Genomic DNA, 46785 nt, shown 5'->3' on the forward strand with positions numbered 1-46785 from the left:
GCAACGGCAGCATCGGCCATATCGCGGGCGAGATGTTCAAGTCGCTCACCAACACCCGCATGGCCCACACGCCGTTCCAGGGCGCGGGCCCGGCGCTCAAGGCGCTGCAGGAAGGCAGCGTGGCGCTGGCCTTCGACAACCTGGCCTCGTCGCTGCCGTTGATCCGGTCGGGCAAGCTGGTGGCGCTGGGCGTTACCTCGCTGGGCAGCGACGAAGCCTTGCCCAAGGTGCCCAGCATCAACAGCGAAGTGCCGGGCTTCAACGTGTCGACCTGGTTCGGGCTGTTCGCCCCCGCATCGCTGCCGCCGGCTGCGGCGCAGAAATACGCCACCGCCTTCACCGCAGCCATGCAGTCGCCCGCGGGCCGCGAGCAGTTCCGCGCGATGGGCCTCGCGCCCGAAGAGCTGACGCTGGGCGCCTTCGGCACCTTCGTGCGCTCGGAACACAGCAAATACGGCTTCCTGATCAAGGCAGCCAAGATCAAGACCGACTAGCCGCAGCACGCCCGGGCGTCCGCGGTGCCAAGTCGGCCCATTCGACCGACAACCACCTAGGAGACAAGCCATGGGACAAGCACCCGTCGTCTACGGACAATCCAGCCGGCCGCCGCGCGGCGACTATGCCCGCTGCGGCGCCGACTACACCTGCCCGCAGGACTTCAGCGCCTACACGCCGGCAGACCACGACACCTACCGGCGCTTGTACGAGCGCCAGTCGGCCCTGCTGCCGGGGCTGGCCAGCGACGCGTTCATCGCCGCCCTGCCCTCGCTGGGCGCGCGCGACCGCATTCCGCGCTTCGACGAGATCAACGAACGGCTCTGGCGGGCCACGCGCTGGGAGATCGTGGGCGTGCCCGGGCTCATTCCGGAAGTGCCTTTTTTCACGCTGCTGGCCAACCGCAAGTTTCCGGTGACCGACTGGATTCGCACGCCTGAAGAGTTCGACTACATCGTCGAGCCCGACATCTTTCATGACCTGTTCGGCCATGTGCCGCTGCTCTTCAACCCGGTGTTCGCTGACTACGTGCAGCGCTACGGCCAGGGCGGGCTGAAGGCGCACGACCTGGGCGCCTGCGAGATGCTCTCGCGCCTGTACTGGTACACCATCGAATTCGGCCTGATCCGCCAGCCCGACGGCCTGCGGGCGTATGGCGCGGGCATCCTCAGTTCGGCCGGCGAGCTGCCGTTCAGCGTGCGCAGCCCCGAGCCGCAGCGCCTGCCGCTGCAGCTGGAACGCACCATGCGCACGCGCTACCAGATCGACAGCTTTCAGAAGACCTACTTCGTGATCGACGATTTCGAGCAGCTCTTCCAGATGACCGCGCCGGACTTCGCGCCAATCTATGAGCGCCTGGCCGGCCAGCCCGAATTCGCGGCCGACGCGCGTGGCGAGCCACAAAGCCTGGCCACCACCTGATCGAGAGCGATCTGCCGCCGCGCTGAGCGTGCGGCGCTACAACGCAGCAGGCACCTCGCGCGACAAAAAGTCGTACACCGCGCGAATCCTCTGGCTGGTGCGGATCTCACGGTGCACAGTCAGCCAGATCGGTAAAGCGGGCAGCGGCAACGCTGGCAGCACGGCCACCACGGCGGCGTCGGTGCGGGCCATGTAGTGGCCGACGAAGCCCACACCGAGCCCCGCGCGCAAGGCCTCCCAGCAGGCCATCAGGTCGTCGGAGCGGAACGCGAAATGGCTGCGCTCCACCGGAAAGCCCATGGCGGCAAAGCCCTGCTGAATCTCTTCATACCGGTCGTTGCCGATCAGCTCGTGCTGCAGCAGGTCGGCGGGCTGGCGCGGCATGCCCTTGCGGCGCAGATAGTCGCGGTGGGCATAGGCACCCAAGGCCACGCTGCCGATGCGCTTGGCCACCAGGCTGGCCTGCGTGGGGCGCACCATGCGCAGCGCGATGTCGGCCTCGCGGCGCAGCAGATTGGTCACCTCGTTGCTCGCCACCAGCTCCACCTGCACCTCGGGCAGCGCCTGCCGCATGCGTGCCAGCACCGGCGGCAGCAGCACGCAGGCCACCGGCTGGCTGGCCGTGATGCGCACCGTGCCGCTCACACCGCCTTCGGCGCCGGACACGCTGCGCGCCAGCTGGTGCGCGCCCGCCTCCATGGCCCGGGCCGATTCGGCCAGCTGCAGCGCCATGGCGCTGGGCAGCAGCCCGCGCCCGGTGCGCTCGAACAGCACCACGCCCAGTTGAGACTCCAGTTCGGCAATGTGGCGTCCGATGGTCGGCTGGCTGGCCTGGAGCACACGCGCCGCGCCCAGCAGGCTGCCCTGGTCGAGCGCGGCCAGAAAGGACTGCACCAGGCGCCAGTCGAAGGTGGGGTTCATGGCGTCAGCGTGCCCTGGGCATGGTGGTTTTGGTTATTCAAAAATGAATTCCTCGTATGGACCTACAGCCAATTGTGTAGTTGTGCGCGGGTTTCCACAATCACCCCGTTTCCCCCCATTCGTTCTCTCCGTGGAGACCTTCGATGTCCATCACTGCTGCCAACGCCCTACCGGCCACCTCCGGCAACCCTGCGGCCACCGTGCTGATTCTGGGCGCACGCGGCCGCCTGGGGCTGGCCGCCGCACGCGCCTTTGCCGAAGCCGGCTGGCAGGTGCTGGCGCAGGTGCGGCCGGCCGTCAGCGTGCAGGCGCTGCCCGCCATCACCGGCGTGCGCTGGGCGCCGGTGAATGTGCACGACACGGCGGCGCTGACGGCCCGGGCACAAGATGCGCAGGTGGTGGTGCACGCGCTGAACCCGCCCTACACGCACAAGGCGTGGCGTGAACAGGTGCCCGCCCTAATGGATGCGGCCATTGCCGTCACGCGCGCGCTGCGCGCCACGCTCATGCTGCCGGGCAACGTCTACAACTTTGGCGAACGCATGCCGCCCGTGCTGCGCGAAGACACGCCCCAGGCGGCCACCGGCCTGAAAGGACGTGTACGCAGAGAACTTGAGCAGCGCCTGGCCGCCGCCACACACGACGGGCACATGCGGGCCGTGGTGCTGCGCGCGGGGGATTTTTTTGGCAGCGGCAACGGCAGCTGGCTGGACCAGTCCATCGCCAAGAAGCTGCCGCAGGGCCGTGTGACCTGGCCGGGGCCGCTGGATGTCGCAACGCCCTGGGCCTACCTGCCCGATCTGGCCCGTGCCTTCGTGCGGGTGGCCGAGGAACGCCACAGCCTGGCCGCGTTCGATTGCCTGCATTTCGCCGGCCATGCGGTCGCCGCGCAGCCATGGCTGGACAACCTGACGGCCTGTGCTGCCGAGCGCGGCTGGCTGCCTGCCGCTGGCGCGCTGCGCGTGTCTCGCTTGAACTGGACGCTGGTGCGAATGGCCGGCCTGGTCGTGCCCACCCTCGCGTCACTGGCCTCCATGCGCTACCTCTGGCACACGCCTTACCGTCTGGACAACACGCGGTTGCAAGCGCTCATCGGCCAAGAGCCCCACACGCCCTTCGACCATGCCGCGTGTCAGGCGCTGGCCGCATTGGATCTGCCGGGCCTGGGTGCGATCAATCCTCCAGCAATTGCAGGCAGGCCTGCATGACCGGCGGGTGGAACGCCATCTGCACGTGCGCCACACCTTCGACGAAGCGGTTGTCCGCCCCCGCCAGCGTGGCGGTGCGTGCCGGGAAGACGATGTTGTCGCAGCTGGAATAAAAGCAGGTGAAGCGCGCCGCGCGGCCGGCCGGCTCGTCGCGGCGCAGCGCCTGCACCCATTCGCCTTCCAGCGCCATCTGCCGGCCGTTCACCGCATGGCTGAAGCGGCCCGCCCAGGTGCCGCCGTGGGGCGAGCCGAGCGTGACGACGCGGTGCGCGCAGGCCTCGGCCCGGCCGGCGTCGCAGGCGCGCAGCCAGGCCCGCGCAGCAATGCCGCCCATGCTGTGGCCGATGACCACCGGCGCGCGGCCCGTGGCCTCGGTCACCCGGCGCACGGCCGCATCGATGATGGGCGCGTAGTCGTCGATGGAGCCAAAGGGCGGCTCCAGGTTGACGGCCACGAAGGCATGGCCGCGCGCGCGCAGCAGTGGCAGCCAGGGCGTCCAGAACCCCCGATTGCACAGGAAGCCGTGCACCAGCACCACGCCGCGCGGCGCGTCCGTGCCTGTGGACGCGCCCACCGCCGAATCCGTCGCCGAGCGATCCGGCAGCCAGTCGGCAATGGCCTGGTGGCGAAACGGCTGCCACCAGCCGAAGACCCGCGTGGCCCAGCCGGTTTCGGCCCACCAGGCGCGCAGCACCTGCAGCCCGCTGGGCGCTGGCGTCGGGTCGGCCCGGTTGGCGCGCGCCATCAACACGAACTGCAGACCCATCAGCAGCCGAAAGCCCAGCAGCGCCAGCACCGGCCCGCCCAGCGCCCAGCCCGGCGACCGCGGCCATTGCCACACCACCCAGGCGATGGTGAGCGCCAGGTTCGCTCCCACCATCCAGCGCTGCCAGCGCGCATTCGTCATGCTGTGTCCTTCTTTTTGCGGATGGGCCCGCCTGGCCGATAGACCTGCTCGAACCCATTCGCTATTAATTTAATAGCTACTTGCGCTTACTAGATAAGCGCTACAGGTCATTTTGACTCAAAACCGCCGTCAAGAGCCCACTTCACCTGCGCGACAGCACACTAGGTAAAGCCCGGGGCGACCAGCACGTCTGCGGCTTCCAGAATGCGGCGAAGGAGACTTGGCCCATGACCATGCATCGCCCCTGGCTGGCGCACTACCCGGCTGGCGTGCCGCACGACATCGACCCCGAGCAGTACCGCTCGGTGGCGCATCTGCTCGAGGAATCGTTCAAGAAGCATGCCGCCAATCCGTTCTCGGTCTGCATGGACCAGTGGATGAGCTATGGCGAGCTGGACAGGCTGTCCACCCAGCTCGGCGCCTGGCTGCAAGGCCAGGGCCTGGCGCCCGGAGCGCGCGTGGCGATCATGCTGCCCAACGTGCCGCAGTTCGCCGTGACCATGGCGGCCGTGCTGCGCGCGGGCTACACCTGCGTGAACGTGAACCCGCTCTACACCGCGCGCGAGCTGGAACACCAGTTGAAGGACTCCGGCGCCGAGGCCATCCTCATCCTGGAGAACTTCGCCCGCACGCTGGCCGAGGTGATCGACCGCACCGCCGTGCAGCACGTGGTGATGGCCGCCATGGGCGACCTGCTGGGGCCGGTGTACGGCCGCTGGATCACCTTCGCCGTGCGGCACCTGGCCAAGATGGTGCCGGCCTATGCGCTGCCGCTGTCCCACGGCCGCAAGGTGACGGGCTTCAACGCTGCGCTGGCGCAGGGCGATCGGCGCACGCTGGCGCGCAGCACGGCCACGCTCGATTCGGCTGCCTTCTTGCAATACACCGGCGGCACCACCGGGCTGTCGAAGGGCGCGGTGCTGACCCACCGCAACATCGTCGCCGCCACGCTGCAAGCCGAAGCGTGGTTCACACCCGCGCTGGCCAAGGTGGGCGACCTGAGCCGCGCCAACTCCATCGCCGCGCTGCCGCTTTATCACATCTTCGCGCTCACGCTGTGCCTGCTGGCCATCCGCCAGGGCTCGCACCTCACGCTGATCCCGAACCCGCGCGACATTCCGAAGTTCGTCGCGGTGCTGAAGAAACGCCCCTTCCACATGCTGCCGGCGGTGAACACGCTGTTCAACGCGCTCTTGCAAAACCCGCAGTTCCGCGCGCTCGACTTCGGCCCGCTGTGCGTGTCGCAGGCCGGCGGCATGGCCGCCACCGAAAGCACGGCGCGCGAATGGCAGAAGGTGACGGGCAGCACCATGATCGAAGGCTGGGGCATGAGCGAGACCTGCGCCATCGGCACCAACAACCCGGTGGACAACGCCGCGTTCACCGGCAGCATCGGCCTGCCGCTGCCGGGCATCGACATCGCCATCAAGAACGACGCGGGCGAGAGCCTGGCGCAGGGCGAATCGGGCGAGATCTGCATCAAGGGCCCCAACGTCATGCAGGGCTACTACCAGCAGCCCGAAGAGAACGCCAAGGCCTTCACCGCCGACGGCTTCATGCGCACCGGAGACATCGGCGTGATGGACGCCCAGGGCTACACCCGCATCATCGACCGCAAGAAAGACATGATTCTGGTGAGCGGCTTCAACGTGTTCCCCAACGAGGTGGAACAGGTGGTGGCCCTCTGCCCCGGCGTGCTGGAATGCGCGGCCATCGGCATTGCCGACGAGAAGCAGGGCGAGGCGATCAAGGTCTTCGTGGTGCGCAGCGACCCGGCATTGAGTGAAGACGATGTGGCCCGGCACTGCGAAGAGCACTTGACGGGGTACAAGCGGCCCAGGCACATCGAGTTTCGGGATAGCCTACCCAAGACGAATGTGGGGAAGATTTTGCGGCGGGAGTTGCGGGGGCCTGCGGCTTGAGGAGTTGGCGATCTTGCGAGCAAAGAAACTTCAGTTCAGCATAGGCTGATAGACCGCCGAGAGTGACACGAGCCAGCTACGATGGCTCCGAGCCGGCAGCGAACATCGCTTGCTGAAGTGGTTAGCGCATCACTTCCTGAGATGCCTTGACCCAATCCGTTTGCGTGGTTAGTTCAGAAGAACTCGGAGAATTGAATGCCCCTGCCACTCATCCCCATCGTCGCTGCGCTGGCTGCAGGCGGAACATTGGTTCCGCATGCCGCCGGGGGAATGATCGTCACTTCCGCCGCGGGCTATGTCGCCGGCACTTACCTCAGCACCGCTGCAATCGGCGGCCTACTCACCGCAGCCTCGACAGTTCTTGGAGCCGGTGCGGTTTATCTCTCCGGCGCTGCGGGGAGCATCATCGGCGGTGCCGGAATTTTTGGCACAACTATCGGCGCCACGGGCATAACGGGCGCTTTGATGTCGATCGGCATCATCTCCGCCACGCCTCTCTGGATTCCGCTTGCTGTTGGCGGCGCTGCGGCAGGCGGTGCTGCAGGCCTTGGCTACGGCGGTTACAGATTGCTGAAACTCAAGAAGAAAATCCAGACGACTGAAGCTGGCCACGAAGCCCAGTTCACAGAAACCGAGGCAAGGTTGATCGAGAGGATCATCAAGCGTTTGGGCAAGAAACGAGACAAGCGTGACGAAGACTGACAAGTTGGTGCTGCGGGCTGTTTTGCCTTCGCATCGCTGCAGCAATCCCCACAGCGCTCGACCGACCCATCCGTCTTGCCCCGGCTCAGGTTAGCAGCAGGGATGCCCGCATATCTGCCAGTCGCTTTCGCGCTGCGCATCGGCGGGGCAATCGAGCCATTTGGAACAGACCCACCGACGGGCCTGAGGCATACCCCACTGCCAGTGTGGCTTGTAAAGCCCAAGCCCTGAATACCGTTATTTGTCAGTGACTCAGTTACTGCCAAACAAGCTGGCTACCACCCAACCAGCGGCATGGACGCAGAGTGACCGAGTTACCAACCCGCTTCCTTTGCCGTTATTCATCTCGCATCAACAGCAGCAACCGCGGGTAAACCACCAAGCGCAAACGTTTGCGCAAACGTTTTACATCGATATCATCCGCAACCTCGACCCGCTCCGGTGAGCCGCAGCGCGTTCGAGCCGACCTTTACTCACCGCACTGGAGACACCATGCCGTTCACCCGCCGCTCCGTTCAGACCGCCGCCGCCCTCGCCCTGATGGGTGGCCTGCTGGCCAGCCCCGCCTTTGCGCAGGACAGCAAGCCCAAGATCGCCCTGGTGATGAAGTCGCTCGCCAACGAGTTCTTCCGCACGATGGAAGACGGCGCCAAGGCGCACCAGAAGGCGCATGCCAGCGAATACACGCTGGTGGCCAACGGCATCAAGAACGAGACGGACACGGCCGCGCAGATCAAGATGGTGGAGCAGGCCGTGGCGCAGAAGGCCAGCGCCATCGTGCTGGCTCCGGCCGATTCCAAGGCGCTGGTGCCGGCCGTCAAGGCCGCCATCGACAAGGGCGTGATCGTGATCAACATCGACAACCGCCTGGACGCCGATGCGCTGAAGGAAAAGGGCATCAACGTGCCCTTCGTCGGCCCGGACAACCGCGCCGGCGCCAAGCTGGTGGGCGACTTTCTGGCCAAGCAACTGAAGGCGGGCGACAAGGTGGGCATCGTCGAAGGCGTGTCCACCACGTTCAACGCGCAGCAGCGCACGCTGGGTTTTCAGGACGCGATGAAGGCCGCCAACATCACCGTGGTCGGCGTGCAGTCGGGCCAGTGGGAGATCGAAAAGGGCAACACCGTTTCGGCCGGCATGCTGCGCGAGCACCCCGACCTGGTGGCCCTGCTGACCGGCAACGACAGCATGGCGCTGGGCGCCGTGGCGGCCGTGAAGGCATCGGGCAAGGCGGGCAAGGTGCAGGTGGTGGGCTACGACAACATCCAGGCCATCAAGCCCATGCTGGCCGACGGCCGCGTGCTGGCCACGGCCGACCAATATGCCGCCAAGCAGGCCGTGTTCGGCATCGAGCTGGCGCAAAAGGCAATGGCCGCGAAGACCCCGCAAGCGCAACTGCCTGCCGAGGTGAAGACCGACGTGGTGCTGGTCACCAAGGGCAGCAAGTAAGGCCCAGAGCGGCGAACCCGGCTCTTGTGGCGTTGTCGCCGTGTCTTGTCGTACTACTCGTACTGCCTGCGACACGGCGCCTCGCCAGAGCCGCTTCGCTGAGCTGGGTTCACCACTCAAGCCATGAGCATTTCTGCGCCGCCCTCTTCCATTACCCGTTCGCCCTGAGCTGGGTCGAAGGGCTGCCCCACAGGCACCCTGGCTTCGACAAGCTCAGCCCGAACGGAGGCGGTGGCTCAACCGCCGCACTAGGCACCACGCAATCCGCACCATGCCCCACACACCCTCCGCCACCCCACCCGCCCCGGCCACGCCCCTGCTGCACATCGACGCGGTGGGCAAGGACTACCACGGCACCACGGTGCTCAATGACGTGACGCTGGCGTTGAACGCGGGCGAGGTGCTGGCGCTGACGGGCGAGAACGGCGCGGGCAAGAGCACGCTGTCGAAGATCGTCTGCGGCCTGACGCCCGCCACGCGCGGCGGCATGCGGCTGGCGGGCGAGGCGTTCATGCCCGAGTCGCGCCAGGACGCCGAGCGGCTGGGCGTGCGCATGGTCATGCAGGAGCTGGGCCTGGTGCCCACGCTGACGGTGGCCGAAAACCTGCTGCTGGGCCGCATGCCGAACACGGCCGGCTGGCTCCAGCGCGGTGCGCTGCATGCGGCAGCCCGCGCGCAGCTGGCCAAGATCGGCCTCGAATCCATCGACCCGGGCACGCCGGTGTCGCAGCTGGGCATCGGCCAGCAGCAGATGGTGGAGATCGCCCGCAACCTGCAGGACGACACGCGCATCCTGGTGCTGGACGAGCCCACCGCCATGCTCACCCCGCGCGAGACGAACTACCTGTTCGAGCAGATCGCGCGGCTGACGGCGCGTGGCGTGGCCATCGTCTACGTGTCGCACCGGCTGGAGGAACTGCGCCGCATCGCCGACCGCGTGGCGGTGCTGCGCGATGGCCTGCTGGTGGACGCCAGCCCCATGGCGGGCCTGTCGGAAGACGACCTGGTGCGCCGCATGGTGGGCCGCTCAGTCAGCGACCTGGAGCACCGCCCGCGCCGCACGGCCGGCCCCGTGGTGATGCAGGTGCAGGGCATAGCCCGTGCCGGCGCCGTGCAGGACGTGAGCCTTCAATTGCACGCGGGCGAGGTGTTCGGCATTGCCGGGCTGGTGGGCTCGGGCCGCACCGAGCTGCTGCGCCTGCTGTTCGGCGCCGACCGGGCGGATCGCGGCAGCATCGCGCTGCCGGAGCAAGAATTTGAGCCAAATCGGCCTCTAGCGCTTGATGGTCAAGCGCAAGCAGCTACAAAAAAAATAGCAAACGGCATTTTCAAGACATTCACCCGGGGCTTCGCCTCGCCGCTGCAGGCCATTGCCGCCGGCGTGGGCCTGGTGACCGAAGACCGCAAGTCGCAAGGCCTGCTGCTGGCCCAGCCCATTCGCATCAACGCCACGCTGTCGGACCTGTCCGCCGTGTCGCGCGGCGGCTGGCTGCGGCGCGCGCGCGAGCACGATCTGGTGCAGGGCTTCATCCGCACGCTGCGCATTCGCTGCCTGGGCGGCGAACAGCCCGTGGGCGAGCTGTCGGGCGGCAACCAGCAGAAGGTGGTGTTTGCCCGCTGGCTGCACCGCCCCGTGCGCGTGCTGCTGCTGGACGAGCCCACGCGCGGCGTGGACGTGGGCGCCCGCGCCGAAATTTATGGCGAGCTCGACCGCATGGCCAACGAGGGCCGCGCGCTGCTGATGGTGTCGTCCGACCTGCGCGAGCTGATGGCCATGGCCGACCGCATCGGCGTGATGAGCGCCGGCAGGTTGGTAGCGGTGTTCGAGCGCGGCCAGTGGTCCGAGCAGTCGCTGCTGGCCGCTGCCTTTTCCGATGCTGCGGGCCGCCCGGCCCCGGCGACCTCTTCTTCTCCTGTTGCCGCATGAACGCCACACCGAATCCCTCCGCCGCGCCGTCCGCGACTGCAGCCGTGCCACCCGTTCGCGTCACGCCGATCTGGCGCACCCAGCTGGGCACCTACCTGGGCTTGGGCCTAGTGCTGGCCGGCATGGTGGGCCTCTTTTCGTGGATGTCCGAATACTTCTGGAGCGTGGAGACCTTCGTCACCATCGCCAATGAAATCCCGGCGCTGGCCGTGATGGCCGTGGGCATGACCTTCGTGCTGATCATCGCGGGCATCGACCTGTCGGTGGGCTCGGTGATGGCGCTGGCCGCCGCCACCTCGGCCGCGGCCATCCTGCAATGGGGCTGGCCCGTGCCGGCCGCCGCCGCGCTGGCGCTGGCCACGGGGCTGGTGTGCGGCACGGTCACCGGCGCCATTTCGGTGGCGTGGCGGTTGCCGTCGTTCATCGTGTCGCTGGGCATGTTGGAGGCCGTGCGCGGCAGCGCCTACCTGGTGACCGATTCGCGCACGCAGTACGTGGGCGACGCCATCTCTTGGCTGGCAGCGCCATTCTTCGGCGGCATCTCGGTGGCGTTCCTGATCGCGCTGGTGCTGGTGGTGGTGGCGCAGTTGATCCTGACGCGCACGGTGTTCGGCCGCAGCGTGGTGGGCATCGGCACCAATGAAGAGGCCATGCGGCTGGCGGGGGTCGATCCGCGCCCCATCCGCATCATCGTTTTCGCGGTCACCGGCCTGCTGGCCGGCCTGGCGGGCCTGATGCAGTCCGCACGACTGGAAGCGGCCGACCCCAACGCCGGCAGCGGCATGGAGCTGCAGGTGATCGCCGCCGTGGTGATCGGCGGCACCAGCCTGATGGGCGGGCGCGGCTCGGTGGTGACCACCGCGTTCGGCGTGCTGATCATCGCGGTGCTGGAGGCGGGCCTGGCCCAGGTGGGCGCCAGCGAGCCCAGCAAACGCATCATCACCGGCTGCGTGATCGTGGCCGCCGTGATCATCGACACGCTGCGCCAGCGCCGCGCGATCCACTGACAGCCGGTTAAAGATCTGACACCATGGCCACGATCAAGGACGTCGCACAGCACGCCCAGGTGTCCGTCACCACGGTGTCGCACGTGGTCAACGGTACCCGGCACGTCAGCGCCGAGGGGCGCGAGCGCGTGGAGCACGCCATTCGCGCTCTGGGCTACGTGCCCAGCGCCATCGCCCGCAGCCTCAAGCGCAACAACACGCGCACGCTTGGCATGCTGATTCCCAACAGCTCCAACCCGTACTTTGCCGAGATCGTGCATGCGGTGGAAGACCGTGCGTTCGGCGCCGGCTACAACCTCATTCTGTGCAACACCAACGACGAGCCGCACCGCCAGGGCAGCTACCTGCAGGTGCTGGCCGAGCGCCGCATCGACGGGCTGATCGTCGTCTCCACCGGCCACGACGCCACCCTGCCCACGCAGCTGGCGGGCCTGCAGGTGCCCACCGTGCTGGTCGATCGGGAAATCGAAATCGACGAGCAACCGGGCGACCTGGTGGAGACCGCGCACATGCAGGGCGGCCAGCTGGCCACGCAGCATCTGCTGGCGCTGGGGCACCGGCGCATCGCCTGCATCCACGGCCCGGCGGGATTGCGCCCCAGCGAGCAGCGCATCGCCGGCTGGCGCAGCGCCTTGGCCGGTGCCGGGTGCGACCACGGCGACGCCCTGCTGTGGGACGGCCACTTCACCAGCCAGGGCGGCTACGACGCCATGCACGCGCTGCTGCGTTCGGCCGCGCCGCCCAGCGCCGTCTTCGTGTGCAACGACCTGATGGCCATGGGCGCGCTGTGCGCCGCGCACGAGCGGGGCTTGCGCGTGCCCGAGGCGCTGTCGCTCGTCGGCTTCGACGACATCGAACTGGCCGCCTTTACCAGCCCGCCGCTGACCACCGTCGCCCAGCCCAAACAGCGCATCGGCGCGCAGGCGGTGGATATGCTGCTCGAGCGCATCGACGGCAAGCGGCAGGCTGCGCGGCAGGTGATGCTGCAGCCCGAGCTGCGCGTGCGTGCCTCCACCGCCGTGTTTTCCGCCGCTTCTTCCTCCGCCTCCTCGTCCTCTTTCTCGCCTGTGCCGACTCCTCATGAATGATCGCTTGACCACGCCCCGCATTGCCGTCGTCGGCAGCCTCAACATGGACCTGGTGCTGCAGGTCGAGCGCGCCCCGCAGGCCGGTGAAACCGTGCTGGCCCAGGGCCTGGCGCAGGTGCCCGGCGGCAAGGGTGGCAACCAGGCCGTGGCCTGCGCGCGCCAGGGCGCGCGGGTGGCGCTGTTCGGCCGGGTGGGCGACGACGGCAACGGCCGCGCGCTGCGCGCCGCGCTGGAGGCCGACAGCATCGACCATGCCGGCGTGCAGACCGACCCGCGCGAGCCCACTGGCGTGGCCGCCATCACCGTGGAAGCGACCGGGCAGAACCGCATCGTGGTGGTGCCCGGCGCCAATGCGCGGTTCAGGCTGGACGCCGCCCTGCTCGCCCCTGCGCTGCACGACGCCCAGGGCCTGGTTCTGCAGTTTGAATGCCCCATCGACGAAGTGCTGGCCGCCGCCCACCAGGCGCGCGCGGCGGGTTGCCCGGTGCGGCTGAACCCTTCGCCCATGCAGCCGATGCCTGAGACGCTGTGGGCGCTGGTCGACACGCTGGTCGTCAACGAGGTCGAAGCCGCCGAGCTGGCCGGCCGCGCCATCGACCACCCGCAGGATGCCGCCGACGCCGCCCACGCGCTGCGCGGTCGCGGCCCGGCACAGGTCGTCGTCACGCTGGGGGCTGCCGGTGCCGTGGCCGCCGATGCGAAGGGCGCACGCTACCACCCCGGCCTGGCCGTGCCCGCCGTGGACACCACGGCTGCCGGCGACACCTTTCTGGGCGCGCTGGCCGTGGCGCTGGCGCGCGGCGAATCGCTGGATTCCGCCGTGTGCAAAGGCATGCGCGCCGCCGCCGTGTGCGTGATGCAGCACGGCGCTCAGCCTTCCATTCCCACCCGCGCCGCCGTGGCGCGCTGCCCGCAACCGCCTGACTGGATCCTGCTGTCGTGAAACGCACCGCCTTGCTGCACGCCGAACTCTCCCACGCCATCGCCTGCATGGGCCATGGCGACATGCTGGTCATCGGCGACGTGGGCCTGCCCATTCCCAGCGGCCCGCGCCGCATCGACCTGGCCGTGACGCCGGGCCTGCCCACCGTGGCCGACGTGCTGCGCGCCGTGCTGACCGAGCTGCAGGTGGAGCGCGCCGTGATCGCCACCGAGGCCGTTCAGCGCGAGCCTGGCGGCGCCCTGCCCGGCTGGTGCACGCTGCCGATGGTGCCCGAGCAGCTGCCGCACGAAGACTTCAAGCGCCTGACGGCCCAGGCCCGCGTGATGGTGCGCACCGGCGAATGCACGCCGTACGCCAACGTGATCCTGGTGGCGGGCGTGACGTTCTGAGCGTCGATTCAGAGCAGAATCGCCTGAATCGACACAGGCCTCATACACCTCCCGCCGTTCGGCCTGAGCTTGCCAAAGGCTTGTCTGCAAGTGCCTGTTCAAAGAAGCCCTTCGACGAACTCAGGGCGAACGGGTGTTTTCTGGCTACCGTCTGAGGCATACAACCGACCAAGCCAAATCGGCCGCCAGCGCTTGACTAGCATGCGCTGATAGCTATTATTTTAATAGCATCAGAAAGGGTAGTGGCGCGGCGTCGTCTGCACCGTGATCCAGCGCAGCTCGGTGAATTCGCGCACCCCGGCCATGCCGCCGAACCGGCCGTAGCCGGAGCTTTTCACGCCGCCGAACGGCATCTGCCCTTCGTCGTGCACCGTCGGCCCGTTGACGTGGCAAATGCCCGATTCGATGCGGGCCGCCACGTTCCAGGCTTTGGCCACGTCGCGGCTGAAGACGGCGGCGGACAAGCCGAATTCGTTGTCGTTGGCGCAGGCGATCGCCTCTTCCACGCCGTTCACCCGCACCACGGGCTTGACGGGGCCGAACGATTCTTCGCGGTAGATGCGCATGTCGGCCGTCACGTGGTCGAGCACGGTGGCCTGCATCAGCGTGCTGTCGCTGCGGCCGCCGCAGACCAGCGTGGCGCCTTTGGCCAGCGCGTCGTCGATCAGCGCGTTGCAGCGCTCGACCGTGGCCATGTCCACCACCGAGCCCAACACTACCGGGCCCTTGCGTGGGTCGCCCAGCGGCAGGGCGCGGGCGCGTTCAGCCAGCTGCGCCACGAAGGCGTCGGCCACCGATGCGTCCACCACGATGCGTTCGGTGGACATGCAGATCTGCCCCGAATTGGCGAAGGAGCCGAACACCGTGGCCGCCACGGCAGCGTCCAGGTCAGCGTCGTCCAGCACCAGCAGAGGCGCCTTGCCGCCCAGCTCCAGCACTGCCGGCTTGAGGTATTTGGCGCAGGTCTGCGCGATGATGCGGCCGACATGGGTGGAGCCGGTGAAGTTCACGCGCCGCACGGCCGGGTGGGCCACGATGGCCTCCACCACCGCGCCGGCATCCGCCGGGGCGTTGGTCACGAAGTTCACCACGCCGGGCGGCAGGCCGGCCTCCTGCAGGGCCTCGATGATCAGGCCGTGCGTGGCGGGGCTGAGTTCGGAGCCCTTCAAGATCACCGTGTTGCCGCAGGCCAGCGGCGTAGCGATGGCGCGCACGCCCAATATGACCGGCGCGTTCCACGGCGCGATGCCCAGCACCACGCCAGCGGCCTGGCGCACGCCCATGGCCAGGCTGCCGGGCACGTCCGACGGAATGACCTCGCCCGCGATTTGGGTGGTGAGCGCCGCGGCCTCTTGCAGCAGGCCCGCCGCCAGGTGCACGTTGAAGCCGGCCCAGAGGCCGGAGGCGCCCGTCTCTGCCGCCATGGCGGCGGCGAAGGCGTCGCCCTTGGCTTCGATCGCCTGCGCCGCCTTGAGCAGCAACGCGCGGCGCACGTTCGGCCCCAGCGCAGACCAGCCAGGGAAGGCCTTGGCAGCGGCGTCGGCAGCGGCCCTCGCATCGGCCACGGTGGCGGCCGGGGCGGTCGTGGCAACGCTGCCGTCCAGCGGGTTGCGGCGCTCGAAGGTTGTGCCGCCCGTGGCTTGCACACGCTCGCCGTGGATCAACATGGAAATGACTGTCATGGAAAAACCTCCTGGACGATGACGAACTTCGAAAAACTTCGATCTGCCCCCGCCTCCACCGTTCGCCTTGTGGCGTGTCGACGGGCCTCGCCTGACTGAGCCCGAACGGCGGCGCCCCGTGGCAGCCACCCGCGCGATCAGAACCGCTCCCACCCCTGCAGGTACCGCCATGCGCCTTCAGGCACCTTGGCCAGCGGCACGCGGCCGATGCGGATGCGCTTGATGGCCTCCACCTGCAGGCCCACGGCCTCGCACATCGACGGAATCTGCCCCGCGCGAATGCCCTTCATCGCAAAGCGCAGGCGGTCTTCGTTCTGCCAGCTGACCCTGATGGGCGGCAGCGCCCGGCCGTTGAACGACAGGCCGTGGCACAGCCGCTGCAGCCCGCCGTTGGCGATGGTGCCCGACACGGTGACGATGCATTCCTGCTCCAGCGACTCGATGTCTTCGGCCAGCTTGCGGCCCACGCGGCGGTCCTGCGTGTAGACGACCAGGCCGCTGGCCTCGGTGGGCAGCGGCGTGAAGCATTCGACCTGGCGGAAGTGACGCTGCAGCACGCGGGTGCCGCTGGCGTCTTCGCCGGCGTGCGTGTCCATGCGCAGCAGCGTGGCGGCCTGAGGCGCGCCCTGGCTGCGGCTGCCGTGGCTCTGGTGCCCCGGCGTCTTGGCCTCGCTGGCGCTGTTCTGCATGCCCAGCCCGGCCTCGTAGCCGGCGGGCTTGTGCAGCAGCAGGGTGACGGGGGTCAGCTCCATCAGGTTGGCGTCGGGCGCCAGCGCCACGGCCTGGGCGGGCGACACGCGCGCGCCGGGTGCTTCGACCACGCGGCCGTCCACGGTCACCCAGCCGCCTTCGATGTATTGCTCGGCGGTGGTGCGCGAACAGCTCAGCTGTTCGGCCAGGCGCTTGGCCAGGCGCACGTGCTCGGGAGGATTTTGAAAATTGCGTTCAGACATTACCGGGTTCCACTGCGCGTAGGCGCTTTCTCGGGCATTGCGCGAATGCGCTCCACATGTGCCAGCAGCGACCGCTGGGCCACAGGCCACAGCCGCTCGGGCACGTCGTCATAAGCCTGGCGCACCCAGTCTTGCATGCTGCCCTGCGGCAGCGCCTGCATGGCCGCCAGCACCTTGGCTTCACGCGCCAGGCGGTGCGCCTTCAGCCCGGCGATGGCACCGCGCGCGTTGCCGAGCACGTAGCCATGCGCGGGCAGGATGAATTCCACGCCGTGGCTGGCGCACAGGGCGTCCAGCCGGTCCAGCGAATCGAGGTAGTCGGCCATGTTGCCGTCGGGCGGGTCCACCACCGTGGTGCTGCCGTTCAGGATGTGGTCGCCGCTGAACAGCAGGCCGTCTTCGCGCAGCAGCAGACACAGGTGGTTGGCGGCATGGCCGGGGGTGTGCACCACTTCCAGTGTATGGGTGATTTCGACCCCAAGCGCCCATCCAGCAAGCGTTAGCAGCTCTCCATTCGATAGCACCCTGTCGGGCGTGAACTGTGCAGCTGCACGGGCCGTGGGCGCCGAGGGCAGGCCCAGCACGGGCGGGCGCGGGCGGCCGTGCGCCGCCACGCGGGCGGCCAGCGGCGCGGCACCGGGCGAATGGTCGGCGTGCGAATGCGTGCAGACGATGGCGCGGATGTCGCCGCCCGCCGCGCGCCACAGGCGCTCCAGGTGGTCTTCGTCCGCCGGGCCGGGGTCGACGGCGATGTAGCCCGTGTCCGCATCGCCCACCAGGTAGCTGTTGGTGCCGGGGCCGGTCATCACGCCGGGGTTGGGAGCAGTCAGGCGCTGCACGTTCTTGAGCAGCGGCACGGGTCGCTCGGTCTGCCAGTCGAGCACATGCTGCATCTGGCCGTCGGGGCAGACCAGCGCCAGCTCGCCGAAGGGCGGCTCGTGCTCCATGTAACGCGCCTCCTTGCCTTGCAGCAGGCCGCTGCGCGGGCAGCTGGTCCACAGCGGCTCTTCATGCGCGACGGCGGCCAGCACCGCGTCGGCCGTGCCAAAAGCGGCCAGCCGCTGCAGCGTGCGGATGGTCGGGAAGATCATCAAGAACTGCCCCGCCGCATGCCGCGCCAGCGCATCGGCCGGGCGCACCCACACGGGCTCGAACTGCTCGCGTTCGTCGGCCACGGGCTCCTGGCCCTCGGGCATGCGGGCCACGAGGAAGTGCACGTCGAAGCGCTTGGGCAGGTCGCGGTCAGCCGTCCAGTGCGCCAGCAGGAACATTGCGTCTGCCGCGGGCGTGAGGCCCAGCGCAGTGCACTGCGCCACGAACGGTGCGGCGCGGTCCAGCGCGGCAATGTCGTCCGCCCCGGCAAAGCGCCCGTCGGCATGGCGGGCCAGCAGCACGCCCAGCTCTTCAAAACTCTCGCGAATGGCGGCGATGGCCTGCGTCACCCGCGCCTCGCTCTGCGCCGGCCGCCGCGCCACCGCCGCGTGCGTGGCGGGCGCGCCGTCCAGCGCATCGACAGCGCCGCCCGGGAACACATAGGCACTGGGCGCAAAGCTGGCCTGCGGCGAGCGCCGGGTCATCAGCACCTCCAGCGCGCTGCCGGTGCCGTCTGCCGTGGGCACGTCGCGCAGCAGCAGCACGGTGGCCGCCGCGCGCGTGGCGACCGGCTCGCGGTGGGGGTGGAGTTGTTGGGTGATGCGGGGCATCGGGTGATTATCGGCACATGACCGCTGCCCAGGTGACACACAAGTGGCCCGCAGGAGCCCACGGTTTACAGGCACGCCACCGCAAGCGCACCGCCCCATCGCCCGGATGCCCGCACACAGGGCGCCAGCGGCCGGCGCATCGTCCGGCCCCACGCCGTCAGAGCATGCGGCGCAGCACGTCCGCCTCAGGGTTGCGGTCGAACCAGCGGTGCTTCACCGCGCCTGCCACGTGCGCCGCAATCACGCCCAGCAGCACATAGGCCAACACCTTGTGTATCAGCTGGAACCACTCGAAGCCTTCCTTGCTCTTGGGCAGCAGCTCCGGCAGCGACAGGCCGAAGAACGGCACTCCATCGCTGAACTCGTACACGCTCGACATGCAGTAGCCCATGACGGGCACCACGATCATCAGCACATAGAGGGCCACATGGCCAAAACGGGCCGCAAAGCGCTCCCAGGGGCTCAGGGCCTGCGGCAGGACCGGGGCCTTGAAGAACACGCGCAGCAGCAACTGGGTGCCACCCAGCAGCAGCGCCAGCAGGCCCAGTTGCTTGTGCCAGGGGTAGAGCGTCGCGTACTTGATGGGCACTTCATTAGCCAGCAGCGTCATGATCGCGCCAATGGCCAGAGTGGCGACGATCACCAGGGCACGCAGCCAGTGGACGGCGCGCAGCGGGGCAGGGTATTTGATGGGTGTCATGGTTTCGATGGGGTTTGGCAACTTACACAAAAACAAGCAGAGGGTTGCCCCATTCACATTCACCTATTCACCTAGGCCGTGCTCGACTTCTTCAGGGGCGATGAAATGTAGCGTAGCCATTGCCAACATTCCGCCAGACGGCATGCATGGGCCTGCGAGGGCATGGGGATTGCACGCCGCTTCATCGACCGGCCCTGCCAGACGCTGTCCGCCGCTTCGGCCGCCCGGTAACGCACCGACACCATAGAGCGCCGTTGCTGGGGGGTGCCGGCGCGCCCCGGTGGCGATAATCGCGCCCATGCAAATCCGCTTCACCAAGATGCAGGGCGCGGGCAACGACTTCGTCGTGCTCGACGAGACGCAGGGCCGCCTGGGCCTCTCGCCTGCGCAGTACCGGTTCCTGGCCGACCGCCACTTCGGCGTCGGCGCCGACCAGATCCTCACGGTGCGCCCGTCGCCGGCCGAGGGCATCGACTTCGAATACCTGATCCACAACGCCGACGGCGGCGAGGTGGAGCAGTGCGGCAATGGCGCGCGCTGCTTTGCGCGCTATGTGCGCGACAAGGGCCTGACGGACAAGGACCAGCTGCGCGTGCAGACAATGAAGGGCGTGATCGCCCCGCGGCTGACGGCCGATGGCCGCGTGACCGTCGATATGGGCCGCCCGCTGTTTGCGCCGGCCGAGGTGCCGTTCGATGCCACCGGCCTGCAGCCCGTGGCGCAAGGTTCAGGTGAGAAATGGCCGCTAGCGCTTGATGGTCAAGCGTATTTAGCTCCTCTTTTAATAGCGATTGCCTCCATGGGCAACCCGCACGCCGTGCAGCTGGTGGACGATGTGGACACCGCGCCGGTCGAAGCCATCGGCCCGCTGGTCGAGCGCCATGCGCGCTTTCCTGAACGCGTGAATGCCGGCTTCCTGCAGATCGTCAACCGCTCTGAAGTGCGCCTGCGCGTGTTCGAGCGCGGTGTGGGCGAGACGCTGGCCTGTGGCTCGGGCGCCTGCGCGGCCGTGGCCTGCGGCATTCGCCTGGGGCTGCTGAACACCAGCGTCGACGTGCACACGCGCGGCGGCGTACTCACCATTGCCTGGGCTGGCGGTGCCGACGATGCCGTCTTCATGACCGGCCCGGCCACCACGGTCTTCGAAGGCCAGATCGAGATTCCCGACACACCATGACCTATTCCGCACCGCCCTCTTCTTCCTCCGCTTCCGTTCCGCCCATCACCGAGGACGACATCGCCGAATTTCTGCAGCAGACGCCGGGCTTCTTCGAGCGCCATGCCGAGGTGCTGGCCAGCGTGACCTTCACCAGTCCGCACGGCCAGCGCGCGGTGAGCTTGCAGGAGCGCCAGGCCGAGATGCTGCGCGAGAAGATCAAGGCGCTGGAGCAGCGCGTGATGGAGATCGTGCGCAACGGTCACGAGAACGGCCACATCGGCCAGAAGATCCACCAGTGGTCGCGCGAACTGGCAGCCGTGCAAGACCCGCACGGCCTGCCCGGCGCCGTGACCGAGGGCCTGCGCCGCCTGTTCGACGTGCCCCAGGCCGCGCTGCGGGTGTGGGACGTGGCACCGCCTTTCCAGGGCGCCACCTTGAGCGCCGCCAGCGAGGACGCGCGCGCCTTCGCGTCGTCGCTGACCCAGCCCTTCTGCGGTGCCAACCTGGGCTTCGAGCCCACGGCATGGCTGCCCGATGCGGCGCAGGTGCAGTCGCTGGCGTTGCTGCCGTTGCGCGAAGGCGCGCTCGATGGCGAGACGCCGGCCTTCGGCCTGCTGGTGCTGGGGTCGCCCGACGCACAGCGCTTTGGCGCCGACATGGGCACAGACTTCCTCGTGCGTATCGCCGAGCTGGCGAGCGCGGCGCTGACGCGGCTGCGCTGAAGCGCGGCACGGCTGCCCGCCAAGCACCCGCTGAGAGCGAAGCAGTCATGGCCACAGCCACCCCTGCAGCGCCCACAGAACCCGTCGCGCTGCCGCCAGAGGCCCTGCGCTACCTGGAGCACGTGCGTGTCGAAAAACGCCTGGCCGCGCGCACGCTGACGCTCTACACGCTGGACCTGGAACGCCTGGTGCGCCATGCGCAGGACGCGGGCATGCCGCTGCTGCAGCTGAGCACCGGCCACATCCGACGCTTCGTCGCGCAGATGCATTCGGCCGGGCGCAGCGGGCGCGGCATCGCGCTCATCCTTTCGGGCTGGCGCGGCTTTTTCACCTGGGCCGGGCGCCAGGGCCTGGTGCCGCACAACCCGGTGCTGGACGTGCGCGCGCCCAAGGCGCCCAAGCCGTTGCCCAAGGCGCTGCCGGTGGACGATGCCGTGCGCCTGGCCGAGCACGAACACGCAGGCGGCGACCCCTGGCTTGAAGCGCGCGACGCCGCCATCGTCGAGCTGCTGTACGGCTGCGGCCTGCGCGTGGGCGAGCTGGTGGGGCTGGACGCCGTGCCCGGCCCCGACACCCAGCGCGAGGGCCGCGGCTGGATCGACCTGCAGGCGGGCGAAGCGCATGTCTTCGGCAAGGGTTCCAAGCGCCGCAGCGTGCCGGTGGGCCGCGCGGCCACCGCCGCGCTGCAGACCTGGCTGGCGCAGCGCGCGCAGCCCTTCGGTGGCGCCGCTGCCTCGGCACGGCTGGATGCCGCGCTGTTCGTGGGCCAGCGCGGCGCGCGGCTCACGGCGCAGTCGGTGTGGCTGCGGCTGCGCCAGCGCAGCCAGTTGGCCGGGCTGACCACGCCGGTGCACCCGCACATGCTGCGCCATTCGTTCGCCAGCCATCTGCTGCAGTCCAGCGGCGATTTGCGCGCGGTGCAAGAGCTGCTAGGCCACGCCAACATCACCACCACGCAGGTCTACACGCGGCTCGATTTTCAGCACCTGGCCAAGGTGTACGACGCGGCCCACCCGCGCGCCAGGCGCAAGCCAGAAGGCGGCGGCGCGGACTGAGACAGGCAGCGCTGCGCGCCCCGGCGGCGCAGCCTGTACGCTATTATTTTTATAGCTACAGGCGCTTATTAGTAGAGCGCTACAGGCCAAAACACCTTGAAACCGGCCTGAGATAAACTGCGCGGCGCAACAAAAAGAGGGAGCCTATGTCCACACCATCCATGGCCGGCCACAACGAGGCCCGGACCACTTTCGTGTCGCACGACATCGAACCGCACCCGATGGCCTTCAGCGGCAGCGGCGGCGAGTACTTTCGCGTGTGGATCGTCAATGTGCTGCTGACCATCGTCACCCTGGGCTTCTACACGCCCTGGGCGCGCCGCCGCACCGCGCAGTATTTCTACGGCAACACGCTGGTGGCGGGCAGCCCGCTGGAATTCACCGCGCAGCAGCGGCGCATGGTGGTGGGCTTTCTGATCCTGGTGCTGATCACCGCCGCCTACAACCTGGCGGCCAATACGGGGCAGGATTTGGCCGTGGGCCTGTTCATCCTGGGCGGCGCGGTGCTCTCGCCCTTCATCTGGGGCAGCGCCATGCGCTTTCGGCTGGGCAACACGCGCTGGCGCGGGCTGCGGCTGCGCTTCACCGCCAACTGGCGCGAGGTCTACACCGCCAGCTGGCCCGTTTTCGCGCTGGCGCTGGTGTGGATCGTGGTCGTGTTCGGCCTGCAGGCCATTGCGCCGGAAGTGCCGGCCGGGCGCAAGTTTCCGCCTGTCACCCAATCGATGTCGGCCCTGGCGCTGCTGGGCGTGCTGCTGACGGTGCTGTGCTTCATCCGCCTCGAATACAACTACCGCAGCCTGCTGGTGCTGCGCGCCCACCTGGGGGACGAAGCGGGCCGCTGGAAGCCGGTCTACTTCGATTTCGTGAAGGTGTGGCTGGCCACGGTGCTGGTGTTCATCGTCTCGGTGGTGGTGCTGGCAGGCGTGTGCGGCCTGCTGTTCAGCAGCTCGTGGATGCTGTTTGCCAGCAAGGCGCGCGGCGCCGGGATGGTGATGATGATTCTGTTCTTCGCGCTGGCCATCGTCCTGGGCATCTTCCTGCTGTTCCTGGCCTCCGCTCCGGCGCGCGCCTACCGCGAAGCCCGCATGTTCCAGCTCATGTGGGACAACATCGGCGTGAGCCACATCGCACGCTTCAAGTGCAGCCTGCGCACCGGCAGCTACGTGCTGCTGCGGTTGAAAAACATGCTGCTCGCGCTTCTGACGCTGGGCTTTTACCGCCCCTTCGCGATGGTGAGCGAATACCGCATGAAGCTTGAATCGGTCACCCTGCACGTCAAGGGCGGCGTGGACCAGGTCGCCAGCCAGCTGGTGCACCAGCAGCGCGAAGGCGGCATCGGCGATGCGCTGGCCGACGCGGCCGGGCTCGACCTGGTCGGATGACGAGCGCTCCGTCCCCGCAGGGGAATGCGCCTTTCGTGCGGGCACGCTGGTTTGACGGCCGCAGCAGCCAGGGTCGCGCGGTATTGCTGAGCCTGCAGCCCGGCCCCGGCGGTCCCGCGCTGGCGGTGCACCCGCTGCACGCGCCGGGGGCTGCGCCTACCGTCTACCCCCACAGTGCGGTAGGCTGGCCTGAGGCCTGGAACCCGCGCCGCCCGCAGCCGCGCCTGGTGGTCGACCTGCAGGACGGCGGCAGCCTGGAAATCGATGACGCCGGCGGCTGGCACGCCGCACTGCAGGCCGCCGGCCAGCGCGCCAGCCTGGCCCAGCGCATGCAGACGCGCTGGCCGGTGCTGCTGGCGGTGCTGGTCCTTGCCGCCATCGGGCTGACCGCCTTCTACCGCTGGGGCACGCCCTGGGCGGCCACGCAGCTCACGCATTTCGTGCCGCTGTCGTGGGAAACACAACTGGCCGCATCCGCGCTGCAGCAGATGGACGAGGGCCACCTCAAACCCACCAAACTGGCGCCCGAGCGGCAGGCCGCCCTGCGCGCGCGCTTCGACCAGCTCACCGGCGCGCTGGCTTCCGCCCCGCCCTCGCTGCAGCGCTATGGGGGCTACGCGCCGCGCTACACGCTGGCCTTTCGCTCAGGAATGGACGCCAACGCCTTCGCCCTGCCTGGCGGCAGCATCGTGGTGACCGACGACCTGGTGCACGCCGCTGAGAAACGGGGCCTGAGCGACGACGCCATCACCGGCGTGCTGGCCCATGAGATCGGCCACGTCGCCTACCGCCACACCACCCGCATGGTGGTCGAGCAAGGCGTGCTGAACATCGGCCTGGGGCTGGCGCTGGGCGACGTGTCGGGACTGCTCTCGACTGGCAGTGCGCTGCTGACCGGCCTACATTACCGCCGCAACCACGAGCGCGAGGCCGACTGCTTCGCCGTCGCGCTGATGGGCCAGGCGCAGTTGCCGGCCGCGCCCATGGCCGATCTGCTGCTGGCGATTGCGCACGACGGCGAGCGCCGGGAACACGAGAAAGAAGCCGCGGATGGCAAGGCCGGTAAAACCGCACCGCCACCAACGCCCCGCCAGGCCGCATCGGCTGCGCGGACGAAGGACGATTCGCTGCTGTCAATGCTCAGCAGCCACCCGGACACGGTGCAACGCGCCGAGGCGCTGCGTGCAGGGCAGTTGTCGGGCTGCACACGCTGATTGCGCCGTCATTTCAAACGGAAGTTGCGGGGCGCTAAAGGTGCATGGCTGGTGCACATGCGCGCACTAGCCGGCCCCGGAAAAAAGTGTGAAGCGCACCGATAAGCCGGATTCTGTGCACCGCGGTTGCCCGCGGCGTGACCGCCATTACTCTGGGCCGGGTGTCGCCACCACGGCTCGATGCTACCTACCCGCCAACTCTGCGGAACCACATCAACGTTGGCCTACTTGGTATTGCTGCGCGTAGAGATTGCCCGTTTCACCCGAAGCAGGCGCCGCCCGCTTCGGGTGGCTATGGTCTTTGCGGCTTTCGCCGCAAACCGTCTGGCTTGGCGCCAGCCGTACCCGCTAGGCGCGGGTGACCGATAGAACACCTTCGGTGGCTTGTGCCTGCTTGCGACTCGTCTCTGTTGCTCTGATCCTCACCTCACGGTGGGCAGCCGTTAGCTGCTACGCTGTCCTGTGCAGTCCGGACGTTCCTCCAGTGCCTGGTTTCCCAGATTGCACCAGCGGCGGTCTGGCGCGCTTCACGGGGGCGATTATCGTCCACCGCCGAGGGCGCGCTCCCAATCGAGGCCGAAGCGCGCCAGGTATTTGCGCAGGCGGTCTGCATCGTTGACCACCGTGCGCTGCGACCGTGAGGCCTGGAACAGTTGCCGCCCCGCATCGGACAAAGTGCGCGCGCTGCGGCACACGCCCAGCACAGCCGCCAGTTGCAACTGATCGAATCGGTCCATGGCCTCTACCTGCTCCTTGCCGAGGAGTTCCGCCAAGTCCACGTTGTCGCCACCTGTGCTGCCCACGCCGCCATGGGCGTTGGCGACGGGCTCCCAGAGCCAGCGCAGACGGGCAATCTCCGCTTCCACCAGGGGCAGGCCGATGCGTCCGCCTTCTGCCAGCGTGGCCAGCCGCGTCATGCTGGCCGAGAGGTCGCGAAAGTTACCGCGCCACAGCGCCTCGGGCGATTGTGCATAGCGCAGATACACGGTGCGCGCTTCGGCCGACAGGCGCACGACCCGGCCCAGTTCGGCGCCGGACCGGGCCAGCAGGTGGTCCACATTCGGCTCGATGTCTTCCGGCCGTTGCGCGAGGCCCGGCAGCTGGTAGCTCCACAGGTTGATGCGCGCGTACAGGTCTTCGCGAAACCTGCCTGCGGCCACCTCGGTGCGCAGGTCGCGGTTGGTGCCGGCGATCAGTTCGAAATCGCTGGCCACCTCGCGGTCGCTGCCCATGGGGTAGAAGCGCTTTTCCTCCACGGCCTTGAGCAGCATCGCCTGCTCGTCCAGGCCCAGTTCGCCGATTTCATCAAGAAAGAGCACGCCCTTGTGCGCCGTGCGCAGCAGGCCGGCCCGATCCGCCGCGGCGCCGGTAAAGGCCCCTTTCTTGTGCCCGAACAGCGTGGATGCCGCGCCGTCACCCTGCAGCGTGGCGCAGTTCACCTCGACGAATTCGCCCTCCACCTGGTGGCGTGCCTTCTTCAGTTCATACATGCGCCGCGCCAGGTGCGATTTGCCCGCACCGGTGGGTCCCGTGAACAGGATGGGCGCCCGCGAGCGCACCGCCACCCGCTCGACCTCTTCGATCAGGGCGTTGAAACGGGCATTGCGCGTGGCAATGCCGCTCTTGAGAAAGTCGACCGCGTTGCGCTGCTCGGCGCCGAAGCGCTGGGCGATCACGTCGTAACGCGACAGGTCCAGATCGATCAGTGCGTAGCTGCCCGGATCGCCCGTTTGCTGGCGCTTCGGCGGCGAGGTCTGCGCGAGCACGCCCGGAATGCGCCGCGACTCCACCAGCAGAAACAAGCAGATCTGCGCTACGTGCGTGCCGGTGGTGATGTGGGTCCAGTACTCCTCGCGCTCGGTATCGAAAGCATAAGCCTGCGCCCAGTCGAACAGCCGGGCATACACCTCGCCGAAATCCCACGGGTCCGCCATTTCCATGCGCACCAGACGGACCGTGGTTTCCGGCGATGCGGTGGCGATGTCGGCGCGAATCAACTGCGCCAGGGCCTCGTGTGGCGGGGTGTAGAGCAACTCCATGCGCTGCACGACCACGTCTTCGTGCTGCACCAGCGACACGGTGGGACGCCATTTCTCCCACCGCCCGGCGCCCCGGCCTGAATCGAGTTGCGTGCCAAGAAAGCCGATGACGACGTTTTGCTTCTTCATGATTCAGCTAAAAAACTAGCTCAAATTATATGAATGAAGATTTTCATCCGTAGCCACACGGGGTGCCACAAGCATAGATTCTTAAAAATAAACTTATGAATCAATGGCTTATAAAAATTCAGCCTGACAAATCCAGAGCTGGCACACCCGTTGCAATGAATAAGGCAAGTCAGAACGACACCGAACAACGAACCATCGAACGGGAGACGCCAAATGGTCAACACTCAACTCTTCAACACGCAGCGCGGCCCCCAGGTGCCTGCTGCCCCCGTGCACAACCAGGCCGGCGCCGCCGCCTACGCCCTGTCGCCCAAGCACCAGCTGGCGCAACTGGCAGCCACCGGTTGCCTGAACGGCACCTTCTATGCACAGGCACAGGATCAGCTCGACGCGGTGCAGGCGCTGGCGTCTGAAGTCGATCCCGTGTTCATGGCGAAAACGGCCCTGTACGCACGCCGCACCGGCTACATGAAGGACATGCCCGCTCTGCTGGCGGCGACGCTGGCGGTGCGCGACGTTTCGCTGCTGGCCGATATGTTCAGCCGCGTGATCGACAACGGCAAGATGCTGCGCAACTTCGTGCAGATGCTGCGCTCCGGCGCCGTGGGCCGCAAATCGCTCGGTACGCGCCCCAAAAAGCTCGTGCAGCAATGGCTGCTCGACGCAACCGAGGCGCAGCTGCTGAATGCCGCCGTGGGCAATACGCCATCGCTGGCGGACGTGGTGAAGATGGTTCACCCCAAGCCCGCCGAAGCCTGGCGTGCCGCGTGGTTCGCCTGGCTGATCGGTCGCCCTTATGCACGGGAGGCACTGCCTCCGTTGACGCAGGCCTTTGAACGCTTCAAGCGAGACCGCACGCAGCCCGTGCCCGACGTGCCGTTCCAGATGCTGACCGCGCTGGAGCTGGACGCCACGGCCTGGGCGCAGATCGCGCAGCGCGGCTCTTGGCAGATGGTGCGCCAGAACCTGAACACCTTTGCCCGGCATGGCGTGTTCGCACAGCCAGGCATGGCCGAGGCGGTGGCCGCCAAACTGCGTGACCCGCAGGCAGTGGCCAAGGCCCGGGTGCTGCCCTACCAGTTGATGGCGGCCTATACCGCTTGCGGCGCCGAGGTGCCCCATGCAGTGAAGGAAGCGCTGCAGGACGCGATGGAACTGGCGCTGGCCAACGTGCCGCAGTTTGAAGGCCGCGTGGTGGTGTGCCCCGACGTGTCGGGCTCGATGAGTTCGCCAGTGACCGGCCACCGTGGCTCGGCGACTTCGGCGGTGCGGTGCATCGACGTGGCCGCCCTGGTGGCCGCCGCCGTGCTGCGCCGCAATGCCGATGCGCGTGTGCTGCCCTTCGAGACGAAGGTGGTGCCGATGTCGCTGAATCCCCGCGATTCGGTGATGACCAACGCGGGCAAGCTGGCCGCAGTGGGTGGCGGCGGAACCTCGTGCAGCGCGCCGCTGGCCCTGCTGAACCTGGAGAAGGCGCAGGCGGAACTGGTGGTGCTGGTGTCGGACAACGAATCGTGGGCCGACCGTGCACGGGGCCGGGGCACAGCGACGATGCAGGAGTGGGCGGCGTTCAAGCAGCGCAATCCGACCGCTCGGCTGGTGTGCATCGACATCCAGCCCGGTGCAACGACGCAGGCGCAGGAGCAGCCCGATGTGTTGAACATCGGCGGCTTCAGCGACGAGGTGTTCAAGCTGCTGGCGGTGTACGCCGCAGGGGGCATGGGCGCAGCGCACTGGGTCGGCGTGATCGAAGAGACCGCGATCTGAAAGGCCCATAAGGACGACGTTGTCGTCCGGCGAATGCAGGTGTGACTACATCCCAGTCGCGCCGACCGTTGGTCGCCGGACGGGAACGCAGGTTGATGTGCGAATGCAGGCAGGACTACATCTGGAGCGACCAGGGTTCGAATCCCGGCGCCGTAACGCGGCGTGGTCAATGTCTTGCCGTCCTTGTCGCACTGTTTTTTGCAGCGAATGCTGACGGAACTACAGACTATGACTCTCGTGGTCGCGGGTTCGATTCCCGCCAGCCGAAGGGCTGTAGCTCAGTGGTAGAGCACGACGTTTCGTCGATTCTTGTCGCTGCTTTTTTTAGTTTTCGGGATGAATGCAGGTGGGTTTACAGGTAGAGCGTCAGGCCTCTCGAGGCATTGAAGGTTCCGGGTTCAAACCCCGGTCTGCTTCCGGCAGATAGCTCAACGAAAAAACCCGCCGTCCCTTGTCATCCCACTTTTCAGAGACCGAAAGAACGCAATGAAGACGAATGCCAATGCAGCGCAGCCTGCCGCATTGCTGCCCCCACTGCCCACAGCACTGCGCGATGCGGTGGAAGCGGTCTATGCCGCCTTCCAGAGCCACTGTGCGCCAAAGCAGACGCTGGACGTGTGCACCGCCTGCTGCATGGACGAAGCCCTGGAGCGCGAGATGCGGCGCCTGCCGCTGCGCCAGGTGACGACGCGCCATTTCTACGAATACAACAGTTCCGCCAAAAGCAGCGAGCAACCGGCCGAAGAGCTGTTGTACCTGCTGCCTCGAATGCTGGAGCTGCTCGCCCAGGGCGAAGCGCTGCACCACTCGACCGAGTTGTACCTGGAGCGGCTGGGCCGCTGTGAGGCCGGCGCGCTGTCGCGCCCCGAGCGGGCAGCCGTGGATGCCTTCGCGCTGGCCTTCTTCTGCGAAGGACTGGGCCACAGCGCCCGGGAGGCCAGTCCATTCAATGGGTCCAACGCCTTCGACGTCCTGCTGATGTTTCACAAGGGCCGCGTGTCCATCGCACCGCTGCTCGCCCACTGGCTGGAAGACGACCGACCGAGCGCCGTGCTGCACTACGCCGACAGCAGCTACTGGGACTTCTGGGGCAAGCAGCGGATTCAGAACGCATTTTCTACAGACGAACCTGAGTTCCAGAAGACGATGAATGACTGGCTCGTGGATGCAGGCAATCGCCAGCGCTTTTCCCGCAAGATTCTGGCCATCGATGCAGAGTTTCCGGAAGACCCAAGGCCCTGCAACTGTGGAACCCACCTGGGGCCGCAACAGATTCTCGAAGCCGTGTTCGACGTGATCAGTGAATGACGGCACTCCGAAGATCGACAACGAACAAACGAAAACACAAGAAGGAATACAGATGAACTACCTGCAACGCAACGTGGAAAACGGTGTCCCCATCAAGATGTGGACCCAGGGCGTTCCCGTGGAAGACGAAGCCCAGAAGCAACTGGAAAACGCCGCCCGCCTGCCCATCGTGTTCAAGCACGTGGCCGCCATGCCTGACGTGCATTACGGCATCGGTGCCACCGTAGGGTCGGTGATCCCCACCTTCAGGGCCATCATCCCGGCCGCAGTGGGCGTGGACATCGGCTGCGGAATGATGGCGTGCAAGACCACGCTGCACGCCAACGATCTGCCCGACAACCTGGCCCCCCTGCGCTCGGCGATCGAAAAGGCCGTTCCGCACGGCAGCAATTCCCGCCGCATGGGGCGCGACAAAGGCTCGTGGGAGACCCCGCCCGATGAAACCGACGTGGCCTGGGCCGCGCTGAAGGGCGAGTTCGATGCGATCTGCGAGGACTACCCGCGCTTTGCCAGCACGAACCATTACAAGCACCTGGGAACGCTGGGCACCGGCAACCACTTCATCGAGGTGTGCCTGGATGAGCACGGCGGCGTGTGGTTCATGCTGCATTCGGGTTCGCGCGGCGTGGGCAACGCCATCGGCACGCATTTCATCGAGCTGGCCAAGAAAGACGCCGAGCTGCACCAGCGCAACCTGCCCGACCAGGACCTGGCGTACTTCGAAGAGGGCGCCAAATACTTCGGCGACTACGTGCGCGCCGTCGGCTGGGCGCAGAAGTTCGCACGCGCCAACCGCGAGGTGATGATGCAGCGCGTGATCGCCGCCGCCCGCAAGGTGATTGCGAAACCGTTCGAAGCCCATGTGGAAGCGGTGAACTGCCACCACAACTACGTGAGCCGCGAGACGCATTTCGGCGAAGACGTGCTCATCACCCGCAAGGGCGCGGTGAGCGCCAAGGCCGGCGAACTGGGCATCATTCCCGGCAGCATGGGCGCCAAGAGCTTCATCGTGCGCGGCAAGGGCAACCCCGAGAGCTTCATGAGCTGCAGCCACGGCGCAGGCCGCAAGATGAGCCGCACCAAAGCCAAGAAGCTCTACACCATCGCCGACCAGATCGCCGCCACCGAAGGGGTGGAATGCCGCAAGGACGCCGACGTGATCGACGAGATCCCGATGGCCTACAAGGACATCGACGACGTGATGGCGGCCCAGGAAGACCTGGTGGAGATCGTCTACACGCTCAAGCAAGTGGTGTGCGTGAAGGGATGATGTATGACCGAACAAGAAATCCAAACAAGTTATGCGGTGCAATTTTCAGACTTGGACGCGCAAATAGTTCGGCTGGAAACGGCTATTCAGGAACATCCTTTCATCTCAGGGAACATGCAACACGTTGTCGTACATGCCCTTGCTTTGCGATTGATAGAGTTTTCACGCAGTTGCGGGATCTTGTCCAAAGCTGGAATGGCTGCAGCAAGTGCATCTCTCAACCGCCAACGTTTAAAGGTCGGTTTCAAACTGAAGGCCATTTGCAGTGGCAAAGCGACTCCTGATGAATTCATGCATCAAGAAATCATCTCTCGAACGAAAACACGTAGGTGGTTGTTGAATAGCCCTGCGGCTCTGGAAGCACTAGAGCCGGAATTGGCAAGGAACCTCGCCAAAGAAGCTGAACAAGCGATCCAATTGGGAGAAGCGAAGGGACTCAAAGAACTCAAACCTCACGAATGGGCTGCGCGCGCAGGGGAAACAGAGGTGTATCTGTTTGCATACTCAACCCTCTCGGACTTCATCCACTGCGGGCCGAGCTCTTTAGGTCATATCGTGGATGTCAAACAGGATGGCCAAGTTTTTATGCGAACGGGACCGTCTGACTATCTCCTTGCACATGTGATTGAAGGCGTGTGCCATTGCCTAGCTTCGTCAAGCAGCGCGATCCAATCCATGTTTGCTGAGAATATGGGCGTGCTGGTTGCCCCATGCAAAACGTCTTGACGAATACGCCTCTCAATCTCATCACCCTCGACGGTTCCCACGGCGAAGGCGGCGGGCAAATCCTGCGCACCGGTCTGGCGCTGTCCATGGTCACCGGGCAGCCGCTCTCCATCGACCGCATCCGCGCGGGCCGGCCCAAGCCGGGGCTGATGCGCCAGCACCTCACCTGCGTGCAGGCCGCGGCGCAGGTCTGCGGTGGCCAGGCGAAAGGTGCCGAACTGGGCTCGCAGGCGCTGCAGTTCACCCCTGGCGCCGTACAGGCGGGCGATTACACCTTTGCGATCGCCGGCGCCGGCAGTTGCCTGCTGGTGCTGCAGACCGTGCTGCCCGCGCTGATGCTGGCCGACGCCCCCAGCCAGGTGCAGCTCAGCGGCGGCACGCACAACCCGATGGCGCCGCCGTTCGACTTTCTGCAGCAGGCGTTTGCGCCGCTGGTGCGTCGCCTGGGCGTGGGGCTCGATCTGTCGCTGCGCCGCCGGGGCTTTTACCCCGCGGGCGGGGGCGAAGTGCACGCGGCCATCGCACCGGCCGCGGGCCTGCTGGCACCGTTCGATCTGCTGGAGCGCGGCCCGCGCCAGGCGGCCTGGGCCGAAGCGCTGGTGCCGGGCCTCGCGCGCGGCATTGCGGTGCGCGAACTGGAGGCGCTGCGCCAGCAACTGGGCTGGAGCGGTACGGCCGAGCAGCTGCGCATTCCGCCCGCGCGGCAGAACGAAGGCCCGGGCAACGCGCTGCTGGCCGTGCTCGAATACGCCCAAGTGACCGAGGTGTTCTGCGCGCTGGGCGAGCGTGGCGTCCGGGCGGAGCAGGTGGCGCGCCGGCTGGCCGACGAGGTGCTGTCGTTCGAAAGCAGCCAGGGCGCGGTCGGCCCGCATCTGGCGGACCAGTGGATGCTGCCGCTGGCCCTGGCCGTCTGGCGCAGCGGCCGGCCGGCCAGCTACACGGCGGAGTCGGTCACGCCGCACACGAGCACCAACGCCCAGGTGATCGCGCAATGCCTGCCGGTGCGCATCACCCTGTCGCCAGGCCAGGGCGCCACGCGCATCGACATCGAGAAAGCCGCATCGCCGGCATAACCATATGCGCACAGTGTTGTAGGCATGGGCCAAAATGTTTTATTGCTTGTCCCGTACCTTATCCAACCTGGAGACGCCATGAAAGTAGACAACATCCTGCAAACCATCGGGAATACGCCCCATGTGCGCATCAACCGCCTGTTCGGCGCGGGCGCCAACGTGTGGGTGAAGTCCGAGCGCAGCAACCCGGGCGGCTCGATCAAGGACCGCATCGCCCTGGCGATGGTGGAAGACGCCGAGCGCAGCGGCGCGCTGCAGCCCGGCGGCACCATCATCGAGCCCACGTCGGGCAACACCGGCATCGGGCTGGCGCTGGTCGCGGCCGTCAAGGGCTACAAGCTGATCCTGGTGATGCCCGAGAGCATGAGCATCGAGCGCCGCCGCCTGATGCTGGCCTACGGCGCCACGTTTGACCTGACGCCCAAGGAAAAGGGCATGAAGGGCGCCATCGCCCGCGCGCAGGAACTGGCCGCCAGCACCCCCGGCGCCTGGGTGCCGCAGCAGTTCGAGAACCCCGCCAACATCGATGTGCACGTGCGCACCACGGCGCAGGAAATCCTGGCCGATTTTCCTGAAGGCCTCGACGCTGTCATCACCGGCGTGGGCACGGGCGGCCACATCACTGGCGTGGGCCGCGTGCTGAAGGCGAAATTTCCGAACATCAAGGTGTTCGCGGTCGAACCCGTAGCCTCGCCGGTCATCTCTGGCGGCCAGCCTGCGCCGCACCCGATACAGGGCATTGGCGCGGGATTCATTCCGGCCAACCTGGACACCACCGTGCTGGACGGGGTGATTCAGGTGGACGCCGAACCCGCTCGTGAATATGCCCGCCGAGCCGCACGTGAAGAAGGCCTGCTGGTGGGTATTTCTTCCGGTGCCACGCTGGCGGCCATTGCGCAGAAGCTGCCGGAACTGCCGGCGGGCGCCAAAGTGCTGGGCTTCAACTACGATACGGGCGAACGCTACTTGTCGGTCGACGGCTTCCTGCCTGCCTGATCGCGCTCGGCGACCTGTTCCACTTGCCAGCGGGGCCGCCGAAAAGCGGCCCTGCTGCTTTTCCGGCCTGCAGCGTCAAGGGTTCGGCCACCCGTCCTACAGGTCTGCGAAGGCCCCGTCGGAACAATCGACAAGCCGCAGACAGCCCGCCGCACCGGCGTAGCACCTGCCCCCAATTCTGCGATCGACCTGATGGAAACAGCCACCCCAAAGCCCATTGTGTTCAAGGTGCTGACCGTGAACGTTCACAAGGGCTTCACGACATTCAACCGCCGCTTCATGTTGCATGAGTTGCGCGACGCCGTACGCGATGTGTCCGCTGACCTGGTGTTCCTGCAGGAAGTGCTGGGCACGCACCACAAGCATGCCGGCCGCGTGGAGAACTTCCCGCAGGAGCCGCACTATGAGTTCCTTGCCGACACGATCTGGCAGCAGCACGCCTACGGCCGCAATGCGGTGTACGACAACGGCCACCACGGCAACGCGCTGCTGTCCAAGTTCCCCATCGTGCATTACGAGAACCATGACATTTCAGTGACCGGCCCAGAGCGGCGCGGCATGCTGCATTGCGTGCTGCAGCCGCCCGGCAGCCCGACACAGGTGCATGCGATCTGCGTGCATCTGGGCCTGCAGGAAGCGCACCGTCAGCGCCAGTTGCGCCGCATCTGCGACTTGGTGAACACGTTCGACCCAGCCGAGCCCGTGGTGCTGGCCGGCGACTTCAACGACTGGCGCGGGCGTGCCCATGACGTGCTGAAAAAAGGCGCTGGTTTGCACGAGGTGTTCATGCAAGGCGGTGGCAAGGCAGTGCGCACCTTTCCTGCGTCGATGCCACTGCTGCAGCTCGATCGCATCTACGTGCGCAACGCGTCGGTGCTCACGCCCGTCACGCTGCCACGCAAGCCGTGGGATCGCCTGTCCGACCATGCGCCACTGGCAGCGGAGATTGCGCTGTGAGCGCCGCCGCCTCGCCCCGTCACACCGGTAGCAACCGCTGGGTAAAAGGCAACGACTTCGACCTGCTGGAAAACGGCGAAGAGTTCTTCCCTCGCGTGTTCGACGCCATCCGTGCAGCCCAGCGCGATGTGTGGCTGGAAACCTTCATTCTGTTCGAAGACAAGATCGGCCTGCAGTTGCATGCCGCCCTGCTGGAGGCCGGACAGCGCGGTGTGGAAGTGCATGTGCTGGTCGATGGCTTCGGCTCGCCCGACTTGTCCGAGCGCTTCGTGGGCGCGCTGGTGGAAGCTGGCGTGCATTTTCGCGTCTTCGACCCCGGCAAGCCGCTTTTCGGGCGGCGGCTGAACGTGCTGCGCCGCATGCACCGCAAGATCGTGGTGGTCGACCAGGAGCGTGCTTTCATCGGCGGCATCAATTACTCGGCCGACCACGTGGCCGACTTTGGCCCCGAAGCCAAGCAGGACTATTCGGTGGAGGTGCGCGGTCCGCTGGTGGCACACATGTACGCCTTCGTGCAGGACGCGGTGCTGCCCTTGAAGCAGCGCCGCCGCCTGCGCCGGGTGAAGCAGCGCAACGCGGTGACCGACCTGCCACAGGCCGGCCCCGCGCAGGCCATCTTCGTCACGCGCGACAACCACAACCACACCAACGACATCGAGCGGCACTACCGCATCGCCCTGCGTTCGGCGCGCAAGCGCGTGGTGATTGCCAATGCGTACTTCTTTCCCGGATACCGCTTCGTACGCGAGCTGCGACGGGCAGCCAAGCGCGGCGTGGATGTGCGGCTGATCCTGCAGGGCGAACCCGACATGCCGATCGTGAAGACGGCGGCCAGCCTGCTGTACGACCATCTGCTGCGCGCCGGCGTGCGCATCTACGAATACTGCGACCGCCCGCTGCACGGCAAGGTGGCGTTGGTGGACGACGAGTGGTCCACGGTGGGATCCAGCAATCTCGACCCCTTGAGCCTGTCGCTGAACCTGGAAGCCAACGTCATCATCCGGGACGCGGGCTTCAACGACCGCCTGCACGAACGCCTGTCGCACCTGATGTGCAACAGCTGCAACGAGATTGAGCCGGAGCCCCAGGGCGCGTGGGAAGGCCTGCGCCTGGTGCGCAGCTATTGCGTGTTTCACTTGATGCGCTGGTTCCCGACCTGGGCTGGCTGGTTGCCCAGGCACGAGCCTGAAATTTCATTGATAGGCGAGAGCGCCGCATTGGCGACCGACGCACCCCAACGCCACTCGGGCGTGCAGTGACGCCAGAGCCCACCGCCCGCCCTGCAGCCATGGCGACCAGCGTGCACCCCGCGCCTCTCAGCCCGAACCGCAAAGGCGCGCCCAGCCGCCTTGCCCGGTTGCGCCAGCAACGCTGGTGGCCGTGGCTGCTGACGGCTGTCACCGGTGCGTTCGTGGCCTTCGTGCTGTACCTGCTGTGGCACCAGGGCAGCCGTGTCGACTGGGTGTCGGTATGGCAGTCATTCCGCGCACTGCCCGCCAGCGTGGTCTGGACGGCCGGGGCGCTGGCCTGGTCCAGCCATCTGCTGTACGGCACGTTCGACCTGTTCGGCCGCCACAGCACGCGCCACGGGCTGTCGATAGCGCGCACCATGGGCATCACGCTGATCGCTTACCCGTTCACGCTCAACCTCGGCTCGGTCATCGGTGGCGTGGCGGCACGCTATCGCCTTTATTCGCGGCAAGGACTGGGTGTGGCGCAGATCGGCCACATCGTGGGCCTGTCCATCCTGACCAACTGGCTGGGCTACTTCGTGCTGACGGGGGCTGTGTTCTGGGCCTGGATGCCGCAGCTACCTGAAGGCTGGGTGGTGGGCGCCAACGAATTGCACTGGACCGGCTTGGGGCTGTCCTCCATCAGCCTGGCCTACCTGGCGCTGTGCGTGTGGCGCCAGGGCAAGCCGCTGACCGTGCGCGGCCATGGCCTGCCCATGCCGCACTGGAGCGTCGGCCTGCTGCAGGTGGCGGTTTCCACCGTCAACTGGATGCTGATGGGCGGCGCCCTGTGGTTGCTGACGCAGCAGCAGGCGCCTTACGCTGCGGCACTGGCCACCATCTTGCTGGGCGCGATTGCCGGGCTGATCTCCCGCATTCCCGCAGGGCTGGGCGTGCTGGAGGCCGTGGGCACGGCCGTGCTGTCGGCCTACATGCCGGCGCCGCAGGCCCTGGCGGCAGTGCTGGCCTACCGGGCGCTGTATTTCTTCGCGCCGCTGTGCGCGGCGGCGCTGGCCTTCGGAGCGACCGAGATCTGGTGGCGAAAGCGCGCCGCGCCGGCAGTGGTCCCTGCGCCCCCGCGACACGCCGCCTGAAGCGCGAACGGCACCGACCCCGCCGATGGCGGGCATGATTACCGCCATGGCTTGCCTCCCAGAAGATCTCCCTCATTTGATAGCGATGTCACGCCTGAGCATTTCCGAGCAGCAGGGATCCTCCTTCCTGTCCGACACCCAGAGGACGTTCAACACGCTGGTCGAGCGCATCGCCGAAGAGCGCGAGCAACTGGCCAGCTGGAATGCTGCTGTCACGACCTACCAGCAGCGATACGCGCGTGAACTGCAGCCTTTGCTGCGCAGCTACTACGACATCCATGTCGAGTTGGTGCAATGGCTGGACCAGGAAGCCGCCGGCAGCATGGGACTGAGCAAGTCGATGCAGCAGACCCTGCACGAAGTCATCGCCAGCATGGCCCACTACTTGGCGGGCAGCGTGCCGGGCGACGCCACGCGCGCCGCCATGCAGGCGCTGCACGCAAGGTACGGCCCCGAAGATCGCGACACGGACGAACGCGGGAAAGCCCGGCCGCAAGACTCCACCAGTGAGGAGCCAGCCATCGACGACCCCGACCTGGATGATTCGCCCGAAGCAATCTTGGAACGTGTGGAGGCGCAGATGCGTGCCGACCAGGCACGCGTGGAGGAAGAACGACAGCGCCACCGCGCCCAGCGCGCCAAGAAGCCCACGGCACAAGAGCGCCGCGACAAGGAAGCCGCGCAGCAGGCCGGCCAGTCCGTACGCGCCATTTACCGCAAGCTCGCCAGCGCCCTGCACCCCGACCGTGAGCCCGACCCCATCCAGCGCGAGCTCAAGACCGCGCTGATGCAGCGCGTGAACCTGGCATATGCGGCAGACAACCTGCTCGATCTACTGCAACTGCAGCTGGAAGTGCAGCAGATCGACCCTGGCCAGCTGGCGCGCCTGGACGAAGAGCGCCTGACGCACTACAACCAGGTGCTGTCGACCCAGCTGGCCGACCTGCAGCAGGAAGTGCGAACCACCGAGCGAAGCTTTCGGGCGGATTTCGGGCTGGCGGCACACGGCAAACTGTCGCCCCAATCGCTGGAGAAGCACCTGCGCGCGCAGGCGCAACAGTTGCAGGCGGACATTACCGAGTGGCAGCTGCAACGCCGGGCGCTGGAACACCCGGCCGAACTGAAACGATGGCTGAAGGCGCAGCGCGCCGCGTGGCGTCAGAGGGAAGATGGGTAGCGACACACAGCCGTTTCTATCTCTGTGAGCCAGGGCGTGAGTTTGATCATGCTGAAGCTTTAGCTCAGCCACTCCAACAACGACCTACTGCGGTGAAAAATCCACGGCCTCCACTCTGGTCGGCTGAACCACTGTGTAGGGGCCGGCGTCCGCTTCAATACTGCGATCCCTAGGCTCGAACACGCAGTCGAAATATGGTTCCACTTCGAACCAGCTCTTTTTCTGTTTCCACATCGTCAGAAATGCGCGGCTGACATCCACCGCGCTGGGGCTGATCTGCGTGGTGTGCAGTCCTAAGGCATCTGGTGTGTCCGCCTCGTCATGCAATGTGCTGGACTGTTTCGCATAGCTGCGAAACTGCTGGATCTGTCCGGGTCTGTCAAATCCCGTGCTGCCGCACTGAGCGCCGCTCTCCAGCCCTCTGTCTGTATGGGCCTGCGAAAAGCTGTCCTGCACCATATGCAACAGGGCACCCATAGCGACGTGGTCGAGGTCTTTGCGGACTTCGATGATCCCCGTCGCAAACAGGTTCATTGCCGTCAGCTCCCCTGGGAAATACCGTGCCAATTCGCTGTTCCCTAAATCCTTAAGGGGCGTACTTGTCGACATGCTGCCGGAGGCCAGGCCCCAAAGAAACTCGGCCCACATCTTCATGCGGTCGACTGTCTCACCTGCAGACTCACCATCGTAAGCACCCATCGCATGCATGAACTGAAGATCGCCATAGTGCGACCGGTACAGCAGGTAGTCACCCGGTCCAAATGCCGGCGTCTTGGATTCGGTCTTTTTCTTCGCCTGTATTCCCGCATCCTTGAACAGCCCCCACCAACACGCCGGCTGCGAGGTTGACCGCAGGGTCACGTTGACATCGCACCCCTTGATACGGGGTGGAGATTTGCGATTCAGAAGAAAGGGCGGGTCGTCAGGCCAACGCACCCCGTACAGGAGGGTCCGATGCTCTTGAACCGCGTCGATCGTGACGCAGTCGTACTCCCATCCGCGATCCGCGCTGCAGCCCACCGCGGCCAGGGTGATGGACTCATGTACTGGCGACTTCATGATGGGAATGGCCGAACTGACGACCCAATGCCCAAGGGAATCGATTACAGGATTGCTGCCGAATGTCGAGATTTTTCGGTCCACATCACTGACCTTGGGCAGCACCTGAAACGCCGAGGCGTTGGGGGCCGGCATCAGTGCGCCCATCAGCACAGCACAAGAAAGCACGCTCAGAGAACGTGTAAGCTTTTTCATTGGAATCCTTCCTTGGCTCGGCGACAACTGCCAGCCTCCTCGTGCAAAAACTATCGTCTGTTTCAGGGTGGTTTGCAACGCTGATTCATCAATGACGCTTACAGGTCAGGCCCGGCGCAGGGGATTCCTGTCCAGGACATCGGGCCGACTTGGCCAGTTGCTGCATGCGGCATGCTTGTCCGTCATGACGTCCAACGCCTGGCACGGGTACTGATCGCGGTTTCCTGGGAGCTGATCTGGCGGGCGTGCGCCACCGAATCCGCATCGCCAAGTGCGCAGCTCGACGAGGACTCTTAGCGGCAGCAAGGAAACATTCACATCCCGATGCCAAGACAGAGTTCGTTCATCCCATTGCCGTATCATTCACGCCCCCGCGAACCTGCAAACCGCCCGATAACCACGGGCCTGCACGCCATGATCCGCCTCTCAGAAATCAAGCTGCCGCTGGCGGCTTTGCCGGCCGATGCCGGCTCCACCGAAACCCATCCCGACGCAGCGCTGCGCGCGCAAGCGGCGGCCATCCTGGGTATTCCAGCCGACGCCATAGCGCATCTGCAGGTACACAAGCGCAGCTTCGACGCCCGCAAGGCCGAACTGCTGGCCGTGTACATCGTCGACGTCACGCTCGCCGACCCCGCCCGCGAAGCCCCCCTGCTGGCGCAGCATGCCGCCCACCCGCACATCCAGCCCACGCCCGACATGGCCTGGACGCCCGCGGGCCGTGCGCCGGCCGACCTGGCGCATCGCCCCGTCGTGGTCGGCTTCGGACCCTGCGGCATCTTCGCCGCGCTGGTGCTGGCGCAGATGGGTTTCAAGCCCATCGTGCTGGAGCGCGGCAAGCCCGTGCGCGAACGCACCAAGGACACCTGGGGCCTGTGGCGCAAGCGCACGCTGAACGCCGAATCGAACGTGCAGTTCGGTGAAGGCGGCGCCGGCACCTTCAGCGACGGCAAGCTCTACAGCCAGATCAAGGACCCGCGCCACCTCGGCCGCAAGGTGATGCAGGAGTTCGTGCAGGCCGGCGCGCCGCCCGAAATTCTTTACGTCGCCCACCCGCACATCGGCACCTTCAAGCTGGTGAAGGTGGTGGAAACCTTGCGCGAGCAGATCATCGCCCTGGGCGGCGAGGTGCGCTTCGAGCAGCGCGTAACCGACGTGGTGGTGGAAGAAGACGCCGCCGGCCAGCGCCACCTGCGCGGCCTGCAGGTGCTGGACCAGGCCACGGGCCAGACTCACACGCTGCGCGCCGACCATGCGGTGATGGCGCTGGGCCACAGCTCGCGCGACACCTTCGCCATGCTGCACGAGCGCGGGGTGCACATGGAAGCCAAGCCGTTCTCGGTCGGCTTTCGCATCGAGCACCCGCAGGGCGTGATCGACCGTGCGCGCTGGGGCCGCCATGCGGGCCACCCGCTGCTGGGCGCGGCCGACTACAAGCTGGTGCACCACGCCAGCAACGGCCGCGCGGTCTACAGCTTCTGCATGTGCCCCGGCGGCACGGTGGTGGCCGCCACCAGCGAGCCCGGGCGCGTGGTCACCAACGGCATGAGCCAATATTCGCGCAACGAGCGCAACGCCAACGCCGGCATGGTGGTGGCCATCGACCCGAACGACTATCCGCACGATGCCGACGCCTTCGCCGCAGCACTGGGCGGCGCCTACGGCGTGCAGGACCGGGCAGACGGCATCACGCACCCGCTGGCCGGCATCGTTCTGCAACGCCAACTCGAATCGAACGCCTACGTACTGGGCGGCAGCAGCTACAACGCCCCGGCGCAGCTGGTGGGCGACTTTCTGGCGCAGCGCGCATCCACGCAGCTGGGCAGCGTCGATCCGTCGTACAAGCCGGGCGTGACGATGGTCGACCTGCACGACGCCCTGCCCGCCTACGCCACGCAAGCGATGCGCGAGGCCCTGCCGGCTTTCGGCAAGAAGATTCGCGGCTACGACATGCACGATGCGGTGCTGACGGGTGTCGAGACGCGCACTTCGTCGCCGCTGAAGATCGGCCGCAACGAGGCCTTCCAGAGCCTCAACACCGGCGGCCTGTACCCGGCTGGCGAAGGCGCCAGCTACGCGGGCGGCATTCTGTCGGCCGGCGTGGACGGCATCAAGGTGGGCGAGGCAGTCGCCCGCGCGATTCTGGAAGCCTCCGCATGACGCAGCAACCCACGGACCTGGCCTTTCCGGCGCCCACCCGCACGCGCTTGATCGGCGCTGTGCTGGCCATGGCCGCCGTGGTGCTGGCCTCCAACATCCTCGTGCAGTACCCCATCAACGACTGGCTGACCTGGGGCGCTATCAGCTACCCCGTGGCCTTTCTGGTCAGCGACCTGATCAACCGCGGCCACGGCCCGGAGCCCGCGCGGCGCGTGGCCTGGGTGGGCTTTGCGGTGGCCGTGGCCGCGTCGCTGCTGCTGGCGCCGGCACGCATCGCGATTGCATCCGGCACCGCGTTCATCGTGTCGCAATGCCTGGACATCGCCATCTTCCACCGGCTGCGGCAAGGCACCTGGTGGCGTGCACCGCTGGTGGCCACCGTGCTGGCGGCTGCGCTCGACACGGCCATTTTCTGGAGCATCGCCTTCGCCGGCTCGGCCGACCCGTGGATCACCTGGGCGCTGGGCGACCTGGGCGTAAAGCTGGCCGTGGGCGTGCTGTTGCTGCTGCCCTTCAGGCTCCTGACGTGGCGGGGCGCGGGCCGGCCGGCGCATCACTGACCCGCGTTGCGCTGATCAGTGGCCTGTGGCAGCTTCGCGATCACCTTGATTTCAAACTGAAAACCGTAGAGCCAGGTCACGCCGATGCCCGTCAGCGTGGGGTGTGGCGGGCCGCCCCAGTGCTCGGCGGCCGCAGCCCAGATGGTCTCGAAGTTCTTATCGGGGTCGACGATGAACACCGTCGCGTCGACCACGTCGTCGAACGTGCAGCCGGCGGCTTGCAGAATCGCGTTGAGGTTGTCGAAAGCGCGGCGCTTTCCCGACATTCGGCTCGACATGGGCGTGAGCGACCGCGTGGTGGATGTGATCGGCGACAACGTGGACTGCGTGGTGCGTGGCGGCGAGATCGCCGACCAGTCGCTGGTGGCGCGCCGCGTGGGCGATCTGCAAATGCGCGTCTACGCCGCGCCCAGCTACCTGGAGCGCGCCGGGCCACCCGAACGATCTGCACGACACGCACCACCGCATCGTCGGCTACCTGTGGGCGCGCACCGGCAAGCCCGTTCCGTACGCGCTGCACCGGGGCGGCGAAAGCATCACCGTGCACGGCCGGCACACGGTGATGGTGGACGACGGCAATGCCTACATCGCCGCAGGCGTGGCGGGCCTGGGCGTGCTCTGGCTGCCCGACTACATGGCCCGCGCGCATGTGGCGGTGGGCGAGCTGCTGCCGCTGTTCGCCGACTGGCAGCCGGACCCGATGCCGCTCTACGTCGCGTTTGCGCCGCACCGGCATGTCAGCGCCAAGCTGCGCGTGTTCATCGACTGGGTGGCGGAGCTGATGGCGCAACACGCGCCGCTGGCGGGCCGGCCGGACTCACAACAAGAATCGCTACACAATTCATAGCTGCTAGCGCTTGATCAATAAGCACTTCAGCATGAAAACCATTTGAAGTGCTTGCATATCAAGCGCAAGCAGCTACTTTTTCAATAGCAAAACCCGATTTTCGCGCTCAACGCAGAGCCAGAGCCGGCGCCCCACCCGCAGCGCCACCGGCCGGCAGCCGGAACGCCTCGACCAGCGACGCCAGCTGCTGCGCCTGCACCCGCAGACCCTGTGCGGCGGCAGACGATTCCTCCACCAGCGCGGCGTTCTGCTGCGTCATCTGGTCCAGCTGGTTCACCGCTTCGCCCACCTGGCCCAGGCCGGTGCTCTGCTCGCGTGCGGCGGTGCTGATCTCGCCGATGATCGTCGCCACCTGCTGCACCGACTGCACGATCTCGCCCATGGTGGCGCCGGCAGCATTGACCAGTTGCGAGCCCTCGCCCACCTGGCGCACGCTGTCGCCGATGAGCGTGCCGATTTCCTTGGCCGCCGTGGCGCTGCGCTGCGCCAGGCTGCGCACTTCGCTGGCCACCACGGCAAAGCCTCGGCCCTGCTCGCCCGCGCGCGCAGCCTCCACGGCCGCATTCAGCGCCAGGATGTTGGTCTGAAACGCGATGCCGTCGATCACGCTGGTGATGTCGGCAATCTTGCGCGACGACTGGGCGATGCCGTTCATCGTGCCCACGACGCGCTCCACCGCGTCGCGCCCGCGCTGGGCCACGTCGCTGGCCGACGAAGCCAGGCCGCTGGCCTGCTGGGCCGCGTCGGCGCTGTGGCGCACGGTGGACAGCAGCTCTTCCATGCTGGCGGCGATCTCTTCCAGGTTCGATGCGGTCTGCTCGGTGCGCGCAGACAAGTCGCTGTTGCCCGCTGCGATCTCGGCGCTGGCGCCGGCCACCGACGTGCTGGCCTGGCGCATGCCCACCACCAGCTGCGCCAGGCGTGCCTGCATGCCGTCCAGGCGGCCCAGCAGCGCGCGCACCTCGTCGCGGTTGCCTGGTGCCACGGCCGGCACGGTGGAGGTCAGGTCGCCCTCGGCAATGCGGTCGGCCACGGTGGAGGCGTGCGACAGCGGCCCCAGCAGCGAGCGCGACAGCAGCACCGCGCACACCAGGCTCAGCAGCAGGCCCAGCGCCGATCCGCCCACCAGCAGCACGATGCCCTGACGCTCGCTGGCTTCGGCGGTTTCGCGCGCTTGCGCCACCCGCTTGCGCTGAAATTCAGCCATGCCGTTCACCGCGGCGGCGTAGCGGTCGGCCGCCGGGCGCAGCAGCTGGCCCACCGCCTCCGGCGGCAGCGTTTCGCCCGCCTTGCGCCGCTTGACCAGGTCGTCACGCGCACCGCGAAAGGCATTGCCGGTGGTGTCGATGGCGTCGAAGAGGCGCTGCGAGTCGGGGTCAGCCGCCAGCACGTCCAGGCGCTTGCGCACCTCGGTGGAGCGGGCGGATGTGAGCTTGCGGTCTGCGTCCACCCGGGCGGTGTAGGCAGGGTTGTCACCGGCCTCCAGCAGCGATTCGGCCCGGGCAGAGCTGAGCACGACGATGGCGTGCAGCTCCTGCGCCAGCAGCGCGCGCTCGGCAGAATCACCGCCCAGGTCGTCGGCGACGTCCTGCAGGCTCATCAGCCGCCACACGCCGACCCCGGCGGCCAGCGACATGACCAGGCAGATGACGCCGAACGCGAGGGCGAGGCGAAGGGAAAGGCGGGCGTGGTGCAGTTGCATGGCGGTCGGGGGGTGGGCAGGTGGACGCAGCGACACACGCCAGCCTCACAGAAGCGAGAAACGGGTGCCGCACAGTCGTTTGCTCAGGTTATCGGCGCGCCACGCGACGACTTGAGCCAATGCGCCACCGACAGGCCCCCTTACGCCGCCCGCCCGGCCGCTCAGTCCACCGTCACGCCGGCCGACTTGATCACCTTGGCCCACTTGGTGGTTTCTTGCGCGATGAAGGCGTCGCATTCCTGCGGCGTCGAGCCTTCGGCGAAGGTGCCCATGGTCTGCTCCAGCCGGAGCTTGGTTTCGGGGCTGCGGATGATCCGCGCCACCTCTTCGGACATGCGCTGCACGACGTCGGCCGGCGTGCCTGCCGGCGCCAGCATCGCGGCCCAGGTGCTGCCAACCAGGCCCGGGTAGCCCAGCTCGGCAAAGGTGGGCACGTCGGGCAGCGCCGGCACGCGCTTGTCGCTGGCCACGCCGATCAAGCGGATCCTGCCCGCCTTGGCCGGCTGGATCAGGTTGGGCGGCGGGTCCAGGAACAGCGGCACCTGCCCGCCCATCAGGTCGGCCAGCGCGGGCGAAGCGCCCTTGTACGGCACATGCACCATCTCCACCCCAGTGACCATGCGCATCAGTTCCGACGTGAGATGCGCGGCCGAGCCGCTGCCCGACGAGGCGTAGCTGATCTTGCCGGGGTTGGCCCGGCCGTAGGCCACCAGCTCGGCCATGGTCTTGAAAGGCGCATTCATCGACACGGCCGCCACCAGCGGCGATACGCCCATGAGCGACACACCCATCAAGTCCTTCTTCGGGTCGTAGGGCAGCTTGGGGTACAGCGTGGTGTTGGCCGCATACGCGGCAATGAAAACGCCGAAGGTATGGCCGTCGGGCGCAGCCTTGGCGACCGCGTCCACGCCGATGATGCTGTTGGCGCCAGGCTTGTTGTCCACGATGACCGGCTGGCCCAGCCGCTGCTGCAGGCCGACCTGCAGCAGCCTCGCCATCTGGTCAGTGAAGCCGCCCGCCGTGTAGGGCACGACGATGCGGATCGGCTTGGCCGGCCAGGTGCTCTGCGCCCAGGCCGGGGCCGAAGGCAGCGTGGCGCCTGCAGCCAGCACGGCGCCGGTGTGAATGAAGGTGCGGCGCGAAGGATTGGATGCCATGTGTGTCTGTCTCCTGTTTTATGGGCGTGCGGTTCGGGTGGCCCGCCAGGGCCGCCCGGCGCTTTCAGTGTTTGTAGCTCGGGTCGATGCGATCGAGCCGGCGCAGCAGGCCGGGCCAGGCCAGCCCCGCACCCTTGCCCTTGGTGACCTGGCGCGACTGCTCCACCGACGTGGCGACGATGTCGTCGGGAATGCGGGTCAGCACCCCGCCGCCGGCCTGCGCCAGGATCTGGATGCGGCAGGCCGATTCCAGCGTGTACATGCCCAGCAGCGCCTCGGGCACGCCGCGCCCGCACGTCAGCAGGCCGTGGTTGCGCAGGATGAGGAAGTTGCTCTGGCCCAGATCGGCCACCAGCCTGGGACGCTCGTCATCGTTCAGCGCCACGCCTTCATAGCCGTGGTACGCCAGCCGGGCCAGCGGAAAGATCGACTGCTGCGAGATCGGCAGTAGCCCGCCCTCTTGCGCCGACACCGCTACGCCGTACTGCGTGTGGGTGTGCAGCACGCATTGCACCTCCGGGCGGCCTTCGTGAATGGCGCTGTGGATCAAGAAGCCGGCGGGGTTCACGTCGTAGTCGGTCGCTATCAGCGGCGTGCCGTGGTGGTCTACCTTCACCAGGCTGGAGGCCGTGATCTCATCGAACAGCATGCCGTAGGGATTGATGAGGAACTGATCGGGCTCGCCCGGCACGCGGGCCGAGATGTGCGTGAAGATCAGGTCGTCCCAGCCGAAGTGGGCCACCAGCCGGTAGGCTGCTGCCAGCTCGACGCGGGTCTGCCATTCCTCTGGCGTGACCTGGCGGCGCACGTCGGGCACGGAGGCTGGGTCAGTGCTTGCGTTCATGGAAAGCCTTCCTGCAAATCGTTGGATGGGTGGTGCGGCAA

Annotated in this window: 41 protein-coding genes, 1 tRNA gene, 1 other RNA gene and 1 pseudogene (1 of these 44 running past the window's edge); 31 read left to right on the forward strand and 13 right to left on the reverse strand. The window is 67.0% G+C overall.

The features are described 5' to 3' along the window. A protein-coding gene (locus RQI28_RS16260) for a Bug family tripartite tricarboxylate transporter substrate binding protein (RefSeq protein ID WP_404976907.1) crosses the window boundary here: on the forward strand, nt 1-494 show its 3' end. It extends 508 nt beyond the left edge of the window; 494 of the gene's 1002 nt are visible here — the last part of the coding sequence; the start codon falls outside the window, past its left edge; it ends in the stop codon at nt 492-494. Nucleotides 495-564: 70 nt separating this feature from the next. After that, entirely contained in the window at nt 565-1416 is an 852-nt protein-coding gene (phhA, locus tag RQI28_RS16265) for a phenylalanine 4-monooxygenase (protein ID WP_311222604.1), read from the forward strand. 36 nt (nt 1417-1452) lie between these two features. On the opposite strand, the gene RQI28_RS16270 is transcribed toward phhA, so the two are convergent. Next, the gene (locus RQI28_RS16270; RefSeq protein WP_311222605.1) at nt 1453-2337 is read right to left on the reverse strand and encodes a LysR family transcriptional regulator; all 885 of its coding nucleotides are present in this window, start codon (nt 2335-2337) and stop codon (nt 1453-1455) included. Between the two features lie 143 nt (nt 2338-2480). On the opposite strand from RQI28_RS16270, the gene RQI28_RS16275 reads away from it, so the two are divergent. Then, on the forward strand, nt 2481-3545 hold the full coding sequence (locus RQI28_RS16275) for an NAD-dependent epimerase/dehydratase family protein (protein ID WP_311222606.1): 1065 nt from the start codon (nt 2481-2483) through the stop codon (nt 3543-3545). On the opposite strand, the gene RQI28_RS16280 is transcribed toward RQI28_RS16275, so the two are convergent. Beyond that, on the reverse strand, nt 3511-4452 hold the full coding sequence (locus tag RQI28_RS16280) for an alpha/beta fold hydrolase (RefSeq protein WP_311222607.1): 942 nt from the start codon (nt 4450-4452) through the stop codon (nt 3511-3513). The two genes, RQI28_RS16275 and RQI28_RS16280, sit on opposite strands and share 35 nt — an antisense overlap. 233 nt (nt 4453-4685) lie before the next feature. On the opposite strand from RQI28_RS16280, the gene RQI28_RS16285 reads away from it, so the two are divergent. The 8 genes from RQI28_RS16285 (at nt 4686) to rbsD (ending at nt 13879) form a co-directional block, all read left to right on the forward strand. Beyond that, nucleotides 4686-6374, forward strand: a complete 1689-nt coding sequence (locus RQI28_RS16285) for an AMP-binding protein (RefSeq protein WP_311222652.1) — start codon at nt 4686-4688, stop codon at nt 6372-6374. A 195-nt stretch (nt 6375-6569) separates the two neighbouring features. After that, nucleotides 6570-7076: a hypothetical protein gene (locus tag RQI28_RS16290; RefSeq protein ID WP_311222608.1), complete on the forward strand. Its 507-nt coding sequence runs from the start codon at nt 6570-6572 to the stop codon at nt 7074-7076. A gap of 492 nt (nt 7077-7568) precedes the next feature. Further along, the gene (locus RQI28_RS16295) at nt 7569-8525 is read left to right on the forward strand and encodes a sugar ABC transporter substrate-binding protein (protein ID WP_311222609.1); all 957 of its coding nucleotides are present in this window, start codon (nt 7569-7571) and stop codon (nt 8523-8525) included. Between the two features lie 271 nt (nt 8526-8796). Beyond that, the gene (locus RQI28_RS16300; protein ID WP_311222610.1) at nt 8797-10452 is read left to right on the forward strand and encodes a sugar ABC transporter ATP-binding protein; all 1656 of its coding nucleotides are present in this window, start codon (nt 8797-8799) and stop codon (nt 10450-10452) included. Next, the gene (locus RQI28_RS16305) at nt 10449-11459 is read left to right on the forward strand and encodes an ABC transporter permease (RefSeq protein WP_311222611.1); all 1011 of its coding nucleotides are present in this window, start codon (nt 10449-10451) and stop codon (nt 11457-11459) included. Before RQI28_RS16300 ends, RQI28_RS16305 begins: the two co-directional genes overlap by 4 nt. Nucleotides 11460-11482: 23 nt before the next feature. Beyond that, nucleotides 11483-12547: a substrate-binding domain-containing protein gene (locus RQI28_RS16310; RefSeq protein WP_311222612.1), complete on the forward strand. Its 1065-nt coding sequence runs from the start codon at nt 11483-11485 to the stop codon at nt 12545-12547. Beyond that, nucleotides 12540-13490, forward strand: coding sequence for a ribokinase (rbsK, locus tag RQI28_RS16315; protein WP_311222613.1), 951 nt, complete (start codon nt 12540-12542; stop codon nt 13488-13490). The genes RQI28_RS16310 and rbsK overlap by 8 nt, the downstream gene beginning before the upstream one ends. Further along, a complete protein-coding gene (gene rbsD, locus RQI28_RS16320) occupies nt 13487-13879 on the forward strand; it encodes a D-ribose pyranase (RefSeq protein WP_311222614.1) in 393 nt (130 codons plus the stop codon). The genes rbsK and rbsD overlap by 4 nt, the downstream gene beginning before the upstream one ends. Before the next feature lie 230 nt (nt 13880-14109). Here rbsD and RQI28_RS16325 read toward each other — a convergent pair whose 3' ends face one another. From RQI28_RS16325 to RQI28_RS16340, 4 genes are all read right to left on the reverse strand, one after another. Further along, nucleotides 14110-15561, reverse strand: coding sequence for an aldehyde dehydrogenase (locus RQI28_RS16325; RefSeq protein ID WP_311222615.1), 1452 nt, complete (start codon nt 15559-15561; stop codon nt 14110-14112). A 137-nt stretch (nt 15562-15698) separates the two neighbouring features. After that, nucleotides 15699-16514 carry an RNA pseudouridine synthase gene (locus tag RQI28_RS16330; RefSeq protein WP_311222616.1) on the reverse strand — a complete coding sequence of 272 codons (816 nt, stop codon included), beginning with the start codon at nt 16512-16514 and terminating at the stop codon, nt 15699-15701. Continuing rightward, nucleotides 16514-18217 (reverse strand): MBL fold metallo-hydrolase, encoded by a 1704-nt coding sequence (locus RQI28_RS16335; RefSeq protein WP_311222617.1) that lies wholly within the window; start codon nt 18215-18217, stop codon nt 16514-16516. Before RQI28_RS16335 ends, RQI28_RS16330 begins: the two co-directional genes overlap by 1 nt. Nucleotides 18218-18374: 157 nt before the next feature. Next, nucleotides 18375-18917, reverse strand: a complete 543-nt coding sequence (locus tag RQI28_RS16340) for a cytochrome b/b6 domain-containing protein (protein WP_311222618.1) — start codon at nt 18915-18917, stop codon at nt 18375-18377. 298 nt (nt 18918-19215) lie between these two features. On the opposite strand from RQI28_RS16340, the gene dapF reads away from it, so the two are divergent. From dapF to RQI28_RS16365, 5 genes are all read left to right on the forward strand, one after another. Next, a complete protein-coding gene (gene dapF, locus RQI28_RS16345) occupies nt 19216-20094 on the forward strand; it encodes a diaminopimelate epimerase (RefSeq protein ID WP_311222619.1) in 879 nt (292 codons plus the stop codon). Further along, the gene (locus tag RQI28_RS16350; RefSeq protein ID WP_311222620.1) at nt 20091-20798 is read left to right on the forward strand and encodes a DUF484 family protein; all 708 of its coding nucleotides are present in this window, start codon (nt 20091-20093) and stop codon (nt 20796-20798) included. The genes dapF and RQI28_RS16350 overlap by 4 nt, the downstream gene beginning before the upstream one ends. Before the next feature lie 47 nt (nt 20799-20845). Continuing rightward, a complete protein-coding gene (locus tag RQI28_RS16355; RefSeq protein ID WP_311222621.1) occupies nt 20846-21853 on the forward strand; it encodes a tyrosine recombinase XerC in 1008 nt (335 codons plus the stop codon). 146 nt (nt 21854-21999) lie between these two features. Next, nucleotides 22000-23238: a YjgN family protein gene (locus RQI28_RS16360; RefSeq protein WP_311222622.1), complete on the forward strand. Its 1239-nt coding sequence runs from the start codon at nt 22000-22002 to the stop codon at nt 23236-23238. Then, nucleotides 23235-24452: a M48 family metallopeptidase gene (locus tag RQI28_RS16365; RefSeq protein ID WP_311222623.1), complete on the forward strand. Its 1218-nt coding sequence runs from the start codon at nt 23235-23237 to the stop codon at nt 24450-24452. Before RQI28_RS16360 ends, RQI28_RS16365 begins: the two co-directional genes overlap by 4 nt. An 86-nt stretch (nt 24453-24538) precedes the next feature. Here RQI28_RS16365 and rnpB read toward each other — a convergent pair. Beyond that, an RNA gene (rnpB, locus tag RQI28_RS16370) (RNase P RNA component class A) lies at nt 24539-24981 on the reverse strand. A 10-nt stretch (nt 24982-24991) separates the two neighbouring features. Next, entirely contained in the window at nt 24992-26620 is a 1629-nt protein-coding gene (gene rtcR, locus RQI28_RS16375) for an RNA repair transcriptional activator RtcR (protein ID WP_311222624.1), read from the reverse strand. 213 nt (nt 26621-26833) lie between these two features. Here rtcR and RQI28_RS16380 point away from each other — a divergent pair, with 213 nt between their 5' ends. From RQI28_RS16380 to RQI28_RS16430, 11 genes are all read left to right on the forward strand, one after another. Next, nucleotides 26834-28387, forward strand: a complete 1554-nt coding sequence (locus RQI28_RS16380; RefSeq protein WP_311222625.1) for an RNA-binding protein — start codon at nt 26834-26836, stop codon at nt 28385-28387. Between the two features lie 340 nt (nt 28388-28727). Continuing rightward, nucleotides 28728-28801 (forward strand) — tRNA-Glu (locus tag RQI28_RS16385). Nucleotides 28802-28873: 72 nt separating this feature from the next. Continuing rightward, nucleotides 28874-29695, forward strand: a complete 822-nt coding sequence (locus RQI28_RS16390; protein ID WP_311222626.1) for a hypothetical protein — start codon at nt 28874-28876, stop codon at nt 29693-29695. A gap of 52 nt (nt 29696-29747) precedes the next feature. After that, nucleotides 29748-30965 (forward strand): RtcB family protein, encoded by a 1218-nt coding sequence (locus RQI28_RS16395; protein WP_311222627.1) that lies wholly within the window; start codon nt 29748-29750, stop codon nt 30963-30965. A gap of 3 nt (nt 30966-30968) precedes the next feature. Further along, nucleotides 30969-31691, forward strand: coding sequence for a DUF5677 domain-containing protein (locus RQI28_RS16400; RefSeq protein ID WP_311222628.1), 723 nt, complete (start codon nt 30969-30971; stop codon nt 31689-31691). Further along, nucleotides 31688-32764, forward strand: a complete 1077-nt coding sequence (gene rtcA / locus RQI28_RS16405) for an RNA 3'-terminal phosphate cyclase (protein WP_311222629.1) — start codon at nt 31688-31690, stop codon at nt 32762-32764. The genes RQI28_RS16400 and rtcA overlap by 4 nt, the downstream gene beginning before the upstream one ends. Nucleotides 32765-32842: 78 nt before the next feature. Next, nucleotides 32843-33760: a cysteine synthase A gene (cysK, locus tag RQI28_RS16410; RefSeq protein ID WP_311222630.1), complete on the forward strand. Its 918-nt coding sequence runs from the start codon at nt 32843-32845 to the stop codon at nt 33758-33760. Between the two features lie 192 nt (nt 33761-33952). After that, nucleotides 33953-34717: an endonuclease/exonuclease/phosphatase family protein gene (locus tag RQI28_RS16415; protein WP_311222631.1), complete on the forward strand. Its 765-nt coding sequence runs from the start codon at nt 33953-33955 to the stop codon at nt 34715-34717. Beyond that, nucleotides 34714-35976, forward strand: coding sequence for a cardiolipin synthase ClsB (gene clsB / locus RQI28_RS16420; protein WP_311222632.1), 1263 nt, complete (start codon nt 34714-34716; stop codon nt 35974-35976). Before RQI28_RS16415 ends, clsB begins: the two co-directional genes overlap by 4 nt. 29 nt (nt 35977-36005) lie before the next feature. Further along, nucleotides 36006-37043 (forward strand): YbhN family protein, encoded by a 1038-nt coding sequence (locus RQI28_RS16425; protein WP_311222633.1) that lies wholly within the window; start codon nt 36006-36008, stop codon nt 37041-37043. Nucleotides 37044-37128: 85 nt separating this feature from the next. Beyond that, complete coding sequence (locus RQI28_RS16430) at nt 37129-38220, forward strand: J domain-containing protein (RefSeq protein WP_311222634.1); 1092 nt, start codon at nt 37129-37131, stop codon at nt 38218-38220. A gap of 84 nt (nt 38221-38304) precedes the next feature. Here the strand turns inward: RQI28_RS16430 and RQI28_RS16435 are convergent, their stop codons facing one another. Then, complete coding sequence (locus RQI28_RS16435) at nt 38305-39474, reverse strand: hypothetical protein (RefSeq protein ID WP_311222635.1); 1170 nt, start codon at nt 39472-39474, stop codon at nt 38305-38307. A 414-nt stretch (nt 39475-39888) separates the two neighbouring features. Here RQI28_RS16435 and RQI28_RS16440 point away from each other — a divergent pair, with 414 nt between their 5' ends. Both RQI28_RS16440 and RQI28_RS16445 read left to right on the forward strand, forming a co-directional pair. After that, nucleotides 39889-41634, forward strand: a complete 1746-nt coding sequence (locus tag RQI28_RS16440) for an NAD(P)/FAD-dependent oxidoreductase (protein ID WP_311222636.1) — start codon at nt 39889-39891, stop codon at nt 41632-41634. Next, nucleotides 41631-42194, forward strand: a complete 564-nt coding sequence (locus tag RQI28_RS16445) for a queuosine precursor transporter (RefSeq protein WP_404976908.1) — start codon at nt 41631-41633, stop codon at nt 42192-42194. Before RQI28_RS16440 ends, RQI28_RS16445 begins: the two co-directional genes overlap by 4 nt. Here the strand turns inward: RQI28_RS16445 and RQI28_RS16450 are convergent. Next, the gene (locus RQI28_RS16450; RefSeq protein WP_311230896.1) at nt 42188-42472 is read right to left on the reverse strand and encodes a Rid family hydrolase; all 285 of its coding nucleotides are present in this window, start codon (nt 42470-42472) and stop codon (nt 42188-42190) included. The two genes, RQI28_RS16445 and RQI28_RS16450, sit on opposite strands and share 7 nt — an antisense overlap. On the opposite strand from RQI28_RS16450, the pseudogene RQI28_RS19750 reads away from it, so the two are divergent. Beyond that, nucleotides 42471-42572, forward strand: a pseudogene (locus tag RQI28_RS19750) (LysR family transcriptional regulator); the annotation flags it as partial. The gene RQI28_RS16450 and the pseudogene RQI28_RS19750 overlap by 2 nt on opposite strands. A 184-nt stretch (nt 42573-42756) precedes the next feature. Further along, nucleotides 42757-43041, forward strand: a complete 285-nt coding sequence (locus RQI28_RS19755) for a LysR substrate-binding domain-containing protein (protein WP_404976909.1) — start codon at nt 42757-42759, stop codon at nt 43039-43041. Nucleotides 43042-43147: 106 nt separating this feature from the next. Here the strand turns inward: RQI28_RS19755 and RQI28_RS16460 are convergent, their stop codons facing one another. The 3 genes from RQI28_RS16460 to RQI28_RS16470 form a co-directional block, all read right to left on the reverse strand. Continuing rightward, complete coding sequence (locus RQI28_RS16460) at nt 43148-44743, reverse strand: methyl-accepting chemotaxis protein (RefSeq protein ID WP_311222637.1); 1596 nt, start codon at nt 44741-44743, stop codon at nt 43148-43150. 161 nt (nt 44744-44904) lie between these two features. Next, on the reverse strand, nt 44905-45900 hold the full coding sequence (locus RQI28_RS16465) for a tripartite tricarboxylate transporter substrate binding protein (protein WP_311222638.1): 996 nt from the start codon (nt 45898-45900) through the stop codon (nt 44905-44907). Nucleotides 45901-45964: 64 nt separating this feature from the next. Beyond that, a complete protein-coding gene (locus tag RQI28_RS16470; RefSeq protein WP_311222639.1) occupies nt 45965-46744 on the reverse strand; it encodes a class II aldolase/adducin family protein in 780 nt (259 codons plus the stop codon). Nucleotides 46745-46785 lie beyond the last annotated feature (41 nt).

This window comes from Acidovorax sp. WCS2018Noco2-16, assembly GCF_031843945.1.
Lineage (GTDB): Bacteria > Pseudomonadota > Gammaproteobacteria > Burkholderiales > Burkholderiaceae_C > Paracidovorax.

What these genes read in the sequence shown, in the direction of transcription:
- phhA (WP_311222604.1), top strand. Translation starts at nt 565, where the DNA reads ATGGGACAAGCACCCGTCGTCTACGGACAATCCAGCCGGCCGCCGCGC.
- RQI28_RS16270 (WP_311222605.1), bottom strand. Translation starts at nt 2,337, where the DNA reads ATGAACCCCACCTTCGACTGGCGCCTGGTGCAGTCCTTTCTGGCCGCG.
- RQI28_RS16275 (WP_311222606.1), top strand. Translation starts at nt 2,481, where the DNA reads ATGTCCATCACTGCTGCCAACGCCCTACCGGCCACCTCCGGCAACCCT.
- RQI28_RS16280 (WP_311222607.1), bottom strand. Translation starts at nt 4,452, where the DNA reads ATGACGAATGCGCGCTGGCAGCGCTGGATGGTGGGAGCGAACCTGGCG.
- RQI28_RS16285 (WP_311222652.1), top strand. Translation starts at nt 4,686, where the DNA reads ATGCATCGCCCCTGGCTGGCGCACTACCCGGCTGGCGTGCCGCACGAC.
- RQI28_RS16290 (WP_311222608.1), top strand. Translation starts at nt 6,570, where the DNA reads ATGCCCCTGCCACTCATCCCCATCGTCGCTGCGCTGGCTGCAGGCGGA.
- RQI28_RS16295 (WP_311222609.1), top strand. Translation starts at nt 7,569, where the DNA reads ATGCCGTTCACCCGCCGCTCCGTTCAGACCGCCGCCGCCCTCGCCCTG.
- RQI28_RS16300 (WP_311222610.1), top strand. Translation starts at nt 8,797, where the DNA reads ATGCCCCACACACCCTCCGCCACCCCACCCGCCCCGGCCACGCCCCTG.
- RQI28_RS16305 (WP_311222611.1), top strand. Translation starts at nt 10,449, where the DNA reads ATGAACGCCACACCGAATCCCTCCGCCGCGCCGTCCGCGACTGCAGCC.
- RQI28_RS16310 (WP_311222612.1), top strand. Translation starts at nt 11,483, where the DNA reads ATGGCCACGATCAAGGACGTCGCACAGCACGCCCAGGTGTCCGTCACC.
- rbsK (WP_311222613.1), top strand. Translation starts at nt 12,540, where the DNA reads ATGAATGATCGCTTGACCACGCCCCGCATTGCCGTCGTCGGCAGCCTC.
- RQI28_RS16325 (WP_311222615.1), bottom strand. Translation starts at nt 15,561, where the DNA reads ATGACAGTCATTTCCATGTTGATCCACGGCGAGCGTGTGCAAGCCACG.
- RQI28_RS16330 (WP_311222616.1), bottom strand. Translation starts at nt 16,514, where the DNA reads ATGTCTGAACGCAATTTTCAAAATCCTCCCGAGCACGTGCGCCTGGCC.
- RQI28_RS16335 (WP_311222617.1), bottom strand. Translation starts at nt 18,217, where the DNA reads ATGCCCCGCATCACCCAACAACTCCACCCCCACCGCGAGCCGGTCGCC.
- RQI28_RS16340 (WP_311222618.1), bottom strand. Translation starts at nt 18,917, where the DNA reads ATGACACCCATCAAATACCCTGCCCCGCTGCGCGCCGTCCACTGGCTG.
- dapF (WP_311222619.1), top strand. Translation starts at nt 19,216, where the DNA reads ATGCAAATCCGCTTCACCAAGATGCAGGGCGCGGGCAACGACTTCGTC.
- RQI28_RS16350 (WP_311222620.1), top strand. Translation starts at nt 20,091, where the DNA reads ATGACCTATTCCGCACCGCCCTCTTCTTCCTCCGCTTCCGTTCCGCCC.
- RQI28_RS16355 (WP_311222621.1), top strand. Translation starts at nt 20,846, where the DNA reads ATGGCCACAGCCACCCCTGCAGCGCCCACAGAACCCGTCGCGCTGCCG.
- RQI28_RS16360 (WP_311222622.1), top strand. Translation starts at nt 22,000, where the DNA reads ATGTCCACACCATCCATGGCCGGCCACAACGAGGCCCGGACCACTTTC.
- RQI28_RS16365 (WP_311222623.1), top strand. Translation starts at nt 23,235, where the DNA reads ATGACGAGCGCTCCGTCCCCGCAGGGGAATGCGCCTTTCGTGCGGGCA.
- rtcR (WP_311222624.1), bottom strand. Translation starts at nt 26,620, where the DNA reads ATGAAGAAGCAAAACGTCGTCATCGGCTTTCTTGGCACGCAACTCGAT.
- RQI28_RS16380 (WP_311222625.1), top strand. Translation starts at nt 26,834, where the DNA reads ATGGTCAACACTCAACTCTTCAACACGCAGCGCGGCCCCCAGGTGCCT.
- RQI28_RS16390 (WP_311222626.1), top strand. Translation starts at nt 28,874, where the DNA reads ATGAAGACGAATGCCAATGCAGCGCAGCCTGCCGCATTGCTGCCCCCA.
- RQI28_RS16395 (WP_311222627.1), top strand. Translation starts at nt 29,748, where the DNA reads ATGAACTACCTGCAACGCAACGTGGAAAACGGTGTCCCCATCAAGATG.
- RQI28_RS16400 (WP_311222628.1), top strand. Translation starts at nt 30,969, where the DNA reads ATGACCGAACAAGAAATCCAAACAAGTTATGCGGTGCAATTTTCAGAC.
- cysK (WP_311222630.1), top strand. Translation starts at nt 32,843, where the DNA reads ATGAAAGTAGACAACATCCTGCAAACCATCGGGAATACGCCCCATGTG.
- RQI28_RS16415 (WP_311222631.1), top strand. Translation starts at nt 33,953, where the DNA reads ATGGAAACAGCCACCCCAAAGCCCATTGTGTTCAAGGTGCTGACCGTG.
- RQI28_RS16425 (WP_311222633.1), top strand. Translation starts at nt 36,006, where the DNA reads ATGGCGACCAGCGTGCACCCCGCGCCTCTCAGCCCGAACCGCAAAGGC.
- RQI28_RS16430 (WP_311222634.1), top strand. Translation starts at nt 37,129, where the DNA reads ATGTCACGCCTGAGCATTTCCGAGCAGCAGGGATCCTCCTTCCTGTCC.
- RQI28_RS16435 (WP_311222635.1), bottom strand. Translation starts at nt 39,474, where the DNA reads ATGAAAAAGCTTACACGTTCTCTGAGCGTGCTTTCTTGTGCTGTGCTG.
- RQI28_RS16440 (WP_311222636.1), top strand. Translation starts at nt 39,889, where the DNA reads ATGATCCGCCTCTCAGAAATCAAGCTGCCGCTGGCGGCTTTGCCGGCC.
- RQI28_RS16445 (WP_404976908.1), top strand. Translation starts at nt 41,631, where the DNA reads ATGACGCAGCAACCCACGGACCTGGCCTTTCCGGCGCCCACCCGCACG.
- RQI28_RS16450 (WP_311230896.1), bottom strand. Translation starts at nt 42,472, where the DNA reads ATGTCGAGCCGAATGTCGGGAAAGCGCCGCGCTTTCGACAACCTCAAC.
- RQI28_RS19755 (WP_404976909.1), top strand. Translation starts at nt 42,757, where the DNA reads ATGGTGGACGACGGCAATGCCTACATCGCCGCAGGCGTGGCGGGCCTG.
- RQI28_RS16460 (WP_311222637.1), bottom strand. Translation starts at nt 44,743, where the DNA reads ATGCAACTGCACCACGCCCGCCTTTCCCTTCGCCTCGCCCTCGCGTTC.
- RQI28_RS16465 (WP_311222638.1), bottom strand. Translation starts at nt 45,900, where the DNA reads ATGGCATCCAATCCTTCGCGCCGCACCTTCATTCACACCGGCGCCGTG.
- RQI28_RS16470 (WP_311222639.1), bottom strand. Translation starts at nt 46,744, where the DNA reads ATGAACGCAAGCACTGACCCAGCCTCCGTGCCCGACGTGCGCCGCCAG.